Below are 55771 nucleotides of genomic sequence, written 5' to 3' on the forward strand. Positions count from 1 at the left end.
CCGGCGTCGTGGCGCGGCCGGGCGAGCTGCTGCTGCGCGCGATCAAGCGGCGGTGATCACGCTCCGGGGATGAGCAGCAGCTCGGTCTGCCGGTCGCCGAGGTAGGTCACGCCGTCCTCGGTGAGGACCACGCCCTCCTCCAGCGCCATGCGCACCGGCTGCCCGTGCCACTCGGCCACCGGCACCCGCACGCACAGCTCGAGGGCGTAGACGGTGTCGGGGCGCAGCACCCGGTCGCCGGCGCCGGGCACGCCGCGCTGGTCGTCCCACCGGCCGATCGCCGGTCCCGCGCCGTGGCCGTGGACGCCGATCGGGTGCGAGTAGATGTCGCCGTCGATGCCCTCGGCCGCCGCGGCCCGCCGGACCGCGGCCAGCACCTCGTTGCCGGTGCGGCCGGCGACGAGCTCCGCCGTGGTGAGGTCCTGCAGCCGGTTGCCCACGGCCAGCGCCTGCTGCAGACCGGCCGGCGCGTCCGTCTCGCCGCGGCGCAGCACGTAGCCGTTGCGCTGGCTGTCGGTCCGCAGGCCGAGGCTGGACGAGCCGACGTCGCAGTGCACCAGGTCGCCGGGCTCCACCGGCACGTCGAGGGGGACGGCGGGCAGCAGGACGCCCTGCTCGCAGCGCGGCGCCACCCCCGCGCGCTGCACGTCGACCACCGGGTGGAACCACGGCTCGACGCCCAGGTCGGACAGCCGCTGGCGGATCCACCAGGCCAGGTCGGTGCCGGTGGACACACCGGCGGTCAGGACGGCGGGGGAGAAGGCCTCCTCGACCACCTCGCGCACCCGCCGGTTGAGGCCGTCCAGGACGGTGATCTCCTCCGGCAGCCGCGTCTCCAGCCAGCCGACCGCCAGCTCCTCGGCCGGCACCAGCCGGTCGGCCCACGGCCCCAGCGCCTCGGTGAGCCGACGGTGCTCGCTGTGCGACAGCCCGTCGGCGAGGGCGAAGTCCGCGGAGACGTCGATGCCGATCCGCTGCGGTGCGGCCTGCTCGACGATGCGGCGCACCTCGGCCCACTGGGTGTCCTCGGCCGGGAGGCGTTCGCCGTCCTCGGGGGACCAGGCCGGCAGGAACTGGCCCACCGGATAGCGGGAGACCGCGGCCGCGGTGACGCCGTCGTCGCTGCGGTGCAGCACGAGGATCGTGCGCCGGCGGGCCGAGAGCCAGGTGGCCGGGAGCAGCGTGGCCAGCACCGGGTCCTCGTTGTACTCGCGGCCGACGACCAGCCACAGGTCGATGCCGGCGCGGTCCATCAGCCCGGGCAGCAGGTCGAGCAGCCGCTGGGTCAGCCACCGGTCGCGGACGTCGGCCTGCTCGCGCAGCGGCAGCGGCACCGTGCGGGTCGGGTCCGGCGCGACGAGCGTCATGTACAGAGTGGAGCAGAGAACCGGCGTCCCCACCGGTCGAGACGGGGTGGCCGCGTCGTGGGGGTGAGGGGTCCTCCGTCAGGCGGCGCCGCCGGTCGCACGTCCGGTCGGCGGGATGCTGTCGGCGAAGCGTCCGCTGCGCTGCCGGGGCAGGACGGCGGCCACGCGGTCGCGGCCGGCCTGCTTCGCCTCGTACATCGCGACGTCGGCGGAGTCGACCAGCCGCCACATCGCGTCACCGGCATCCTCGCCGTCCACCGGTCGGGTCAGCGCGATGCCGATCGAGGCGGTCACCGTGTGCCCCTCGTCGGTCCGGCTGGTGCGCACCGCCGCCCGCAGCCGCTCGGCCAGCCGGTGCGCCTCGGCCGGGTCGCTGACCAACCCGAGCACGATCAGCTCCTCACCGCCGATGCGCGCCAGCACGTCGCTGGGCCGCACCGTGGCCGCCAAGGACGTCGCCACCGCCCGCAGCACGGCGTCCCCGGCGGCGTGCCCGTGGGCGTCGTTCAGCTGCTTGAAGTGGTCGAGGTCCAGGACCATCGCAGCCACCCGCGACCCCTCGCGGCGGGCCTGCCGCCAGACCCGCGGGGCCTGCTCGACGAGGAAGCGCCGGTTGGCCAGCCCGGTGAGCGGGTCCTGGTGGGACAGCGCCTGCGTGGCCTCGAGCAGCCGCTGCACCCGGCGGCGCAGCACGTAGACGCCGAACGCCGCGGTGTTCAGGGCGCCGGCGCTGATCGCCACCTGCACGGCGATCGACAGGATCCCGTCGTAGGTGTGCCCGAGGGCGACCGTGCAGGCCACCACCGTCGCCAGCATGGTGGCGCCCAGCATCCCGGGGCCGAGGAACCAGGCGGCGACGAACGAGGGGAACAGCAGCATCAGCGGGGTCGCCTGCGCCGGCTCGGAGATGCTGAAGACGACGATCACGTAGACGACCTCGACGAGCAGCACCAGTCCGAAGGTCTGCCATCGGCCGATCCGCTGCCGAACGGCCAGCGAGACGGCGGCCGCCAGGCAGGCGGCCATCGCAAGGGTGTAGCCGCTGCGGGTGGCGCCCTGGTGCAGCGTCCCGTCGACGAAGAGGTTCGCCATGCCGATGAGGCCGGCGACGAAGGTGAGGGCGGCGAGGGCGAGCGCCGCGATCCGGTGTTCCGGCCCCGGGCTGACGGCTGTGCCGTACCGCCTCAGCAGTGTGTCGGTCTCCTTGCGTCGCCACCCCGTCACGGGAACAGCATGCCGTACCAGGCGGTTCCGGAGGAACTGCCGTTGCACTCTCGTCACCACCTGTCCCCGCCGCCGGACGGGTCGACGCCGCCGCACGTCGGTGCCAGGGTGGCGCCCGTGTCCCACCCGGATCCCGGCACGGTCGTCGTCCGCACCCTCGCCGAGCACCCGATGGTCGAGGCCGGGGGGTCCAGCGCGCTGCGCATGGTCGCGCCCGGCTCGGAGACGGCCGGCCGCTTCGGCCTGGTCGAGTACCGGCTCGCGCCGCACAGCCCGGGCGCCGCGCCGCACTACCACCAGACGTTCTCCGAGTCGTTCTACGTGCTCGCCGGCCGGCTGACCGTGTACGCCGACGGGGCGTGGCGGCCGTATTCGGCGGGGGACTTCGCGCTGGTGCACGAGCGCGGCGTGCACGGCTTCCGCAACGACGGCGACGAGCCGGCCGACTTCCTCATCCTCTTCGCGCCCGGCATCGCCCGGGAGCACTTCTTCGCCGAGATGGCCGAGCTGCGCCGCAGCGGCCGGACGCCTACCCCGGAGGAGATGACCGCCTTCTACGCCCGGCACGACCAGGTGATGGTCGACGTCTGACCGGGCAGGGAACGGGCAGCGGACGACGACCGAGGAGGACGACATGGCGCAGGGACCGTGGTTCTACTGCCTCAAGCACCACACCGTGGAGGACCGGGACGGGTGCGCCGAGCGCCACCGCCTGGGCCCGTACGCGACCCGCGAGGAGGCCGAGCACGCGCTGCAGTCGGTCGCCGAGCGCGAGGAGCAGCTGACCGAGGAGGACCGCCGCTGGCAGGGCGACTGACGACGGACCACCCTCCTCCCCACGCCTCGCCAGCCCGGCGCGGGCTTCTGGGAGGGTGGCCGGTCCGGTCCGTTCCCAGGGCATGATCGGCGGTGATGACGCCGGGCGGTCCGGCGGCGCAGGAGGAGGACGCGTGACCGACGGACGCTCGGTGGAGGAACTGGTCGTCGGCGTGCTGGGCGGCACCGGTCCGCAGGGCCGCGGGCTGGCCGTCCGGCTGGCGGCGGCCGGGCAGCGCGTGCTGCTGGGCTCGCGGGACGCCGAGCGGGCCGGTGAGGTGGCGGCGCAGGTCGCCGAGCGGGCCACCGCCGCGGCCGGGGGCATCGAGGTCTCGGTCACCGGCGGCGCCAACGTCGACGTCGCCGGCGCGGCCGACCTGGTCATCGTCGCCGTCCCGTACGCCGGGCACGCCGACACCATCGCGGAGCTCGCCACCCCGCTGGCCGGCAAGGTCGTCGTCGACTGCGTCGTCCCCATGGCCTTCGACGAGCTCGGCGCGTACGTGCTCGACGTCCCCGAGGGGTCGGCGGCCCAGCAGGCCGCCGCGCTGCTGCCCGACTCGCACGTGGTCGGCGCCTTCCACCACCTGTCGGCGCGGCTGCTCGAGGACCTCTCCAGGCCCACCCTGGACGGCGACGTGATGGTCGTCGGCGACGTCCGGGAGGCCACCGACACCGTGCAGGCGCTGGCCGGCCGGCTGCCCGGCATGCGCGGCATCTACGCCGGCCGGCTGCGTAACGCCCGCCAGGTCGAGGCGCTGACGATCAACCTGGTCTCGGTGAACCGCCGGTACAAGGCGCACGCCGGCATCCGCGTCACCGACGTCTGACTCGACGGCCGTCGCCGGGGTCGTGCGTGGGTCGCCGGTCCTGCAGGCCCGGCAACCCACGAGGAACCCCGGCACCACCAGCGGACACGATCAATCGAAGGAGTGCTCGGGCCCCGGGAAGGCGCCGCTGCGGACCTCGTCGGCGTACTCGCGCGCGGCCCGCAGCAGCTCACCGCGCAGGTCGGCGTACTTCTTCACGAACCTCGGCACCCGGCCGCTGGTGAGACCGGCCATGTCCGGCCAGACCAGCACCTGGGCGTCGCAGTCGACGCCGGCGCCGATGCCGATCGTGGGGATCGACAGGTCCTTGGTCACCTGCGCCGCGATCTCGGCCGGCACCATCTCCAGGACGACGGCGAACGCCCCGGCCTCCTGGACGGCGCGCGCGTCGGCCAGCAGCTGCTCGGCCCCGGCCCCGCGGCCCTGCACCCGGAACCCGCCGAGGGCGTGCTCGCTCTGCGGCGTGAAGCCGACGTGCGCCATCACCGGGATGCCGTTCTCGGTCAGCATCCGGATCTGCGGGGCCACCCGCAGCCCGCCCTCGAGCTTCACCGCCTGCGCGCCGCCCTCCTTCAGCATCCGGACGGCGGTGGCGAACGCCTGCTGCGGCGACGCCTCGTAGCTGCCGAAGGGCAGGTCGGCCACGATGAGCGACCGCTTCGTCGAGCGGGTGACCGCCTGGGTCATCCCCAGGATGTCCTCGACGGTGACCGGCACGGTCGACGTGTGCCCGAGGACGACGTTGCCGGCCGAGTCGCCGACCAGCATCACCGGGATGCCGGCCTCCTCGAAGACGGCCGCGCTGAACGTGTCGTAGGCGGTGAGCATCGCCCACTTCTCGCCGCGCTCCTTGGCCTGCTGAAGGTGGTGCACCCGCACCCGGGCGGTGGACGTCCCGCCGTAGAGCACCGATTCGGTCATGGCCGCGCCCTGCTCCTTGCTGAACTCGCGAGCTCGTTCACGACGCTCCTTCGCGGACGGTGGGCAGCGTCTCCCGCCACCGGTTGGTGACGGGCAGCCGCCTGTCGCGTCCGAACGCCTTGAGGCTGATCTTCGTTCCGGGCGCGGACTGCCGGCGCTTGAACTCCGCGGCGTCCACCAGCCGCAGCACCCGCGCCACCACCTCCGGGTCGTGGCCGCGCTCGAGCAGCTGCGCCATCCCGAGGTCGCGGTCGACGTAGTCGGCGACCACCGCGTCGAGCTCCTCGTAGGAGGGCAGCGAGTCGCTGTCCACCTGGCCAGGGGCGAGCTCCGCGGACGGTGGCTTCTCGATCGAGTTGACCGGGATCGGCTCGGTCTCCCCCCGCCCGCGCGCGTACTCGTTCCGCCACCGGGCGAGGGCCCAGACCAGCGTCTTCGGCACGTCCTTGATCGGCGCGAAGCCGCCGGCCGAGTCGCCGTAGAGGGTCGAGTAGCCGACGGCGATCTCGCTCTTGTTGCCGGTCGTCAGCAGCAGGTGGCCGTGCTGGTTGGACAGCCCCATCAGCAGCGTGCCGCGCACCCGCGCCTGCAGGTTCTCCGCGGCGACCCCGTCGAGGTCCACCGACGAGTGGTAGGCGTCGACCACGGGTGCGATCGGGACGACGGAGTAGTGCAGCCCGGTCCGCCGGGCGAGGTCCTCGGCGTCGGCGAGCGAGTGCTCGCTGGAGTACTTCGACGGCAGGCCGACGCCGTGCACCCGGTCGGCGCCCAGCGCGTCGACGGCGAGGGCGGCGCAGACTGCGGAGTCGATGCCGCCGGAGAGCCCGAGCACCACCGAGGGCATCCCGTTCTTGTCGATGAAGTCCCGCAGCCCGAGCACCAGCGCACGCCAGACCTCCTCGGAGTCGGGGAGCGGCTCGGCGACCGAGGCCGGCCGCGGGTCGAACGCCGGCACCGGCTCCTCGGAGAGCACGTGCCGGGTGACCGTCATCGGCCCGAACCGGCCCTCGCGGCGGTCGGGCACGGCGGAGCGGTCGATCTGCAGGTCCACGCACATCAGGTGCTCGACGAACTGCGGCGCGCGGCCCAGCAGCTCGCCGTCCGGCGCGACGGCCATCGAGTCGCCGTCGAAGACGAGCTCGTCCTGGCCGCCGACCTGGTTGCAGTAGACGACCGTGGCCCGTGCCTCGGCCGCCCGGCGGCGGACCAGCGGCAGCCGCAGGTCGTCCTTGGCCCGCTCGTAGGGCGAGGCGTTGGGAGAGACCACCAGGTCGACGCCGGCCTCTCCGGCGGCGCCGCACGGACCGCCCTCCACCCAGAGGTCCTCGCAGACGGTCAGCGCGATGTCGACGCCGTGCAGCCGGACGACGGGCAGCTCGGTGCCGGGCACGAAGTAGCGGGCCTCGTCGAAGACGCCGTAGTTGGGCAGGTGCCGCTTGTGGTAGCGGACGACGACCTCGCCGCCGTACAGCAGCGCGGCGGCGTTGCGGGGTGCGCCGCGGCGCGGGTTGGCGTCGGCCGGGCGGTCGTCGTCCCCGGGCATCGACTCCGCCGGCGCCGGGCCGCTGCCCTCGGTGTGCGCCAGGTACCCGACGACGACGGCCGTCCCGCCCAGGCCCCGCTCGGCGAGGTCGGCGGCCAGGTCGACCAGCGCGGTCTCGCTGGCGCGGGCGAAGGACTCGCGGAGCACGAGGTCCTCGGCCGGGTACCCGGTCAGGGTCATCTCGGGGAAGACGACGAGGTGGGCGCCGGCCCGGGCCGCGTCCGCCGTCCAGCGGGTCACCAGCTCGGCGTTGCCGGTGATGTCGCCGACCCGGGTGTCGACCTGGGCCAGGGACACGCGGAGCTGCACGGGTTCGCTCACGTGCCCATCCTGGTCCGCGCTCCCGGGACCCGGCCAGGCGGGGACCTGGTCCGGATGATCACGGGACGCCTAGCCTCCGCCATATGACTCTCCGAGGACACGCATGACCCTCCGAGGACACCTGCGCCGTTCGGCGGCGGCGGCCTACGCCGCCATCGGCGTCGTCGCCGCCCTCGCGCCCTCCCGGGTGCCGGCCCTCTTCGGCGGTGCCGCCGGCACACCCGAGGCGCGGACGGAGGTCCGGGCGGTCTACGCCGGCATCCCGCTCGCCCTCGCGGCGTCCCTGGCGGCGGCGTCGGGCTCGACACCCGGGGACGACGCCGTCCTGCAGACGGTGGGCGCGGCCAGCGCCGGCATGGCCGTCGCGCGGCTGGCCGGGTGCGTGGCCGAGCGGCGGCTCACCGTCTGGCCGAGCGGGGCCTTCCTCGCCCTCGAGGCGGGGCTCGCCGTGGCGCTGCGGGCGGCGGTGCAGGCCGGGAGCACCCGCCGCACCGGCTGAGCACCCGGCCCGGGCGGGACGGTCAGCCGGTGACCACCGGCGGGACCGTCGTCCGGGGGACGGGCAGGCCGTCGGCCGGGGGCCCGGCGGCCGGCGCCGGGGGAGTGGCGTGCTCGAGGAAGCGCAGCAGCTCGACCGGGAACGGCAGGACGACCGTCGAGTTCTTCTCCGCGGCCACCTCGACCATGGTCTGCAGCAGGCGCAGCTGCAGCGCGGCGGGCTGGGTGGACATCACCTGCGCGGCCTGCGCCAGCTTCTGCGAGGCCTGCAGCTCGCCCTCCGCGGTGATCACCCGCGACCGGCGCTCGCGCTCGGCCTCCGCCTGGCGGGACATCGATCGCTTCATCGACTCCGGCAGCGCGACGTCCTTGATGTCGACCCGGTCGATGTGCACGCCCCAGTCGACGGCCGGGTTGTCCAGCATCAGCTCCAGGCCCTGGTTGAGCCGTTCGCGGTTGGACAGCAGGTCGTCGAGTTCGCTCTTGCCGATGATCGACCGCAGCGACGCCTGCGCGACCTGGGCGATCGCCGCCTGGTAGTTCTGCACGTCGACGACCACCCGCACCGGGTCGAACACCCGGTAGTAGACGACCGCGTCGACCTTGACGGTGACGTTGTCGCGGGTGATCCCCTCCTGCGCCGGCACCGGCATGGTGACGATCTGCATGTTGACCTTGTGCATCCGGTCGATGCCCGGGGCGATGACGGTCAGGCCGGGCGGCCGCGCGTCGCCGAGCAGCCGGCCGAACCGCAGCACCACCCCGCGCTGGTACTGGGTCACGACCCGCACGCTCGCGCCCAGCAGGACCAGCAGGCCCACGAGCGCGAGCACCAGGATCACGAGGATGGCGTCCATCTCGGCCTCCGTCGTCCCGTCGGATGCGGCGCGGGCACGGGGACGGCGTGCCCGCCGCCGGACCGGCCGACCTCGCGGTCTGCCGGGGCTGCGTCGCAGGACCGGGCGGCGCTCCCGGGGGCTCGACGGCCGCTGCTCGCGGCCCGCAGGACCCGGTGGGCGTGGACTACCTGGGCGCCCACGGGTGGGCCTCCGCAGCGAACGGCTCGGTACCGCGGCGCACGACGGCGACCGGAGCCGCCGCCCCGTCCACCACGGCACGGCTCACCGAGCCGAACACGGCTCCCAGCCCCGCGCGTCGGCCCCGTGACCCGACGACGACGAGTGCGGCGCCCGCGGAGCCGGTGACCAGGGCCGAGGCCGGATCGCGTCGCACCACCTCGGGAAGGACCGGGACGTCCGGGTACCGATCCCGCCACGCCCCGACGGCGCCGTCGACCAGTGCGTACGCCGCGGCCTCGGTGGTGACCAGGGGAGCGGTCACCGCCTCCAGGTCGGCAGCGCAGTCGGCAGCCCACGCGTGCACGGCGGTGACGGCGGCGCCCCGCTGGGCAGCGGCCCGGAAGGCGAAGCCGAGGGCGGCGTCGGAGTGGGGCAGGCCGTCGACCCCCACGACCACCCGGGGGGCGACGGGGTCCGAGGCGACGTCGCCGGACGGGTGGACCACCGCGACGGGGCAGGCGGCGGAGGCCGCCACCCCGAGCGTCAGCGAGCCGTGCAGGAGGCGCCGGACGCCTCCCCGTCGCCGGGGACCCAGGACGAGCAGGGAGGCGTCGCGGCTCTCGCGGAGCAGGACCCGCCGGGGCGGCCCCTGGACGACGACGGCGGAGACCTCGACGCCCGGGGCGATCGACCGCACCCGTGCCAGGGCGGCGTCGACGAGCCGCGCGGCGGCCGCCTGCTGCGCAGCCAGGTTGTCGACCACCGGGATCACACCGAGCGGGTCCACCGGCATCGACGACGAGAACGCGTGCACGATCCGCAGCGGCCGTCGCCGGCCGGCTGCTTCCGCGGCTGCCCACTCCACCGCCGGCGCGGACCCGCCGTCGGCGGGAACGCCGACGACGACGGGGGCGCGCGGCTTCCCCAACCGTCGCACGACGGGCAGGACGGCTCGGCTGAAGGCCCGGTCCGACAGCAGTGCGGACTCGAGCTCCTGCACGGTTCGGCGTTCCGAGTCACTGAGCACGAGCGCCTCCTCAAGGCGGGCCGCACCGGCAAGTGCATCGTAACGCGATATTCTCCGCTCCGGAAGGGCGGCCCGTGCGGTGCATCCGTGGTCGAATGGGCCCGTGGCCTCGGAGGACGACGAACCGGCCGGTCCGCCGTTGACCAAGCAGGAGTTCGAGGCGCTGGCGCGCTTCCGGTTCGGCATCCGCCGCTACCTGCGGTTCAGTGAGGAGACCGTGCGCCGGCACGGGCTGACCCCGCAGCAGTACCAGTTGCTCCTGGCGTTGAAGGGGTTCCCCGACCGGGAGTGGGCCACGGTCCGCGAGCTCGCCGAGCGGTTGCAGCTGCGCCACCACAGCGTCGTCGAGCTCGTCGACAGGGCCCAGGGCCAGGGGCTCGTCACGCGGGCGGCCAACCCCGACGACGCCCGATCGGTCCGGGTCCTGCTGACCGCGGCCGGCGAGGGGATCCTGGGCCGGCTCAGCGCGCTGCACCGGGACGAGTTGCGCCGCCTGGACTCGACGCTGACGCCGCCCGACTGGGGGGAGCCCGCCCCGGCCGGGTCGGGAGCTGTTTGACCAAGGTCTGTTGGTTCTAGAATTGCCGCGTGGACCCCCGCGCTGCCCGGCTCGCCGCCGTCGCCGCCCTGGCCGAGCCCACCCGGCGTCGGCTGTACGACCACGTCGTGCGCCAGCCGGAGCCGGTCGGTCGCGACGAGGTGGCCGCCGCTCTGGCCGTTCCCCGGGCGACGGTCGCCTTCCACCTGGACCGGCTCGTCTCCGACGGACTGCTCGACGTGCACTACGAGCGCCGGACCGGGCGCCGGGGTCCGGGCGCCGGTCGTCCCGCGAAGCTCTACCGCAGGTCGGAGTGCTCGGTGGCCGTCTCGCTGCCCGAGCGCGCCTACCCCCTGGCCGGTGAGCTCCTCGCCGAGGCCGTGGTCGAGGCCGAGGGCTCGGGCGAGCGACCGGCGACCGTGCTCGGTCGGCGCGCCTACGCGCGAGGGCGCCACATGGGAGCCGCCGCCGACGGGGCGGGCGGGCGGGACACCGTGCTGCACGTGCTGGAGGCCCACGGGTACGAGCCGCGGATCGAGGAGGGTGGCGAGGAGGGTGGCATCGCCCTCGCCAACTGCCCCTTCCACGCCCTGGCGCGCGAGCACACCGAGCTGATCTGCGGCATGAACCTGCGACTCCTCGAGGGAGTGCTCGACGGCGCGGCCGCCGGTGGGCTGACCGCTCGGCTGCGGCCCACCCCGGGCGCCTGCTGCGTCCGCCTGGACGGGGCCGGCCGGCCCGCGGAGGGGAACGCGCCGAGGGGTTGACAAGGACGTGACCCACGTCTCTACTGACAAACCTCATTGGTTTTAGAGGAGACCCTCATGACCACCTCCCTCACCCGGTCGCACACCGCCCTCGCCACCGACCCCGGGCGGCAGGCGTTCCTCCTGCTCCGCACTGGCTTCACCGTCGCGCCGATCCTCTTCGGCCTCGACAAGTTCACCAACCTGCTCACCGACTGGCCGGGCTACCTCGCACCGTGGATCGACGACCTCGTGCCCGGCACCGCGCAGCAGGCGATGTACGCCGTCGGCGTCGTGGAGGTGCTCGCCGGTCTCGTCGTGGCGGTCGCACCCCGGTTCGGCGGCTGGCTGGTGGCCGCCTGGCTCGGCGGGATCATCGTGAACCTGCTGACCCTCCCCGGCCTCTACGACGTGGCCCTGCGCGACTTCGGGCTCCTCGTCGCCGCCGTCGCCCTCGCCCGGCTCGCGGCGCGGTACGCGCCGGGCCGCACCGCCGGGGACCCGACGTGACCGCGGCCGGGCCCCTGGCGGCGGTCCCGCCCGAGCGCCCTCCCGTCGCACTCCGCGTCATGCGCGAGACCGGCGCGGTGGACCTCCTCGCCGCCGAGGCGGCGGTGACCGCGCTGCTCCGGGCGCTGGGCCGGGACCCGGCGTCGCCACACCTGGTCGAGACGCCGCGACGGGTGGCCCGCTCCTACGCCGAGCTCCTCGCGGGCCGGCAGTTCGACCTCACCACCTTCCCCAACGACGAGGGCTACGACGAGCTGGTGATCGCCCGGGACATCCCGCTGCAGTCCCTGTGCGAGCACCACCTGCTGCCGTTCTCGGGCGTCGCGCACATCGGCTACCTGCCCGGCGCGCGGATCCTCGGGCTGTCCAAGCTCGCGCGGGTGCTCGAGCTCTTCGCCCGCGACCTGCAGGTCCAGGAGCGGCTGACCCAGCAGGTGGCCGACTGGCTGCAGGAGCACCTCGCCCCACGCGGCGTCGGGGTGGTCATCGAGGCGGAGCACCTGTGCATGTCACTGCGTGGCGTCCGGGCGACCGGCGCTCGCACCGTCACCTCCGCGCTGCACGGCGTGCTGCGCTCGGACGCGCGCTCCCGTGCCGAGTTCTTCGCGCTCACCGGAACCACCTGAGGGAGGACCCCGTGCCCATCCAGGACCCGTTCGTCATCGTCGGTGCCGGACTGGGCGGCGCCCAGGCCGCCGAGACGCTGCGGGAGGAGGGGTTCGACGGGCCGGTCGTGCTCGTCGGCGCGGAACCCGAGCGACCCTACGAGCGGCCGCCGCTGTCCAAGCAGTACCTGCTCGGGACCGCCGGCCGCGACAGCGCCTTCGTCCACGACGCCGCGTGGTACGCCGAGCACGACGTCGACCTGCGCACCGGCGTCCGGGCCACCCGGCTGGACCCGGCTGCGCACCGCGTGGTGCTGGACACGGGGGAGGAGCTGGCCTACGCGCGACTGCTGCTGGCCACCGGGGCCTCGGCCCGGCGGCTGCCGGTGCCCGGCGAAGACCTCGAGGGCGTCCGGTACCTGCGCACCCTGGCCGACGCCGACCGGTTGACGGCCGACCTCGCCGATGGTGGCCGGCAGCTCGTGATCGTGGGCGCCGGGTGGATCGGGCTGGAGGTGGCGGCTGCCGCCCGGTCGCACGACAACGCGGTGACCGTCGTCGAGCCGCAGCCCACGCCGCTGCACGCGGTGCTCGGTCAGCGGATGGGGGAGGTCTTCGCCCACCTGCACCGGCAGCACGGCGTCGACCTGTTCACCGACACGACCGTGCGCGAGATCCGCGGTGCCGACGGCCGGATCGCCTCGGTGGTGACCGACCGGCACGCGGGGCTCCCCGCGGACCTGGTCGTCGTCGGCGTCGGCGCTCTACCGAACGTGCAACTGGCGGCGGCCGCGGGCCTCGAGGTCGACAACGGTGTGGTCACCGACCACGCGCTGCGGGCCTCCGCGCCGGACGTGTTCGCCGCCGGTGACGTCGCGGCGTCCTTCCGCCCGCTCTACGGCCGGCACGTCCGCGTGGAGCACTGGGCCAACGCGCTGCACGGCGGTCCGGCCGCCGCGCGGTCGATGCTCGGGCAGGACGTGACCTACGACCGGGTGCCCTACTTCTTCACCGACCAGTACGAGCTGGGCATGGAGTACTCGGGGCTCGCCGGCTCCGGCGACACCGTCGTCTGCCGCGGCAACCCGGACGACGGTGCGTTCATCGCCTTCTGGATGGCCGACGGCCGGGTGACCGCGGGCATGAACGTGAACGTCTGGGACGTCACCGCGCCCATCCAGCAGCTGATCCGGTCGCGGCGGCAGGTGCAGCCGGCCAGGCTGGCCGATCCGGACACGCCGCTGGAGCTGCTGGCCGGGTAGGACCCCGGCGTGGTGCGCGTGCCGGGGTGTCGTGGCTCCGGCGCAGCAGGCAGGCTGGGGACGACGTCACACCCTGGAAACGACTGGACGCGATCATGTCGAGCATGGACCGACAGCAGGAGTTCGTCCTGCGCACCCTCGAGGAACGCGACATCCGCTTCGTGCGGCTGTGGTTCACCGACGTCTCCGGCTACCTCAAGGCCGTGGCCGTGGCGCCGGCCGAGATCGAGGCGGCCTTCGCGGAGGGCATCGGCTTCGACGGCTCGGCGATCGAGGGGTTCGCCCGGGTCTACGAGTCCGACATGCTCGCCAAGCCCGATCCCGGCACCTTCCAGGTGATGCCGGCGGCCAAGGGTCAGCCCAGCGACACCGCCCGGATGTTCTGCGACCTCACGCTGCCCGACGGGTCGCCGTCCTGGGCCGACCCGCGGCACGTGCTGCGCCGGGCGCTGACGAAGGCCGCCGACATGGGCTTCACCTTCTACACCCACCCCGAGGTCGAGTTCTTCCTGCTCAAGGACCTCCCGACCGACGGCAGCGCGCCCGAGCCGGCCGACACGGGCGGCTACTTCGACCTGTCCACGCACAACGTCGCCCACGACTTCCGCCGCGAGGCGGTGTTCGCGCTCGAGGCGATGGGGATCTCGGTGGAGTTCAGCCACCACGAGGTCGCGCCCGGCCAGCAGGAGATCGACCTGCGCTACGCCGACGCGCTGTCGATGGCCGACAACATCATGACGCTGCGGCACGTCGTCCGTGAGGTGGCGCTCGCCCAGGGCGTGCACGCCACCTTCATGCCCAAGCCGTTCACCGAGCTGGCGGGCTCGGCGATGCACACCCACCTGTCGCTGTTCGAGGGCGACCGCAACGCCTTCCACGACCCGGCCGACCCGATGAAGCTGTCGGCCACCGGGAAGCAGTTCATCGCCGGGCTGCTCACCCACGCCAAGGAGTACACCGCCGTCACCAACCAGACGGTCAACTCCTACCGCCGGCTGCTGGCCGGGACCGAGGCGCCGACCGCGGCCACCTGGGGCCGGGCCAACCGCTCGGCGTTGGTGCGGCTGCCCTCGTACAAGCCGAACAAGGGCCAGTCGGCGCGGGTGGAGGTGCGCTCGCCGGACTCCGCGTGCAACCCCTACCTGACCTTCGCGATCCTGCTGGCCGCCGGGTTGCGCGGCATCGAGAAGGGCTACGAGCTGCCGCCGGAGGCCGAGGACGACGTCTGGTCGCTCACCGACACCGAGCGCCGCGCCGCCGGCTACGAGGACCTCCCGGTGTCCCTCGGCGAGGCGCTCACCGCCATGCAGGGCAGCGAGCTGGTGGCCGAGACCCTCGGCGAGCACGTGTTCGAGTTCTTCCTGCGCAACAAGTGGGCGGAGTTCAACGCCTACCGGCGGAACGTGACCCCGTGGGAGCTCATGCGCTACCTGCCGGGCCTTTGACCCCGGCCGAAGGGCGACATGCCATCCGTGCTCCGCGGAGCGGGTGAGATCTCCTCGATTGACCTGCAGCGTCGGCTTCCCGGGTCCATAATCGGCCGACCGCTGCAACCCGGTCCGGGAGGCTCCTTGACCGCTGAGACCTTCCAGGCCTGGGTTGCTGCCGGCGGTGCATTCCTTGCCGGCGTCCTCGGCTTGGTCAAGTACTTCTCCTACCGGAGCAAGCGGGACCGCCTGGCCTCGGTCGGGGCATCGTTCACCGCGACCGTCGAGGCGCTCGCGTCAGAGAACGAGACGACACGCATGGCGGGGGCGGTGCTCCTACGTCGCTTTTTCCGCCGCAAGACCGAACAAGGGTCGGCGGGTACCCCGTACTCAGCAGAAGCCATCGAGGTGATCGCCGGCCTCCTGCGGGAGAGTCGGTCGGAACGGCTGCCGGAGACGCTGCAGAAGGTTCTCGCTGATGGGCTCTACTACGCGCGGGATCTGAGTCGAGCCGATCTACAGCGTTGTTGCCTCCGTCGCGCCTACCTGGGTAGGAAGCGAGGGGACAAGGACGTGCTCGACTTGTCGGAGGCCGACCTCTTCGAGGCCGACCTCTCTGGGGCGTCACTTCGGGGTGTCAAGGCAGTCGAGACGACGTTCTACAGAGCACGCCTCGTCGAGACCGTCCTCGCTGAGGCTGACCTGACCAAGGCCGACTTCCGGGCGGCGGTGCTGACGAAGGCCGACTTCGGGGCGGCTCTGATCGGCGGCGCTCGTTTCAGCGGTGCAGAGGACATCCCGGCTGACGTAGCAGCGCTGCTGGACGGCGAGCTCACCGCTCCGGCGAAGGCCGTCGTTCCCGAGAAGCGACCTCGTTGACGCCGGTCGCCTTCGCTGGGGTGCCCTCTGTCCTCACCCCCGCTCAGTTGCGTGAACTGCACCGGTGGACCGCTGCGTTGGAAGCGACGGGTCTCGAGCTGCGCCGCCTGGCGCGAGGGGAGTACGAGCCCGTCCCCTGGGACCAGTTGCGCGACTCCCTGATGTCTGCGAGCGCCGTCGTGCTGTTCGGATTCCGACAGCTCTGCGTGCACGAGGGAACGTGGAGACCGGGCACAGGCGAAGAGCGGGCAATCGACCAGGCGCGGTGGACAACGCCGTGGATGCACATCGAAGCAGGAATGGCGATTGCGAGAGGTCTTCCTCTGCTGGTCGTGGCAGAAGCGGGCGTGGCCGAAGGAGTGTTCAACCCGGATGCCTGGGGATCCTCGGTCTTCGGCGCATCGCTCGACCGTGATCCCTCCCACGTGACCGTCGCGCAGTGGCGGTCGGCGTTCTGACCGCGTCCCCGAGCGTCTCCCTGGGACCGTGGTCACGCTGACTAACCTCGACGCGTGGCCCGCCTGCTCGTCGTCGTCCCCTCCGAGACCGATCCGCCGGCCCGGCTGGGGGAGTGGCTCCGCGCGGCCGGGCTGGAGCTCGACGAGCGCCGCCTCGGCGCCGGCGACGAGCTCCCCGCGACCCTCGCGGGCTCCGACGGGCTGCTCGTCCTCGGCGGCCCGCAGTCGGCGATGGACGACGAGCAGACCAGCCCGGAGCTCGTCGGGGTCCGCCGCCTGCTGGCCGAGGCGCTGCGGGACGACGTGCCCACGCTGGCGGTCTGCCTGGGCGCCCAGCTGCTCGCCGAGGTCGGGGGCGGCCGCGTGCGGAAGGGCGTCGACGGGCCCGAGGTGGGCGCCACCCTGGTGGCCAAGCGCGACGCCGCCGACTCCGACCCGCTGTTCCGCCCGCTCCCGATGACCCCCGACGTGATCCAGTTCCACCACGACGAGATCGCCGAGCTGCCGCGCGGGGCCACCCTGCTGGCGGCCAACCCCGTCTACGCGCACCAGGCGTTCCGGGTGGGGGAGCACGTCTACGGCCTGCAGTTCCACATCGAGACGACGCCGGAGATCGTCGCGGAGTGGGCCGAGCGGGACGTCGTCGGCGTGGCCGCCAGCCCGTTCGACCGGGAGACGATCTGCGCCCGCGCGGCCGCGGTGCACCCGGACCTCGAGGAGGTGTGGGCGCCGTTCGCCGGCCGCTTCGCCGACCTGGTCCGCAGCAGCTCGCGCGCCGGGGCGGGCGCGGCGTGACCACCAGCAGCGCGCCGGAGATCCCGCGCCGGGCCGTCGTCCGGCTGGTCCGGTTCGGGTTCCTCGACGGCGAGCGGGCCGCCCGCCTGCTGTCCGAGCCGGAGATGGGGCTGTGGGACCTCGAGCGCAACGAGCCCGCCGACCCCGAGGCCGGCCCGGTCGTCTCCGCGCTCGCCCGCACCGGCGACCCCGACCTCGCCGTCCGCTCGCTGCGCCGGCTGATCGAGGCCCTGGACGCCGCCGACCCCACCGGCGGCTCGGCCGCCGCGCTGCTGGCCCGGCTGCGCGGCTCGGCGCTGCTCCGCTCCCGGCTGCTCAGCGTGCTGGGCGCCAGCTCGGGGCTGGCCGACCACCTGGCCGCCCACCCCGGCGACTGGACCGTCCTCGACGGCGACGGCGACGGCACCTCCCGGGGGCCGGTCCGGCCCACGCCGCAGGCGCTGCAGCGGCAGATGCTCGTCGCCGTCGGCGCCGACCCCGACGACCCGCCGTGGGGCGTGCGGCTGGGCAAGGCCGCACCGGACGCGAGCCCGCAGCGGGTCGCCGACCTGCGCCTGGCCTACCGGCGGGCGGTGCTCTCCGTCGCCGGCCGCGACCTCGGCGAGGGCCTGGCCGCCGAGGACGTCGCCGCCGAGCTCGCCGACGTCGCCGCCGCCGTGCTGACCGCCGGGCTGGCCGTCGCCGTCGCCGAGCAGCCCGCCGACGCCGCCGCCTGCCGGCTGGCGGTCATCGCGCTGGGCAAGACCGGCGGCCGGGAGCTCAACTACGTCAGCGACGTCGACGTCGTCTTCGTGGCCGAGCCGGTCGACCCCGCGGAGGCCGACGCCGCCCCCGCGGTGAGGAGCGCCACCCGGGTCGCCGCCGCGCTCATGCGGATCTGCCGCGCAGCGGCCTGGGAGGTCGACGCCGCGCTGCGGCCCGAGGGCAAGGCCGGGGCGCTGGTGCGCACGCTGGCCAACCACGCCGCCTACTACCGCAGCTGGGCCAGCACGTGGGAGTTCCAGGCGCTGCTGAAGATGCGCCCGGTCGCCGGCGACCCGGACCTCGGCCGGCAGTACGTCGAGGAGCTCTTCCCGCTGGTGTGGCAGGCCGGCGAGCGCCCCGGCTTCGTCGGCGAGGTGCAGGCGATGCGCCGGCGGGTGCTGGAGAACATCCCCCCGGCCCAGGCCGAGCGCGAGCTCAAGCTGGGCCGCGGGGGGCTGCGCGACGTCGAGTTCGCCGTCCAGCTGCTGCAGCTGGTGCACGGGCGGGTCGACGTGCGGCTGCGGGTGGGCGGCACGCTGCCGGCGCTGGACGCGCTGCGGGCCGGCGGCTACGTCGGGCGCGAGGACGCCGACACGCTGATCGCCTCCTACCGCTTCCTGCGGACCGTCGAGCACCGGCTGCAGCTGCTCCGGCTGCGGCGCACCCACCTGCTGCCCACCGACGAGCAGCAGCTGCGCTGGCTGGCCCGGTCACTGGGCTACAAGCCCGACTCCCGCGGGGACGCCGTCGCCGTCCTCGACGCCGAGCTGTCCCTGCACACCCGTGAGGTGCGCCGGCTGCACGAGAAGCTCTTCTACCGGCCGCTGCTGTCGGCCGTGGCGAAGGTGCCGCCGGAGGCCGCGCAGCTGGGGTCGAAGGCGGCCGGCGACTGGCTGCGCGCGCTCGGCTTCGCCGACCCCGACGGCGCGCTGCGGCACATGGCCGCGCTCACCGGCGGGGTGTCGCGGTCGGCGTCGATGCAGAAGTACCTGCTGCCGGTCGTGCTGCAGACCCTCGCCGACTGCGCCGACCCCGACGCCGGGCTGCTGGCCTACCGCAAGGTCAGCGAGGCCCTCGGCGGCAACCAGTGGTACCTGCGGCTGCTGCGCGACGAGGGGCAGGTCGCCGAGCGGCTGGCCGCGCTGCTGGGCTCGAGCCAGTACGTCGCCGCACTGCTCACCCGCACCCCCGAGGCGCTGCGCATCCTCGCCGACGACGACGAGCTGCGGCCGCGCACCGCCGCCGCGCTCGCCGCGGCCTGGCGGCAGGCGGCCGGTCGGGCCGCGGACCCGATCGACGGCATCCGCGTGGTGCGCGGGCTGCGCCGTTCCGAGCTGCTGCGGGTCGCCGCCGCGGACCTGCTCGGCATGCTCGACGTCGGCCAGGTCGGCCAGGGGCTGACCGACATCGCCGTCGCCACGCTGCAGGTCGGCCTGGACGTCGCGGTGCGGGCGCACGCCGCCGAGACCGGCACCGCGCCCGGCGACCTCCCGACCGACCTCGCCGTCATCGGCATGGGCCGGCTCGGCGGCGGGGAGATGGCCTACGGCTCGGACGCCGACGTGCTGTTCGTGCACCGGCCGCGGGCGGGAACCGAGGAGGGGAAGGCCACCGCGGCGGCCAACGCCGTGGCACACACGCTGCGCCGGCTGCTCGGCGAGCCGGCACCGGACCCGGCCTTCGAGCTCGACGCCGACCTGCGGCCCGAGGGCCGGCAGGGCGCGCTGGTGCGCAGCCTGGACTCCTACCGCGAGTACTACGACCGCTGGATGTCGGTGTGGGAGGTGCAGGCCCTGCTGCGTGCCGTCCCCGTGGCCGGCGACGAGGCCCTGGGCGCGGCGTTCGTCGAGCTCGTCGACCCGATCCGCTACCCGGCCGGGGGCGTCTCGGCCGAGCAGGTCGCCGAGATCCGCCGGATCAAGGCCCGGGTCGAACGCGAGCGGCTGCCGCGCGGCGCGGACCCGACGACGCACACCAAGCTGGGCCGCGGCGGGCTGGCCGACGTCGAGTGGACCGTCCAGCTGCTGCAGTTGCGGCACGCCGGCGAACACCCGGAGCTGCGGGTGACCTCGACGGTGGCCGCGCTGACCGCGTTGCGGGAGGCCGGCCTGCTCGACCCCGACCAGGCCGCGGCGCTGCAGGGCGCCTGGGAGCTGGCCGGCCGGGCCCGCAACGCGGTGTTCCTGGTCCGCGGGCGCGCCAGCGACCAGCTGCCCCGGCCCGGGGCCGAGCTGTCCGGGGTCGCGCGGGCGAGCGGGTACGGCCCGGACGCCGATCCGGGCCAGTTCCTCGACGACTACCGGCGGGCCACCCGGCACGCGCGCGGCGTCGTCGAGCAGGTCTTCTACGGGCAGCCCGCCGCCGGCTCCTGACGCGGCGTCCCCGCGGTGGTCGGGGGGCTGGAACCGCGGCCCGGCGAGGAGGACGATCGGAGCAGGCCCACCGTCAGGAGGAGAGCGCGATGTCGGACCCCGTCCACCGCTCGTCGGGTGCGGACACCATGTCGGTCGCCGAGAAGCTGGCCGCCGAGTGGGAGGCCCGCCACGACGCGGCCGCCCGCGGCCGGCGCATCGACCCCGCCGCGGCGCTCCAGCGTTACCTCAGCCACAGCAAGTGCGAGGAGGAGCTGCACCACCGCGACCACCCGCACCAGCAGCGCACGGCGCGGCAGCGCAGCGCAGCGGAGGAGTTCGCGGCGGAGCACCCGCTGCTGACGTCGTGGGTGCGCTGGGGCGAGGACCGCCGCTGACCGTCCGGCGGGCGCCGCGGGTGTGCGCGGCGCCCGGCCGGGGCAGGGGAAGGGCGTGTCGCAGCATGTTGCCCCGGAGGACCCCGCCCCGACGTCCGGGAGCGGCGCCACCATCACGCCCTACCGCGACGGCCCGCTGATCGTCCGCGGCGACTTCCGGTTGCTCGACCAGGACGGCAACGAGATCGACCCGGGTCGCGAGACGATCGCGCTGTGCCGGTGCGGCAAGTCCGGCATCAAGCCGTTCTGCGACGGCTCGCACAAGCGCGCCGGGTTCTCCGCCCCGAGCCCGCCCAGCCGCCCGCGGCCGGCCGCCCGCATCCTGCGCGCGGACGCTCCGTAGCGATCAGCGTCCCTCGAACGCGGTGGCCATCCGCTCCTGCGCCTCGAGCGCCGCGCCGATCCGGGCCTGGACCGCGTCGAGCTGACCGATGACCTCGCTGGTGGCGCGGATGCCGGCCGACACCGAGTCGGTGCTCGTCTGGATCCCGGTGATCTGCGTCGACACGCGCTGGGTCGCGGCGGCGGTCTCCCGGGCCAGGTCCTTGACCTCACCGGCGACGACGGCGAAGCCGCGGCCCAGCTCCCCGGCGCGAGCCGCCTCGATGGTCGCGTTGAGCGCCAGCAGGTTGGTCTGGTCGGCGATCGAGGAGATGATCCGGATGACGTCGCTCACCGAGGCCGATGCCTGGCTCAGTGCCTCGACCTCGACGGTCATCGACGAGGCCTTGGCGACGGCGCTCTCGGCGACGCGACCGGCGTCCGCGGCCGCCTCGCGCAGCCGGGCGACGGTGTCGAGCAGGGCCCGCGCGTCCACGGCGTCCTGCTCCGCGCGCCGCAGCACCTCGATGCGCTGCGAGACCAGCTGCTGGACGTTGCGCAGCGCCGAGGCGCGGGACTCCGAGAGGTCGACCGTCTCGGTGAGGAAGAAGTCCATCGTGCCGATCACCCTGCCGTCGGCGGTGACCGGGAAGCAGACGCCGGAGCGGACACCGGCACGCTGCGCGGCGGGGGCCCGGACGCAGCCGGGCAGCTCCGCGAGGTCCCGGACGGAGACCAGGTCCTGGGCGTGCCAGGCGCGACCGGGGAGGCCGACGCCCTCCGCGAAACTGGCGGTGAGGGTCACCCGGCGGAACTCCTCGCCGGCCGAGCCGGACTCGACACCGAACCGCAGCACGTCCTCGTCCTCGTCGCGCTCCCAGAAGGAGCCGTAGGCCCAGCCGAACGCGGTGCGGACGGTGTCCAGCGCGGCCTGCACCGCGGACCGTGCGTCCTGCGCGCGCCCCAGGCTCCTCGCGACCTCGGCCACGGCCACCCGGTCGTCGACGGCCTCGCGGAGTGCCGCCGTCGCGACGGCGCCCTGCCGCGCGTGGGCGGCGACGCGGCTCAGCGACGTCCACTTCTGGCCGCGGGCTCCGAGGAAGGGCAGCGGGAAGCCGGCGTAGAACTCCTGCAAGGCGACCAGCCGGTCACCGGAGAACACGGGCAGCCAGGCTCCCTCCGGCGCGCCCAGGGCCGCCGCGGCGGCCCGGCGCCGAGCCGCCTCGGGCCCGCCGTCCGCGCTGGCGACCGCCACGCGCCCGCCGACCGCCCGCCGCACCAGGGCCGACCTCGCGGGCAGCGTCGATCCGCCCTGCCAGGCGGCGGCGAGGTCGGCGGCGAGCCGCCCGAACTCGCCGCCGAGGCGCAGGTCGCCGGACGCCTCGACCAGCCACACCGCCGCATAGGGCAGCTCGAGCGCCTCGCCGAGCGCCCGGACCACCTGGCGGTGGGCGTCGACATCCCCGGTGACGCCGCCGTCGAGCGCGGCGAGCACGTGTTCGAGCGCCTCGCTGTCCCGGGGTGGCGGCCCCGGCGGTGCTGGTGGGGCCGCGGGTCGGGTGGTGCGCAACCTCATGGACGTCCTCTCCTCGGCCAGGCTCCCCTCGTCTTCGGCAGCCGGACCGCAGAGTCCACTCGGAACGCCCTGACGACGTGCTGGAACGGCCGGCCTCCAGGGGTCTGCCTTCCGAGGCGTGCGGAGGAGGTGGTCCTCCTTCAGGCGGCGATGGCGCGGGTCCCCCGCAGGGCCGACCGGCCGGCCTCCCAGGCCCCGAGCAGGTGGCGCGCGGCCAGGCCGTCCATGGCCAGCGAGCAGGCCGCGCCGAAGAGGACGTCGTCGGTCAGCGCGGGCTCGCCGGCGACCAGGGAGCCGCACATGTCCACCGAGGCGATCTGCTCGTGGACGGCGTCGGCCTCCACGTGCTCGTCGTAGAAGACCGTCGTCGACCCGTCGAAGCCCAGCCGGCGCAGCCCGGCCGCGTAGCGCCGCGACGGCTCGGAGGAGGTCATCTCCACGCAGGCCAGGTGCCCCAGGGCGGCGCCGCGCCAGCGCCGGTGCAGGCCGAACAGCGACATCGTGTTCACCGAGGCGAACGCGGCGGCGGGGGCGTCGTCCCACAGCGCGCCGTAGCCGGCGTCGAGACCGAGGTCGCGCATCATGCCGGCGAACAGCTCGCTGTGCATCCGAGCGGGCGAGCCGCCGCCGTACTCGTCGGCCTGGATCTCCACCATCGCCGCCTTGGTGCGCCCCGACAGCCGGGGGACGGCGAAGGTGTGCGGGTCGCCCTCCTTGAGGTGGTAGACCGAGCGCAGCGTGAGGTACTCGCGCCACTGCTCCAGCGAGCCGGTGCGCGACATGTAGGCCGACAACGAGGGTCCGTCGTCGGCCGCGATGAGGGCGGTGAGCTGCCGGTCGACCGGCTCGTCGGTGACCTCCAGCTCCCCGACCAGCTCCCGCAGCGCCGCGGTGTGCACCCGCTCCAGGTGCGCGCGCAGCCGCAGCAGGTCCGGGTCCCACTCCCAGTCCTCGGCGACGCCGTCCAAGCCGCGGTAGTGCAGCTCGTAGCAGATCGCGAGGGCGAGCTGGAGGTCCTCGTCCAGCAGCGGGTCGGTGGTGGTGGCCGCGATCCGCTCGGCGAGGTCGACGGTCGCGGGGGCGAGCGTGCCGCCGGTCAGGTCGGTGCAGAGGGCGGAGGTCAGGGGGCCCCGTGGCTCGGGCAGGCGCATGCGAGCGATCATGCCCACGGTCGGGACATCCGAAGCACGGCAGGGGTGTGGTGTCCGTCCACGGGTAGGGGGGCTCCATGGAGTCCACTGCCAGGGGCCGCGTCGTCCTCGTCACCGGCGGCAGCGCCGGCATCGGCCGCAGCACCGTCACCCGGCTCGCCCGCGACGGTGCGCGGGTGGTGACCTGCGCCCGCGGCGGCGACCGGCTCGAGCACGCCGTCGCCGGGCTGCCCGGGGTCAGCCCGGTGGTGGCCGACGTCGCCGACGCAGCTGACCGGGCGCGACTGCTCGACCGCGTCCTCGACGAGCACGGCCGGCTCGACGCCGTCGTCCTCAACGCCGGCCTGGGCTGGGCCGGGCTGGTCGAGGACATGCCCGGCGACGCCGTGGAGCGGCTGATCGGGCTCAACCTGACCGGCGTCGTGGAGCTCACCCGGATCGCGCTGCCACACCTGCTCGACGCGGCCGCCCGGCGCGGGCGGGCCGACGTCGTGACCGTCGCCTCCGCCGCGGCGTGGTCGCAGGTGCCGCCGCTGACCGTCTACTCGGCGACGAAGGCCGGGGTGCACGGCTTCGTCAAGGGGCTGCGGCGGGAGGTGACCGCCCGCGGGGTGCGGGTGCACACGGTCAACCCCGGACCGGTGTCCACCGAGTGGCTGGCCCGCGGGCACGGCTCCCCGCCGGCGTCGGACGCCGACGCCCGCGGCCGGCTCTCCCCGGGTGTGCGACCCGACCGGGTGGCCGGCCAGATCGCCGGCTGCCTGACCTCGCCGTGGTCCCGCACGGTCGCCGTCCCCCGGTGGATGGGGCTGGCCCGGCTGGGCGAGGTGCCGCCGGTGGACCGGGTGCTGGACCTGGTGCTCTCCCGGCAGGCCGACCGGATCCGCCGGGTCGCCGCACGGATGGTCGAGGAGCGCACCGGCTGACCCGGCCCCGACCTTGACGCCGGGCTCCGGCCCCGCGACGGTGAGCTGCTCGTCCGGCCGAGGGGCCGACACGCGACGTTCATCTCCGACTACATACAGTCGGGTCGTGCCGGAACCATCCGGTCCGTCCCCCTGGGAGCACCGATGCGACCCACCGTCCGCCGCGCCACCGTCGCGGCCGCCGTGACGACCACCGTCGCCGGCCTCGCCGTGGCCGCCGCGACCTCCGCTGCCGCTGCGCCGGGACGATCCGGCGACGCCCCGCACGGGGGCGGCCCCGTCGACGTGCAGCTGCTCGCCCTCAACGACTTCCACGGCGCCCTCGAGCCGCCGAGCGGGTCCAGCGGCCAGATCCGCACCGGGACCAACCCGGACGGCACGCCGGTCACCGTGCCGGCCGGTGGCTCCGCGTACCTGGCCACCCAGCTGGCCCAGCTCGCCGAGCAGCAGGAGGAGGACAACACGATCACCGTCGCCGCCGGCGACCTGATCGGTGCCTCGCCGCTGCTGTCGGCCGCGTTCCACGACGAGCCCACCATCGAGGCGCTCGGCCTGGCCGGGCTGGACTACGCCAGCGTCGGCAACCACGAGTTCGACGAGGGCGCCGACGAGCTGCTGCGCATCCAGGACGGCGGCTGCCACCCGGTCGACGGGTGCGTCGGGGAGCTGGAGTACGACGGCGCGGACTTCCGGTACCTGTCGGCCAACGCCTTCTGGACCGAGAGCGGCGAGCCGCTGCTCGACCCCTACGCCGTCCACGAGGTGGACGGGGTCGAGATCGGCTTCATCGGCATGACCCTCGAGGGCACGGCCGACATCGTCACCCAGCAGGGCGTCGCGGGGCTCGACTTCGCCGACGAGGTGGAGACGACCAACCGGTACGCCGCCGAGCTGCAGGCCCGGGGCGTCGAGGCCATCGTCGTGCTGCTGCACGAGGGCGGTGCCCAAACCGGCGAGAACGCCTGGGACGTCGACGGCTGCACCGGCCTGACCGGGCCGATCGTCGACATCGCCAACTGGATGACCGACGCCGTCGACGTCGTCGTCAGCGGGCACACCCACCAGGCCTACAACTGCCGCATCGACCACAAGCTCGTCACCAGCGCGAGCTCCAACGGCCGCCTCGTCACCGACATCGACCTGCGGGTGAACCGGCAGACCGGGGACGTCATCGGGGCCACCGCCGACAACACCGTCGTCACCCGGGACCTGGCCGCGGACCCGGCGCAGACCGAGCTGATCGCCCGCTACCGCACCGCCCTGGGCCCGATCGCCAACGAGGTCGTCGGTAGCGCCACGGCCGACATCACCCGTACCGCCGACGACACCGGCGAGACGCCGCTGGGCAACCTCATCGCCGACGCGCAGCTGGCCGACACGCGGGACGAGCAGGCCGTCGGGGCCTTCATGAACCCGGGCGGGGTCCGCGCCGACCTGGGTGCGGGGGACATCACGTACGAGGAGGCCTTCACCGTCCAGCCGTTCGCGAACACGCTGGTGACGCTGGACCTGACCGGCGCCCAGCTCGACTGCCTGCTCGAGCAGCAGTACGTGGTCGAGCGGGTGCTGCAGCCCTCGGCGACGATCCGGTACACGGTGGCCTCGGGTGCCGCGGCGGGCACGGCGGCCGACCCCTGCTCGGGCCAGCGGGTCGACGGCCTGACCGTCGACGGCACCCCCGTCGACCCGGCCGCGGTCTACCGGGTCACGGTCAACGGCTTCCTCGCCGACGGTGGGGACGGCTTCACGGTGCTGCGGGAGGGCACGAACCGGGTGACCACCTCGATCGACCTGGACGCCTTCGTCGCCTACCTCGGCGCGAACTCGCCGGTCGCACCGCCGGCCACCGACCGGATCACGGCCGGCTGAGAAAGGACCCCCCTGCCCCCCGCCACTCGCAGGCTCGCGGCGGGACCCTGCAGGGAGGCCGACGGCGGCGGCTCCCCTCGCGGGAGCCGCCGCCGTGGCGTTTCGGGACGTGGGCCCGCGGGGCAGGCGGAGGGCGTCCGTGCACCCGATCGGGAGGACGTCGAGACCGTGCGTCGTCTCCGCGCCACTGCTGCCGCCGCCCCACTCCTCGCAGTCACCGCCTGCACGTCCCCGGCCACCGGGCCGGCGTCCCAGGCGGTCGCCGTCTCGCCCGCCGCACAGGCCGCCGCCGTGGCGCAGCCGCCGGACCGCACCGGCTCCTGCACCAGCCCGGCCGGCTACCGGGTCGAGTACCCGGCCGACTGGTCGACCAACGAGGCCGGGTGCTGCCCGCCTGCAGCTGGTTCGGGCCCGGCGAGGTCGTCGTCCCCGAGGCCTCCGACGTGCGGACGGCGCCGGTGACCCTGCAGGTCGTCGACGGCCCCCTGACCGAGGTCGCCGTGCCGGTGCCCGACGAGGTGACGCGGACCGAGCTGCAGGTCGGTGGCCGGCAGGCGGTGCGCACCCGGCAGGTGACGACCCTCGGCCTGCACCCGGAGGGCAACCGGATCACGACCTGGGCGCTCGACCTCGACGGCCGCACCCTGCTGGCCGACGCCGTGGAGCTGCCCGGCGGGGACCACGAACGGGCGGTCGCCGTCCTCGACGCGATGGTCGGGACCCTGGAGACCGCCACTGCCTGACCCCGCGCGGGCTGCTTGTCATCGTCCACGACGCGCTGTTCCCTCTTCGTGACAGACCTCGTGCACAGTGCTCGGCACACCGTGCGGGGGACGAGGAGGGGCGGATGGACTTCCTGCAGCCGTCGTCGTGGGACGACGCGCTCGCGGTCCGGGCCGAGCGGCCCGACGCACTGCCGATCGCCGGCGGCACCGACGTCATGGTCGAGCTCAACTTCGACCGCCGCCGTCCCGGGGCGCTGCTGGACCTCACCCGGATCCCGGAGCTGCGGGAGTGGTCGGTCGCCGACGAGGTCGTCCGGCTCGGCGCCGGTGTCCCCTACGCCCGGGTGATCACCGAGCTCGGGAACCGGCTGCCCGGGCTGGCGATGGCCGCGCGGACCGTGGGCTCGCCGCAGATCCGGGTGCGCGGGACGGTGGGCGGCAACCTCGGGTCGGCCTCCCCGGCCGGGGACGCGCACCCGCCGCTGCTCGCGGCCGGCGCCGAGGTGGAGGTGGCCTCCGCGGCCCGCGGCACCCGCCGGATCCCGGTCGCCGAGTTCTTCACCGGCGTGAAGCGCAACGCCCTCGAGCCCGACGAGCTGATCGCCGCCGTCCACGTGCGCACCGCCCGAGGGCCGCAGCAGTTCTGCAAGGTCGGCACCCGCAACGCGATGGTCATCTCGGTGTCGGCGTTCGCCCTCGCGCTGCACCCCGACCGGCAGGCCGTGGGCACCGGCATCGGGTCGGCCGCACCCACCCCGCGCCGCGCTGCCGAGGCCGAGGAGTTCCTCGCCGGCGAGCTCGACTGGGCCACCCGGGGTCCGCTGCCCGAGGGCCTGGCGCGGGCCTTCGGCGAGCGGGTGGCCGCCGCGGCCGCACCCATCGACGACGTCCGGGGGACGGCGGCCTACCGCCGGCACTCGCTCACGGTGCTGGCCCGCCGCGCCGTCACCTGGGCCTGGGACGACCTGAGGAGGGCCGCCTGATGCGCGTCACCACCACCGTCAACGGCACCGAGCGCACCGCGGACGACGTCTGGCCGGGGGAGAGCCTGCTGCACCTGCTCCGCGAGCGGCTGGGCCTGCCCGGCGCGAAGAACGCCTGCGAGCAGGGGGAGTGCGGCTCCTGCACCGTCTATCTCGACGGCGAGCCGGTGTGCGCCTGCCTCGTCGCCGCCGGCCAGGCCATCGGCCGGAAGGTCACCACCGTCGAGGGGCTGGCCGCCGGGCAGGCGCTGCACCCGGTGCAGGAGGCCTTCGTCGAGGCCGGCGCCGTCCAGTGCGGCTTCTGCACCCCGGGGCTGGTCGTCGCCGCGCACGACCTGCTGGCCCGGGTGCCCGAGCCGTCGGACCCGGAGATCCGCGAGGCGCTGGCCGGCAACCTGTGCCGCTGCACCGGCTACGAGAAGATCCTCGACGCGGTCCGGCTGGCCGCGCGGCGGCAGGCCGCCCGATGACCACCACGCAGGCCGCGGCCCGCACCACCGGCCGCATCGGCGACAACGCGCAGCGCCCCGACGGCACGCTCAAGGTCACCGGCGAGTTCGCCTACGCCAGCGACCTCTGGCACGACGACATGGTCTGGGGCGTCACGCTGCGCAGCCCGCACCCGCACGCCCGCATCCGGCGGATCGACGTCACCGAGGCGCTCACCGTGCCCGGCGTCAGCGCCGTCCTCACCGCCGACGACGTTCCGGGCGAGAACGCCTTCGGCCTCGAGCACGCCGACCAGCCGGTGCTGGCCGGGGAGTTCGTCCGCTACGAGGGCGAGCCGGTGGCGCTGGTCGCCGCGGACCACCCGGAGACCGCCCGCCGGGCGGCGGGGCGCATCCGCGTCGACTACGAGGTGCTGCCCGCCCTCACCGACGCCCGCCGGGCCCTCGACGACGACGCCCCGCAGGTGCACCCCGGCGGCAACCTGGTGCGCCACCTGCGGCTGCGCCGCGGCGATCCCGCGCCCACCGCACCGGTCGTGGTCAGCCTCGACTTCGAGGTCGGCATGCAGGACCAGGCGTTCCTCGGGCCGGAGTCCGGGCTCGCCGTCCCGGCCGAGGACGGCGGCGTCGACCTCTACGTCGCCACCCAGTGGCTGCACGTCGACCAGCGCCAGGTCTGCCTGGCCCTCGGCATGCCGCCCGAGAAGGTGCGGCTGACCCTCGCCGGCGTCGGCGGCGCGTTCGGCGGCCGCGAGGACCTCTCCGTGCACGTGCACGCCTGCCTGCTGGCGCTGCGCACGGGCCGGCCGGTGAAGATGAGCTACGGCCGGGAGGAGTCCTTCTACGGCCACGTGCACCGGCACCCGGCGACGATGACCTACGAGTTCGGCGCCGAGCGCGACGGCACCCTGGTCTACGCGCGGGCGCACGTGCTGCTCGACGGCGGCGCCTACGCCTCCTCGACCGCCGCGGTCGTCGGCAACGCCGGGCTGCTCGGCCTGGGGCCGTACCGCTTCCCGTCGGTGGCGGTCGACGCCTTCGGGGTGTTCACCCACAACCCGCCGTGCGGCGCGATGCGCGGCTTCGGCTGCGTGCAGGCCGCGTTCGCGCACGAGGCGCTGATGGACGAGCTCGCCGCCGCGGTCGGGGTCGACCCGGTGGAGATCCGCCGGCGCAACGGCGTGCAGGAGGGCGACCGCACCATCACCGGCCAGGTCATCGACTCCGCCGCCCCGGTCGCCGAGCTGCTGCAGCGGGTGGCCGACCTGCCGCTGCCCCCGCCGCTGCCCGGGCACCCGGATCTGCGCGACCTGCCCGGCGCGGTCGGCAACACCACCCACGGCGAGGGCGTGCGCCGCGGCGTCGGCTACTCGGTCACCTACAAGAACGTCGGCTTCTCCGAGGGCTTCGACGACTACTCCACCGCGCGGGTGCGGCTGCAGGTGACCGGCGGCGAGGCGGTGGCCACCGTGCACACCGCCGCGGCCGAGGTCGGCCAGGGGCTGGTCACCGTGCAGCAGCAGATCGCCCGCACCGAGCTCGGCGTGGAGCGGGTGGTCGTCGTCCCGGCCGACACCGCGGTCGGCTCGGCCGGGTCGACGTCGGCGTCCCGGCAGACCTACGTCACCGGCGGGGCGGTCAAGGCCGCCTGCGAGGCGGTGCGGACGGCGGTGCTGCAGCGGGCCGCGGTCGCGCTCGGCCGGCCGGTCGCCGGGCTGGCGCTGGACGGGGACAAGGTCCTCGGCGCCGGCGGGGAGGTGCTCGCCGGGCTGGCCGACGTCCTCGGTGACGACGCCGTCGAGGAGACCGTGGAGTGGCGGCACCGGCCCACCCACGCCGTCGACCCGGAGACCGGCCAGGGCGACGCGCACGTGCAGTTCGCCTTCTCCGCGCACCGCGCGGTGGTCGACGTCGACGTCGAACTCGGCCTGGTCAAGGTGGTCGCCCTGGACACCGCCCAGGACGTGGGGAAGGCGATCAACCCCGACGCCGTCGTCGGCCAGATCCACGGCGGATCGGCGCAGGGCATGGGGCTGGCGCTGATGGAGGAGGTGGTGGTCACCGACGGCCACGTGCGCAACCCGTCGTTCACCGACTACCTGTTGCCGACGATCCTCGACGTGCCGCCGATGCAGGTGCAGGTGCTCGAGTACGCCGACCCGCACGCGCCCTACGGCGTCCGCGGGGTGGGGGAGCCGCCGACCATCTCCTCCGGCCCGGCGGTCGCCGCCGCGGTGCGGGCCGCGTGCGGGAAGCCGCTGCGCCGGGTGCCCATCCGCCCGGAGCACGTCACCGGGACCCAGCCGACGGCGATCCCCCCGAGGAGCGACCGGCCGTGACCGCCACCGTGGACGTCCCGGTCCCGACCCTGGTCGGGGAGAGCGTCGTCGTCGAGCCGGACGCCGTCCGGATCCTGGACCGCCGCGTCTTCCCCTTCGAACGGACCTGGGTGACGTGCCGCAGCTGCGAGGACGTGGCCAGGGCGATCGAGGAGATGGTCACCCAGAGCCTCGGCCCGCTGTTCGCGGCCGCGGGCGGGATGACGCTCGCTGCCCGGGAGGCCGACCGGCTCCCGACGGCACGGGCGCGACGGGAGTTCCTGACCGGAGCCGGCCGCCGGCTGGTGGCCACGCGGCCCACGAACAACGGCATCCGGGACGTCGTGGCCGAGCTGCTGGCGGTCGCGTCCGCCACCGCGGACGCCGGCGACCCGCCGGGAGCGGCCGTCGAGCGGGCCGCCCGGGCGGTCGCGGAGCGGCACCGGGCCGGCCACCGGCGCCTCGGCGAGCACGCCGCCGCGTTGATCCCGGACGGCGCCACGGTCCTCACCCACTGCTGGGCGGAGTCCTACCTCACCGAGACCGTCGCGGCGGTGCTGCGCTCGGGCAAGCGCATCGACGCCGTGTGCACCGAGACCCGGCCCTACCTGCAGGGCGCCCGCCTGACGGCGGAGAGCCTGGCGGAGATGGGCATCCCCACGCGGCTGGTCACCGACGGCATGCCCGCGCACCTCATGAGCCGGGGGGACGTCACCGCCTTCGTGACCGGCGCCGACCGCGTCGCCCTGGACGGCTCCGTGGTGAACAAGATCGGCACCCTGCAGATCGCGGTCGCCGCGCACACCTTCGGGGTGCCGTACCTGGCGCTCGTCCAGGCCCCGGACCGGCAGGCGCCGGACGCGTCCGCCGTCGAGCTCGAGGACCGCGACGGGCGCGAGGTGCTGCAGTGCCTCGGCCGCCGCACGGCGTCCCGACTCGTCACCGGCGTCTACCCGGCCTTCGACGTGACCCCGCCGCGGTTCGTCAGCGTCGTGGTCACCGACCGCGGGCGGTTCGCGCCGTCCGACGTGGCCTCCTACTTCTCGGCGTGAGGGCGCCCACGACCCGCGAGGAGGCGGTCGACCAGCTCGTCGAGGTGGGCCGGCTGGCGGTCGAGCGCGGGCTGGTGCTGGCCGGCGGCGGCAACCTCTCCGCCCGGCTGCCGGGGGAGGGCGAGTTCGTGGTGACCGCGGCCGGCACCTGGCTGGACCGGCTGACCCCCGCGGACTTCAGCGTGGTGACCCTGGACGGCGAGGTCACCGCCGGTGCCGAGCGGCCGTCCAGCGAGTGGAAGCTCCACCAGCGCACCTACCGCGCCCGCCTCGACGTGAACGCCGTCGTGCACCTGCACCCGCAGCACGCCGTCCTGGTCGACGCCCTCGGCCACCGGATCCGGCTGATCACCCTGGACCACGTCAGCTACGTGCGGTCGGTCGGCACGGTCCCGTACTCGCCGAACGGCTCCGACGAGCTCGCCGACGGTGCCGCCGAGCAGGCGCGGCAGCACGACTGCATCGTGCTGTCCCACCACGGCTGCTCGGCGCTGGGGCCGGACGTCGGCATGGCCTTCCGGCGGGCGCTGAACCTGGAGGAGGCGGCCACGGCCACCTACCGTGCCCTGCTGCTCGGCGACACGGGCTGCACCTTCCCGCCGGCGGGCCTCGCCGGCCTGCACTCCGACCTCCCGTGACCGAACTACCGGCTGAGCGCCTGCTCGAGGTGGTCGCGCAGGACGACGGCGTTGTTGTGCTCGCGGTCCCGGGCGGCGTAGAGCAGGACGACGTCGCCCGCGGCAGCGGCGGCCCGCAGCGGCGCCCAGGTCTCGGGGGAGGCGTCGAGCTCGGCGACGTACCGGCGGCGGAACTCCGCCCACCGGGCCGGGTCGTGGCCGAACCACCGGCGCAGCTCGTCGCTGGGAGCGGCGTCGCGCAGCCACCCGTCCAGGGCCAGGGCGTCCCGGGGTACCCCCCGCGGCCACAGCCGGTCGACGAGGAACCGGGCCCCGGGAACGCCGGGGTCCAGCTCGTGGACCCGCACGATCCGGATCACGGAAGCGCCCGGAGCGGTCAGCCGCGGACGGCGTCGAGGTAGTCGGGGTAGCCGGCGACGACGTCCTCGATCTCGACGATGTCGGGGAAGTCGGCCGCCTCCTGGTGGCCGAGGAGGAAGCGGACGGTCCGGCGGACCAGCTCCTCGTCGTCCACCGCCAGGCCGAGCTCCTCGCGGAGCCCGGGGCTGAGCCGGAACCAGGACTCCGTCTGCTCGCCGCCGCCGTCGCCGCGCAGCCGCACGACGAACTCGGACTCGCCCTGTGCCTCGATCTCGAAGGGGTCGCTCATGTGCGTCGCGTACCCCGTCGCGGGGCCGGCGCACCGCGACGGGGTGGGCGCTGCGACACACCGCGCCGGGGGCCAGGCTCGGGGGATGACCGACACCTCCGGACCGCCGTTCCGCGCCGACCACGTCGGCAGTCTCCTGCGCCCGCAGCGCCTGCTCGACGCCCGCGCGCGCTCCGCCGCCGGGGAGATCGACGCGGCCGAGCTGCGGAGCATCGAGGACGAGGCGATCGCCGACGTCGTCCGGCTGCAGGCGGACGTCGGCCTGCGGACCGCCACCGACGGCGAGTTCCGCCGCGCCTCCTGGCACATGGACTTCATCTACGCCATCGACGGCATCAGCAAGGTGGCCGGCGAGGACATCGTCGTCCACTTCAGGAACGCCGACGGGACGATCGACTTCACGCCGGCCGGGCTGCACGTCGACGGGCCGCTGTCGATCGACGAGCCGATCTTCGGCGCGGACTTCGCGTACCTGCGGGGACAGGTCGCGGCGACGCAGACGGCGAAGCTCACGATCCCGTCGCCGTCGATGGTCCACTACCGCGGCGGTGCCGCGGCGATCGACCCGGCCGTCTACCCCGACGAGGACGCCTTCTGGAACGCGCTGTCGGCGGCCTACGCCCAGCAGGTGCGCGGCATCGCCGCGCAGGGCTGCACCTACCTGCAGCTGGACGACACCAGCCTGGCCTACCTCAACGACCCGGTGCAGCGCGCCGAGCTGGCCGCGCAGGGGCGCGACGCGGAGCACCAGCACGAGCGCTACATCCGGCAGATCAACGCCGCGCTGGCCGGCCGCCCGGAGGGGCTGACCGTCACCACGCACCTGTGCCGCGGCAACTTCCGCTCCTCCTGGGTGGCCGAGGGCGGCTACGACTTCGTCGCGGAGGCGCTGTTCGGCGGCCTGGAGGTCGACGGGTTCTTCCTGGAGTACGACGACGCCCGCTCCGGTGGGTTCGAGCCGCTGCGCTTCGTGCCGCCGGGCAAGCGCGTCGTCCTGGGCCTGGTCACCACCAAGCGCCCGGAGCTGGAGAGCAGGGACGACCTCAAGCGGCGCATCGACGAGGCCGCCCGCTACGTGCCGCTGGAGCAGCTGGCGCTGTCCCCGCAGTGCGGGTTCTCCTCGACCGTGGAGGGCAACGCGCTCACCCGGGAAGAGCAGGTCGCCAAGCTGGCGCTCGTCGTCGAGACCGCCGCGGAGGTGTGGGGGGAAGCGGGTCCCTGATCACAGGCGGGTCACGACCCGCGCCCGCCGTCCGCCCCTCCTGGTGGACCGGACCGGGGACTTGGCATGCTCCCTGCGTTCACAGGACAGCGTCGTCCGGGCGTTGTCCCGCACGTAGGGAGGGCGGACGTGTCCACCACAGTCAGCAGGAACGACGCCGGCGGGCCGGCTCCCGGAGGAGCCGGCCGCCGACGCCCATCCGTGCGCACGGTGCTCGTCTGGAGCGCGGTGGCGGTGGTCGGCGCGGTCGCCTGGACCGTCCTGGCCCTGGCGCGCGGGGAGACGGTCTCGGCCCTCTGGATCCTGTTCGCCGCGCTGTCCTCCTACGCCATCGCCTACCGCTTCTACGCGCGGTTCATCGCTCGACGGGTGCTCCAGGTCGACGACCGGCGGGCCACCCCGGCCGAGCGGCTGCACAACGGCATCGACTTCGACGTCACCGACCGGCGCGTGCTCTTCGGGCACCACTTCGCCGCCATCGCCGGGGCCGGCCCGCTGGTCGGGCCGGTGCTCGCCGCGCAGATGGGCTACCTGCCCGGCACCATCTGGATCATCGTCGGCGTCATCTTCGCCGGTGCGGTGCAGGACATGACCGTGCTGTTCTTCTCGATGCGCCGCAACGGCAAGAGCCTCGGCCAGATGGTCCGCGAGGAGATCGGGATCGTCGGTGGCATCGCGGCGCTCATCGCCGTCTTCGCCATCATGATCATCATCCTGGCCGTGCTCGCGCTGATCGTGGTCAACGCGCTCGCCGAGTCGCCGTGGGGCGTGTTCTCCATCGCGCTGACCATCCCGATCGCCCTGTTCATGGGCGTCTACCTGCGCACCCTCCGTCCAGGACGCGTCCTCGAGGCCACCGCCATCGGCGTCGTCCTGCTGCTGGCCGCGGTCATCGGCGGCGGCCTGATCGACGACACCGGGCTCGGCGAGGCGCTGACCCTCTCCAAGGAGACGCTGGTCATCGCGCTCGTCGTCTACGGGTTCGTCGCCTCGGTGCTGCCGGTGTGGCTGCTGCTCACCCCGCGCGACTACCTGTCGACGTTCATGAAGGTCGGCGTCATCGTCCTGCTCGCCATCGGCCTGCTGCTGGCCCGGCCGGTGCTGCAGGCCGACGCGGTCAGCGAGTTCGCCCGGGAGGGCACCGGCCCGGTCTTCGCCGGGTCACTGTTCCCGTTCGTCTTCATCACCATCGCCTGCGGCGCGCTGTCGGGCTTCCACGCCCTGATCTCCTCGGGGACGACGCCGAAGATGGTGGCCAAGGAGAGCCAGGTCCGCCTCATCGGCTACGGCGGCATGCTGATGGAGTCCTTCGTCGCCATCAGCGCCCTGATCGCGGCGGTGGTCATCGACCAGGGGCTCTACTTCGCCATGAACGCGCCTGCCGGCGTCACCGGCGGCACGGCGGAGAGCGCCGCCGCCTACGTCAACGGGCTGGGTTTCGACACCACGGCGCAGGACCTGGCCGCGGCCTCCGCGGCGATCCAGGAGCCGAGCCTGGTCTCCCGCACCGGTGGCGCGCCCACCCTCGCCGTCGGCATCGCCCAGATCCTGTCCGACGCGTTCGGCTCCGGGATGGCGGCCTTCTGGTACCACTTCGCGATCATGTTCGAGGCGCTGTTCATCCTCACCGCCGTCGACGCCGGCACCCGCGTGGGCCGGTTCATGCTCCAGGACACGATCGGCAACGTCTGGAAGCGCTTCGGCGACCTGGCCTGGCGTCCCGGCAACATCATGGCCAGCGCCGCGGTGGTCGCGCTGTGGGGCTACATCCTCTACGTCGGGGTCACCGACCCCCTCGGTGGCGTCAACCAGCTCTTCCCGCTGTTCGGCATCGCCAACCAGCTGCTGGCCGCCATCGCCCTGACCCTGGTCACGGTGCTGCTGATCAAGCACGGCAAGGCGAAGTACGCCTGGGTCACCGGGATCCCGCTGGCCTGGGACCTCATCGTCACGATGACGGCGAGCTGGCAGAAGGTGTTCTCGGCCGACCCGAGGGTCGGCTACTTCGCGCAGCGGCAGCGGTACGCCGACGCGCAGGCGGCAGGGGAGCTCCTGGCACCGGCGCAGGACGCCGACCAGATGGGTCGGATCATCTACAACTCGACCCTGAACGGCGTGCTGCAGGCCGTCTTCGCGCTCCTGGTCCTCGTGGTGGTGGTGAACGCCGTCGTCGTGATCGCCCGGGCGCTCCGGGCCCGCGGCCCGGTGCCGACCACCGAGGAGCCGGCGGTGCCGTCGTCGATCGTCGAGCCCTCCGGCCTGTTCGCGACCGCGGAGGAGAAGCGCGCCCTGGCCGAGCAGGAGCGGCTGGTCGGCGCGGGCACGCGGGGCCACGGCACCTTCACGGAGGAGGGTCCGTCGCGGTGACCGAGGGGAACGCCACCGCCGTCCGGTCAGCTGTCACCCGGGCTCTGAGAGGGGTGCACTGGTACCTCAAGGAGCTCACCGGAGAGGCGCGGTGGGACGACTACCTGCGGCACTGCGCCGAGCACGGGCACGAGCCGATGGGCCGGCGGGAGTTCGAGCGGCGCCGCGCCGACGAGCGGGAGCGCAACCCGGTCAGCCGCTGCTGCTGAGGCGCCACGACCGCGGCCCCGGGCCCCTGCAGAGGGGATCGGGGCCGCGGGCCGTCCACGACGACCCCGGGCTCGCCCGTCACGGGAGACCCGCGGCGTCACACCCGTGTGCGGGGCGGTCCGGCCGGCGTCCCTGGCTGCCGAGGTCGAGGGCACGTAGCCGTGGCCCCGCGGGCCCGTCCGAGAGGGAGCACCCGTGTCCGTGCCGTCGTCGCCCCACCGTCGCGATCGCCGCACCGGGATCCGCACCGGCATGTCCCTGCTCGCCAGCGCGGCCGCCGACCTCGGGGTCGGTGCCCCGCCGGAGGTCCGCGTGCTGCGGGACGGCCGGCTCTGGCTCACCGAGCTCGGGACGGCGGTGACCGCGGCCGACGTCTACCAGGCCGCCCGCGGGCTCGTCGCCGCCCAGCTCGACGCCATCGCCGACGTCTCGGGCCGTCCGGTGGAGGACCACGCGCTCGCCTGGCTGGTGACCCTGCAGACCAACGAGGTCGTGGTCGGTCTCGACGACCTCGACCTGGAGGGCGACGCGGCCTGACAAAGGACCACCCTTCCCCCCACGCCTCGCAGGCTCGGCGCGGGTCCCTGAAGGGCGGCCGTTCCAGCACCGCACCAGGCTCGCGGCGGGACCCTGCAGGGAGGCCGCCCCTTCCCCCCACGCCTCGGGGAAGGACCCCGTTCTCCCACCCCTCGCAAGCTCGGGGCGGCGCCCTGAACGGTGCCGGCGGACCCCTGGAGGGTGGCCGCAGTCCTCGTCGGCGGGGCTCAGCCGGCCGCGGGCGCGGGCTCGGGCCGGGGCTCCGCCGCAGGACCCTGCTCGTCCCGCCGCCGCAGGAAGACCCCGCGCAGCGCCAGCGCGGCGGCCGGCGGCAGGACGGCCAGCGTGGGCAGCACGTAGCGGAAGTCGAACGAGGCGGTCGCCGCGGGCCCCACCATCAGGGTGAGCCCGATCAGCGCCAGCAGCGCCGGGTCCAGCCGGTCCCGCCACCCACGCCGGCGCAGGAAGAGCGCACCGAGGCCGACCAGCACGCACACGCCCAGCAGCGGGCCGGGGGTGTAGAAGTAGCGCTGGTACGAGCGCAGGTCGCCGACCATCTCCTCGTCGTAGCCGTACGGGCCGGGAGCGAGCACCGGCGTGCAGTCGTACTGCTCGACCGGCTCGGGGTAGGGGAACGCCCACCACGTCGGGCAGGTGTCCTGCGGGCCGGAGACCCGGCCGGGCTCGACGTAGTGCACGGTCTCGGAGAGCAGCTGGCGCAGGTAGTCCCACGGCTGGCCCTTGATCGCGATCGTGGCGAACTCCGCGAGGTCCTCCTCCGACCACACCCGCTCGCCGTCCACCACGGCGTTGGCCGGGCTGTCGGCGAACCAGACGAACTGGTCGCCGGGGCGGCGTTCCTCGGGCGGCAGGTCCGGGCACAGCGGTCGCAGCCGCTCGGGCACCTCCAGCTCCTCGCACTGGACGAAGGTGGCGACCCGCCCGTAGAGGAAGTGGCCGGTGTAGTCGGTGAGGCCGAACGAGCCGTGCACGCTGCCGAACCAGACCGCGTAGGGCACCAGCACCGCCGCGACGCCGCCGAGGAACGCGACGACCGCCGGCCAGCGCAGCGTCCGGACCAGCAGCCGCACGACCAGGTAGACGAACACGACGCCGACGAGGAAGAGGCCCACCGTGCGGGTGAGCGTCAGCAGGCCCAGGACGATGCCGACCGTCGCGGTCAGCAGCGGCCCCGGGCGCTCGCGCGCGAGCAGGAGCACCACCGCGACGGTCATGAGGAACATGAACAGCGTCTCGGCCAGGACGAAGTGCTCGATGTTCAGCAGGTAGGCGTCGAAGCCGAGGGGGACCACGGCCAGCAGGCTGACCCAGCGCGCGACGCCGCGGCGCTGCAGCAGGACGTAGACCAGCACCACCATCGCCAGCCCGAGGACGTGCTGGACGACGGCCACCTCGCGGTACGTCGTCACCGGGTTGAGCAGGGCGAGGAAGGCCGAGTAGCCCCACGGCCGGTCGACGGCGGGCTCGGCCCACGCCGCGCGGTCCACGTAGGTGCCCGAGTCCGGGAACCACAGGGCCGTCGAGTACGCCGCGGTGACGTAGGCTCGGGCGACGGCCGCCAGGGCGAGCAGCACGAGGAAGGCGAGGTGCCGGCGGGCCAGCCGCAGGGCGCGAGCGCCCGGGCCCAGGCGGGCGGAGGTCCCGGCCCCGGACGCGGAGGCACCCGCCGCCGGCCCGGCGCCCTCGAGGCGCTCGGGCCGGCGGCGGGCGCCGGGTACCTGGGTCACGCTGCCGTCGGGCGCGGACTCCCGTGGTCGTCCGCCGTGGCGTCCGAGCGCTTCGACGAGACCTCCTCGTGGTAGTCCTCTTCCACGTTGACGTCCCAGATGTCGTGTTTCGTGCCGTCGGCGATGTTCTGCACGGTCAGCATCGCCGTCATCATCGAGTGGTCCTGGTTGTTGTAGCGGAACATGCCGTTGCGCCCGACCGGGTGCAGGTTCGGCGTGTTCGCCCCCATCCAGCGCCGGATGACCTCGACGTTGTCCTTGTACCCGGCGTCGTAGAACGGGTAGGCCTTCGGCATCCGGACGACGAAGCCGCGCTCGACGTCGGCGGCCTTGGCCAGCCCGAGCTGCTCCAGCTCGCGGGCACCCTGGGCGATGAGGTCCTCGTCGGACCGGTTCCAGGTGTCGTCGCCGACGTTGACGAAGAACTCCAGGCCCAGGCAGGTGCGCCCGTCCTTGACCAGGTACGGCGACCAGGAGCCGAAGTTCTGGATCCGGCCGACCTGGACGTCGGGGGAGTGGATGTAGATCCAGTTGTCCGGGAAGCCGGCCTCGACCGGGAGGACCAGCGCCACGGTGAGGAAGTCGCGGTACTTCAGGCCGTCGGCCGCCGCGAGCACCTCCGCCGGGGGCTTGGGGTCCAGGGCGTGCACCAGCGAGGAGAACGGCATCGAGCTGATGACGTGGTCGGCCTCGTAGTGCTTCTCGGCCCCGATGTCGGTCCGGGTCGCGTCGGGAGCGCCCGCACCGGAGCCGTAGCCGCCGGTGACCTCCGTGGTCAGGCCGGTGACCCCGCGACCGGGCTCCCAGTGCACGGTGCGGACCTTCTCCTCCATGACCACGGTGCCACCGCGCTCCTGCACCTTGCGTGCCGCGGTCTCCCACATCATCCCGGGCCCGTACTTGGGGTACTGGAACTCCTCGATGAGGGAGGTGATCTCCTTCTGGTTGCGCTTGGGGGTCAGCGCGTTGATCACCGCACCGGTCAGCGACAGGTTCTTGATCCGCTGCGCGGCGAAGTCGGCCGGCAGCTGGTCGACGGGAACGCCCCAGAGCTTCTCGTTGTAGGTCTTGAAGAAGTGCTCGTAGAGGCGCTTGCCGAACCGGGCGACGATCCAGCCCTCGAGGGTGTCCTGGTTCTTCGGTGGGCGTACCCGCGCCCAGAGGTAGGACGCCACGCAGCGCACCGCCTCGACCGGGCCGAGGTTGCCCAGGGCGTTGCCGGCCTTGAGCGGGTAGTCGTAGAGCTTGCCGTCGTAGAAGATGCGGCTCATCCGCGGCCGGAGCAGGAATTCCTCGTCGGGGAGGATCTCGTGCCAGAGCGCCTCGACCTCGGGGACCTTGGTGAAGAAGCGGTGGCCGCCGATGTCGAAGCGCCAGCCCTCCCGCTCGGCGGTGCGGCTGATCCCGCCCACCATCGAGTCACCCTCCAGCACGGTGACCGGCACCTGGCGACGGACCAACTCGTAGGCGGCCGTCAGCCCGGCGGGGCCGGCGCCGATCACGGCCACACTGGTGCGGTTGCCGTCGGTGGTCATGGAGTCTCGCCTTCTCGCTGTTGGACCCGCGGCGACGGGGTCCGGACGACTCGGATCGTCCCGGACGACCTCGTCCTGGAGATTGACACATCGAACTGCACGGTACCGGGGGTCGCTGCCGGGCGGCCGGGCCGCCTCGGATCGCGGACGCACCCCGGCCCCCGTCCTCGCGGGGAGGAAGAGGGCCGCGCAGGTCAGATGTCGTGGTACATCGCAGACCTTCCCGAGACCGTCGACCCTGATCGGCTGTCGACGGTGTTGATCATGTGGTGCGCCTCGCCGGCGCACCCTTGAGCGCTCACTCGGCTTCGGCCACGTACATGGTGTTCCCGTCGAGGTCCCAGAACTCGAACATCAACGGTGCTGTGGGCCAGTCGAGGAGGTCACCGACCCTCAGTCCGAGGTCGACGAGGCGGGCATGCGCCGCACGAGCATCGGGGGTGATGAAGCGGATGCCGGTGTCGATGCCGGTGGGCAGTGCGTCGGTCGTCGCGATCACGCTCAGCGTGGTGCCTCCACCAGGTGGAGCCATGCCGATCCAGCGGAAGTCGACATCGACGTCCCCGTCGAAGCGGGTCTCGAAACCGAGTTCCTCGAAGAGCCGCTTCGTGGCGTCCTGATCCGACACTGCGATGGCGACGGTCGAGATCCCCGTGAGCGTGGGTGCCTGCGTGGTCATGAAAGGTAGACGAGCGGGGAGCGCAGGGTTCATCGGAGCCACTCCGTTCCGGCCGCCATCACCCACGCCCACCGGGGGTCACTTCCCGTGGGCGTCGGTCAGACGGTCCGTCGAGCGGGCGGCCGGAGGCCGAGGAGGTGGCTGAGCTGCCGAGTGAGCAGCCCTGCGAGCGAACGGACTGGGACACGACTGAGACGCGAGAGGGGCCCGACCTGGGCTCTGCCCGGTCAGGCCCCTCTGGGGACTCAGATGTCGTAGTACATCGCGAACTCGCCCCGCGTGATTGGTCACCCGCGGCTGTCAATGGATATCGCGGTTGACCTACACTCTTGTGTTGGCCAGCATCGGCCGAGGATGGTCCGGGCTGAGCGTCTTGGGGACTGGATGGGGACTGGATGGGGACTGGCGGCAGGCTCCCCGGTGACGGCGCGGTGCGCGGTTGGCTGCCTTGACCCATGGCTGCGGAACGGAATCCGGCTCCCACGTCGGCACGCCCGCGGTATCGGCGACGCGCGTCCCACCCGATCAGCGTGCCGGCTGTCTCGGTCGCGGGAAGGGCGCTTCGCGCCCCTTCGGGATCGGCCTGCGGCCGACCCTTCCCTCGACCAGCGCCAGCCGGATCGGGCGGGTTGTGGGAAGCGCAGGGGAGTGTGGACGGCGGGCCGCTCCGTCAGGCTGGCTGCACCACTACAACCACCACCGGCCCCACACCGCCCTCGGCAACCTCCCACCCATCACCCGATGCACCAACCTCCCCGGTCAGTACATCTAGCCGAGTGGGCCGCAGGGACCGGTTCGTGCGCGCCGTCAATTCTTGATGCGACCTGTTTCGTACGCCCACATGGCGATCTCTACGCGGTTCCGGGCGTGGAGCTTTCGCATGAGGCTGGCGAGGTGGGCTTTGACGGTGCTTGGGGTGATGTAGAGCTCGCTGGCGATCTCATTGTTGGTGCGGCCTTGGGCCACAGGCACGAGGACTTCCTCCTCGCGGGCGGTGAGCGGTTCTGTCGGCTGCCTCGGTGGTGAGGTCTGTGCGTGGGCGAACGCTGCGAGCAGTCGGACAGTCACGCTCGGTGCGATCAGTGCGTCTCCGTCGGCGGCGGCGTGGATGGCCTGGGTCAGCAGGGCGGGTCCGGCGTCCTTGAGCAGGAACCCGCGGGCGCCGGCTTTGAGCGCCCCGTGGACGTACTCGTCGAGGTCGAAGGTGGTGATGACCACGATCGGCAGGGGGTCGGTGACGTCGGGGCCGGCGAGGCGTCGGGTGGCCTCGATGCCGTCCATCAGCGGCATTCGGATGTCGAACAGGCCGACGTCGGGGCGCAGCTGGAGCGCCAGGCGGACTGCCTCGCGCCCGTCGGCGGCCGCGCCGACCACTTCGATGTCGGGTTGGGCGTCGAGCAGCATCGTCAGCCCGGTGCGCACGATGGGCTGGTCGTCGGCGATGAGGACCCTGATGCTCATCGTGGCGTCCCGGTTCGGGGCAGGACCGCCTCCACCCGCCAGCCCCGCTCGGCGGCGGGGCCTGCGTGGAAGGTGCCGCCGAGCAGTGAGGCGCGTTCCCGCATGCCCACCAGTCCGTAGCCCGCTGGGGCGCGGCCGCCAGCGGCGGAGCCGTCGTCGTCGATGGTCAGCCGTACCCGGTCGGCGTCGCCTGTGACGGCGACGGTGACCTGGGTCGCGTGGCGGGCGTGCCGTCGAGCGTTGGTGATGGACTCCTGGGCCAGGCGGTAGATCGCGGCCCCGACCGCCGGGCTGAGGTCGTCGAACTCGCCGGAGAGCGTCACCTCGACGCAGGGACGCGCCTGGCCATCGGTGGCGAGCTGCTCGACCTCGGCCACGCCGGGCTGCGGCGCGAACTCGGTGTCCTGTGAGGCGCGGAGCACGCCGACGATGGCGCGCAGCTCGGTGAGGGTGCGGGTCGCTGCGTCCTCGATGACGGCCAGGGCCTCGATGGCACGCTCGGGCTGGGAGGCCGCGATGGCACGTCCTGCTTGGGCCTGGATGGCGATGCCGGAGACGTGGTGGGCGACGGTGTCGTGGAGTTCACGAGCGAGCTGTTCGCGTTCGCGGGCCTTGGCGTGGTCGATGTCGCGGATGCGGATCTTCGTCCGATAGCGGATCGCGGCGCCGAGCGCGGCGGCGAACAGGAAGAACCCGTACCCTGCGACCGCCTCCGACAGGCTCATGTGGTCGGCTACGTGGGTGATGGGCAGCCAGAGCAGGATGACGCCGAGGCCGCTTGCGGCTTCCCGACCGGAGCCCCACCGGAACAGGGCGTAGGCCAGGATCAGCGCCGCGGACATGCTGGACAGCAGAGCGCCTTGCGACCCGGTGAGGATTCTGACGATGTCGAGGATCGTCAACGTGCCGAAGGAGACCGCAACCGCGACGAGCGGGTGCGTGCGTCGCCACAGCAGGGGGCCGAGGACCGCGAGCACATAGAGCAGCAGCAGCGGGCGCGGCGCCAGGTTCGCCGACGTCCAGGCGGCCTGGCGAAGCACCACTTCCACCAGGGACCAGCAGACCAGTGCTGCGACCAAGGCCCAGTCCCGCGGCCCCCGGTCCGGGGCATTCGTGGGTCGAGGTTCGGCCCACAGCGCGTGGAGTGCATTGGTGGCCATCTGATCAGCCTAGGCAGCCCGCGTGCTCGGGGTATCGGCCGAAGGTACAAGAACTCGGCTGTGCCAACGGCCAGGTCGAATCAGGCTCCGGGGCTGATGTGTCCGCCGCCAGCATCCGTGAAGGTGGATGCCCCCACCCGATCAAGCCAAGGAGCATTGTGATGAGAACGCCTCAATCCCACACCGCACGAGAGAATCCGGCATCGCGCAGCGCGCTGGAAGATCGGCGCATGCCCGTGCAGGCCAAACTCGCAGCAGCATGGACCAGCGTCATGTTCCTGTACGCCTACGTGGACATTATCGCCTTCTTCAAGCCAGGCGTCATCGATGACATCCTCGCCGGCAAGGTCTGGGAGTTCGACGTCAGCCAGACGCTGTTGACCACCTTCCTCGCGCTCATGGCGATCCCGATCCTCATGGTCGTGCTGTCGATGACGCTGCCCGCCCGGGCGAACCGCATCACGAACCTCATCGTGGCTTCGGTACAGGTCCCCTACGCGGCATTCAACGTGCTGGGCGAGTCCTGGACGTACTTCTACGGCCTTGGCGTCGTACTGGAAGTGATCCTTCTCGCCCTCATTTTGCGGTACGCCTGGACCTGGCCACGCCGCACCGCATCGCCGGCGACCCTGGCAGCCAGCCTCGACAGCGAGCCACTCCGCACGCCGCAGCAGGCGTGACTGCCCGCCCCAGGGCCCGACCATCCTTCGCTCGCCCCACCCGCGGGCACGGTCACCTGTCTCAGCGTTCGCTGTTGAGCACTCCGTCCCACCCCATCCCCCAGAACGGTCCCGGTCATGATCGAGGCGCACGAGCTCACCAAGCGCTACGGCGACACCACCGCCGTGCACTCCCTCAGCTTCACGATCGCGCCCGGGACCGTCACGGGGTTCCTCGGCCCGAACGGCGCCGGCAAGTCCACGACCATGCGCATGATCATGGGACTGGACCGGCCGACGTCGGGCACCGTCACCGTCAACGGCAAGCCCTACCGGCAGCACCGTGCCCCGCTACGCGAGGTCGGCGCCCCGCTGGAGGCAAGCGCCGTGCACCCCGGCCGCAGCGCCCGCTCACCCCTGCGCTCCATGGCCGCCACCCACAACATCAAGGTCTCCCGGGTCAGCGAGGTCATCGAGATGACCGGCCTGGCCGGGGTAGCGACGAAGCGCGTCGGAGGGTTCTCCCTCGGCATGGGCCAGCGCCTGGGCATCGCCGCCGCCCTCCTAGGCGACCCCGGGACGCTCATCCTCGACGAGCCGGTCAACGGGCTCGACCCCGAGGGCGTGCAGTGGGTCCGCCAGCTCGTGCGTGCCCTTGCGACCTCGGCCGATCACCAGGAGACGGTCGGCGGTCTGGGACATCTCGCTCATCAGGTGCGAGGAGAGGAAGACGGTTCGTCCTTCGGCGGCCACGCGAACGCGTCACCCCTCGTACCCGACTGAGGAGCCGCGCTGCCCGTACGCGCGGCCTCGAACGTCTCCCAGCGACACCGCTGACGACCGTGGCAACGGCTCGCTGATGACCGAACCCGGGCACTGAGCCCGACCGAAACCCTCTGCTTGCGGGGTCGCCCAGCATCCCCGCCTAGGGCCACCGACCCCACTCCCGGCCTCGACCCGATGCTCCGCCGAATACCGCACCGAGCCAGTCCGCCCACCCTCACCAGGAGTCGTCATGACCCGTGCCGCCACCACCGCCCCACCGGCGACGCAGATCTCCGGTCAGCCCTATCGCCTCACCGCCGTCCTCGCGCTTCTCGGTGCCGGGCTGCTCGGGGTCGGGACTTCGCTGCATCCGGCGGACGCTAACCCTGGGGTGCCGGCCGCCGCCTTCTCCGAGTATGCGGCCGACGGCCGCGCGGGGTGGGTCACCGCCCACCTGCTGCAGTTCGGCGGCGTAGCCAGCATGACGCTGGCGATGGTCCTGCTGGCCCGGGCGGTGGCCGGACCCGGGGGAGCGGCCTGGGCCCGGGTGACTGCGGTGTGCGCCACAGCGGGCTTCGCCACCGCGGCCGTCCTCCAGGCGGTCGACGGCGTGGCGCTCAAGGCCATGGTGGATCTCTGGTCCAGCGCCTCGGACGACCGCCCGACACTGTTCGCGGCGACCCTGGCCGTTCGTCAGGTCGAGATCGGGCTTGACGCCCTGCTCGCGCTGGTGCTCGCCGCGGCCTTCCTCAGCCTCGGCGTCGCTCTGCTCACCGCCCCCGCGCGGAGCCGGGGGCTGGGCGGCCTGGCCCTCGCCACCGCAGCCGCGGCCGCGGCCAACGGCCTCGCGCTGGCCCTCGGCGGCTTCTCCAACACCGCGATGCTCGCCACCACAGCCAGCGGGCTGCTAGGGCTCGCCTTCCTGCTCACCGCTGCAGTCTGGAGCTGGCGCCGGGCGGCGACCCGACAGGAATGAGCCCTCGGCCGGCCCGCCTGGGTCAGGCTGCGTCACCGGAACCGACTACGGCGACGTTCGCGCCGTTCACCAATCGGCCGCCGGTGTCCCGCAGGGGATCCCTTGGGAGGGGGCACGTCGGTCGGGGACCGGCTGGCGGCACCCGATCAGGGCGACGGTCGGTTTGGGGGAGCGGCGGAGCAACGGGGGCTACGTCAGCCGAGTGGGCGTGACAGGGCTCACTGCTAGCAATGCGCTTGCAACAGTTAGCACCCGGGTCCTGAGGGCACAGTGAACACATGGCCAACAACAACAAGATCGTTAACCAGCTTCGCGCCCTCGTGCTCCTCACCAAGACCGAGGAGCAGGTTGCGCGCACCCGCATCTCGCAGGCCCGGACCGACGCCGTCCGCCGCGAGCTCACGCAGAACGCCGACAACGCCGCGGCGCGCACCATCGAGATCACCGAGGCCCTCCGTTCTCTCGGCGGTGTCCCGGACGTCGTCACCCCGGCCCTCGGCCGGCTCTCCGCGACGCTGAAGGCCACCTTCGAGCAGGCGGCTCCCGTCGAGGAGGCGCTGCTGAGCGACCTGTCACTCGAGCACCAGCTGCTCGACCGCGCCACCTACGTCAAGGTCCTCGCCGAGCAGGCCGAGGAGACCCAGGTGCGCCGGCTGGCCGAGAAGCTCATCGGCGCCCACCAGGCAACCGTCGAGTGGCTGACCGTCGTGCTCGCCGAGGAGGCCCTCGGTGGCCCCGCCGCGCTCGTCGCGACCCCGGTCCAGAAGGTCGCCGGCGGCGTGGCCCGCGCGGTCAACGCCCCGGCCCGCTTCTGGGCGAACAGGGTCAACAACGCCGTGGACACCGTCAAGCACGCCGGTGAGGAGACCTCCGACCGGTTCTCCGCCGTCACCGACCGCGCCGCGCAGCTCACCGACGCCGTCCGCGAGACGCTCACCGCCGGCCGCAGCGCCTCGCTGCGTCGCGCCGAGCAGATCGCCCGCCGCGAGGGCAACAAGGACGCCGCCAAGGCCGCCCGGACCGCCCGCGAGGAGCTCGGTGATGTCTCCGCCGACGAGCTGCCGATCAAGAACTTCGACCAGCTCTCGGTCGGCGACGCCGTGAAGGCCATCAAGGGCCTCCAGGAGTCGCACGACCTCCGCGTGATCATCCGCTACGAGGAGACCGGCAAGAGCCGGGCGAACGTGGTCAGCGCCGCGCAGACCCAGCTCGCCTCGCTGGCCAAGGAGGCCGTGGGCGTCGACGCCTGATCCCGCAGAACACTTGGAGGGTCCACGCCCCGCTCGTCGGGGCGTGGGCCCTCCGTGCGTCCGCGGGCCCGTTCCGTAGCGCCGTGCGGGGAAGGCTCCGACCATGAGCATCACCCGAGGCCCTAGCAGCGGAGGTCTCGCTTCCCACTGCCACCACCCGCTTGACTTGCTCAGTCGCCGCGACAACGGCAACACCACCCTCAACACGGTCAGTGACGACGACGAGAACGGCTGGGCATCGTTCCGCGACACCTCGCTGGACACCTAAGAGGCGCTCGAGCTGCTCACCCTGGGCGAGAGGTGGTCTCCCGGAAGGCTCACAACAGCCAGCTGATCGGCAGCCGCGCGGCCCGGCCCGGCGCCGCGAGCTGGGAGCAGATCGCCGAGGCCCTCGGCGCCCCGCGGACTCCGCGAGGAACTGCTTCAACGAGGCCATCGCCGAGCGACTGGACGCCGACACCGCAGCCGCAGCCGCAGCCTGCGACCTGGCCGGCGCGCGCCCCGTCCGCTGACCGTCCCTACCGTCCCGACTCGCGGGCCCGGAGCACCGCCTCGACGCGGTCCCGAGCCTGCAGCTTGAGCCGGCGCTTGGTATCGCAAGAGGAACCCGCTACGGCGACGTCCTATGGGCCAGCGCAGCCAGCCGCCGGTGTCTCGCAGGGGATCCCCTTGCGGTCATGACTTGGCGTGGTGGTCAAGGACGTCCGTGGCGTCCGATACCGGTTCGACTGCCGGGGCGTCAGGGGATGCTCGATGAGTACGAGCGCGACTCGCCGACGTCGATCACCTCCAACAGCCGCTGAGTGAGCGCGACGCCTTCCAGCAAGGTGCGGTGATCTGCGCGCTCTGGATCAGCGATGTAGGCGTCGTACCCGGCCCGGGAACCGAAGGAGACGATGTGTACCTCGGCCTGTCCATCTGCCGTGCGCAGGCGTCGTTCCAGGCGACCGTCGTGCCGCTCAAGCAGGGGGAGCACGGCGGCTTCGTACCGCTGGAATGTCTCGACGCCTTCGCGCGCGACGTCCGCCACCATGACCAAGGTCAGTCGGGTCTGCGCGCTCATGCAGCGACGGTAAGTGTGCTTGGGGCGGCTTGTGCCGTAAGCGGATCGGTCAACGGCGCATCCGATAGCGCAGATGGAGCACCCGGTTGCCCTGAAGCACCGCGTCGGGGTCCTCCAACAAGTGCTGCGCGTGGACCGACCCGAAGTAGCGCTTGCCGGACCCGAACACAACGGGTACGACGTCCATGCGCACCTCGTCGATCAGCCCCGCGGCAAGCACCTGGCCACCGACGTCGCCGGCGGCGACCTCGACTGTGCGGTCACCCGCGAGCTCCTGCGCCTTGGTCACGGCTGCCTCAACGCCGTCGACAAAGTGAAATGGCGCCGCTGGGTCCCAGCCCTCGGGCATCGGCCGGTGGGTCACGACGACTACGTGGTCGATCCCGCTCGGAGGCTTCCCGTCCCAGCCGTCCGTGATGTCGAAGACGTGGCGGCCGGCGATCGTGACTCCGATCTGGTCCCAGTACGGCCGGGTGTAGGCGTGAGACGTCTGCGACACCTTCAACGCGCCGCTGTCGTCCAACGGGACGTCACCGCTGGTCAACCAGTCGAACAGCGGTCCGGGCTGATCGTGCTCGTCGGCGATGAAGCCGTCCACCGACACCGAGGCGTACATGACCACCTTGCCCACGGGCTCTCCTATGCTTGGGGCCCTCAGATTAACGATTGGTGGGCTGTCGCTCTTGTAAGGAATCAATCGGCCGGCAGCGGCCAGCTGTCCAGCACGTGGCCAGGATGTTCGCGCAGGAACCGCCGCCGGACTTCGACGTACCGCGTCGGCGTGAGCCCGGTGAAGGCCCGGAACTCATGGCCGAAGTGGGCCTGGTCGAAGTAGCCTGCTCTACCGGCGAGGTCGGCCCAGTCGATCGGTCCGGCGGGGTCGATCGCGAAGACGGTGGCGGCAAATCGGTGGGTGCGGGCCAGCCGCTTCGGGGTGACGCCAATGAGGTCCTTGAACCGCTGCGCCAGATGAGTGCTGCTGACACCGGCTGCCACGCTCAGGTCGCCGATCGCCACCGCCCCGTTGGTCGCCGCGATGATGCTGCTCGTGTGGCGGACCAGCCGCAGGCCGGCGATCTCGCACAGCCGGCGCAGTAGCTCCTGCTCGAGCAGCGTCAACATCTCCTGCGGTCCGTCCGCCGTGGCCAGCCGGTCTCGCAGCTCAGCAACTGCGGGTCGGCCCCAGATCTGCTCCATTGTCACCGGCCGGTCACACAGCTCGGCCGCGGGCATCGGCAGGAACGGCGCCAGCCCCCACGGCTTGAAGTGCACGCCGACGGACCGGGTCCGGAGTGGGTAGCCGAACTCCCACGCGCAGGTGGGCATGGTGACCACGCAGCCGTCGGCGTACTCGGCCGTCTGAATGTCGGTGCCGGCGCGGATGCGAAACGGCGCCCCGAGGTTGACGATGAGCAACGCGGACGGCGGCGGCAGCGTCAGCCGGGCGTACGGCGGCGCACCCTCCAGGTAATAGAGGTCGTCGATCAGCCCATCCAACGGCGGTCGCGGCACTCTGGACGCGTACTTCACGCCCACAGCATCGCCGACGCCCCGCTCCGACCACACCCTTCCGACGAGCCAGATCCCAGACGGGCAACTGCCGCGGCGGTGCTGTCACGACGACCCATGGCACCCGTCCGCGGACGGCCGGTAGGCGACCGACTACCGGCACGGTCGGGTATGCCGTAAGCCGAACGTTAACTGGGAACATCGCAGGCGGGAACGAGTCCACGGGAGGCCGTCCCGTGAGACCCGCCCGGTGACCTGTCCCGCAGCGGTGGGACAACCGGGGCACCCTCATGACACTCCTCATGGCGGGGAGAGCTGCGTCGTCCATCCGCTGTACGGCGCCCATCACCCCATCGGCTGTGCGGAAGAACTGAGACGCCCGTGAGTCAGTGCCACCGGCACAGCGGGACGTCATCGTCGCGAGGAACCAGCCAGCCGTCATCCTGTCTACGATCAGCGACTGTTGTTAATGGCCAATGGAAAGACGCCTGCGATTGCCCGCAGCCGTCAGCAACCAACGCTTATCGCTAACAAGCAGGTCTTTACGTCAGAACGGTACGCATGCTACCAATAGCGTTAGTCCGGGCCCCGCTTCGCGGGGCCCGCTGCCGTTTCTAGGGGTGGCATGTTGGTCATTTTCGGCAGGCGTTGGCAATGCACGGCGGAATGAAGGTCTACGCCGGCACGCCGACGGCGGCCCGCCACTACGTAGAGGCCGACCGGGGCAGGGGAGCGGGTCGGGGTCGGGGACCGGATCGCCACCCGGCGCAACGACCGCGACCTCGGCGTGGCCAACCGCGACACCTGGACCGTCGTCGCCGTCGGCTGCGACAGGGATCTGGCCGTCGTCCCGGCCGAGGTCACCCCGACCAACGCCGCTCCTGCTGGTGTTACCCCGGCGGGGGAGCGGGTGCTGCCGGTCGGCTACGTCACCTCACACGTCGAGCTGGCCTACGCCAGCACCGCGCACGGGGTGCAAGGTGACACCGTCACCGCAGCGCACCTGGTGGTCGGCGAGCACACCGGCGCAGCGGCGGCCTATGTGGGGATGACCCGCGGGCGCACCGCCAACACCGCCCACCTGGTCGCCACCGACCTGGATCAGGCGCGCGACGAGCGGATCGCCGTGTTCGGCCGCGACCGCGCCGACCTCGGCCCCGGTCACGCCGCTACGCAGGCCGCCGCCCAGGCCGCCCGCTACGCCCAGCCCCACCTGCTCGAGCAGGTGCTGGCCGAGCTGCAGCAGGCGTGGACGGTTGAGCAGCGCAGCCTCGACCGGCTGGCTGTCCTGCAGCCCTGGTGCGACGACCTGCGCCAGGCCGTGGCGCTGGAAGCCGCGCACGGTGGTGAGCTGGTCCGGCTGGACGCCGAATATCGGCGGGCGGACCTGGCCGCCCAGCAGGCGACGCGGCGGGCCGAGGCCGCCGATGCCACCTTCACCGAGGAGGCCGGCCGAATCCACGAGGGCCTGCTCGCCGCCTGGGACGACGACCGCGGCGCCGCCCGCGCCGCGGCGAAGGTGGTGCTCGATGGGCCCGGCTGGTGGGGGCTCAAGCGCACCCCCGTCGCCCGCGCCAAGGAGCAACTGGCCGGCTGGGCCGACCGGTGGCGCCCCCACCTGCCCGACCTGCCCATCGATTTCGAACGACTCGCGCGGGTGGCCGACCGGTCCGACGACCGGTCGGCGCTGTGGCGGGCATTCAACGCCACCGCCAAGGCCGCCGTCCGGGCCGGCGAACAGGCCCAGGCTGCTCTGACTGACGCCCACCGTCGGCGCAGGGAGCGGCTGGCTCCGCTCGGACCGGCCGCCTGGACGCCGGACCCGGCCGGGGCGCTGGCCGCCTTCGAGGGCTACGTCGTCACGGCCCGGCAGGAGCTGGCCGACGCCCGGGCGCGCATCGCGCGACTGGCCACCGAGACGGCCCTGCTGGGCCAGCCGCCCGACCGGCTTAACGTCGCCCGCGACGCCTGGCGCGCCCGCTACGCCGCCGAGCACCGGCAGAGCTCGGCCGCCACGCCGGACCCGGCCGGCTACCCGGCGGGAGTCTCGCGGCCGGAGCCCGAGCGCCACGGGCCACGGCCAGCACGCGATGTCACCCCGAGCCTGGGGCGGTGAGCGAGGGGCTGGTCGTCACCGGGCCGCGGCCGCCCCCCAGCGGGACTGCAGCGCCCGGGGGGTGCAACAGGAGGAAAACAGGAGGTCGACTGAAGAAGTTGGCTGTGGGCTGTCACCAACGGCCGCGAAATCGCGCCTTCTACAGCTGGCAACCGACCCATGCCCGCCGAGCCCTCGGAGGCCGCCATGCCCGACCAGATCCCCGGCCGCCACCACACCGCCGCGCCCACGTCCGTGCTGCTCACCATCGGCGAAGCTGCCCAACTGCTGCGCACCCCGGTCGCCACCCTGCGGTACTGGCGCCACCTGGGCACCGGCCCGCACTCCTTCCGGCTCGGCCGCCGCGTCCTCTACCGCCGCGACGATCTGCGTGCATGGATCGACGCCCGGCATGATGCGGACAGCGCCGGCCGGTCTTGACGAGGATTGTTGTGTCCGACAATACTGGTCCTTTGGAGATCCGGTTCACCCAGTCGGCGCGCAAGCACCGCATCGGCCGGGCCTCCGCCCGGCACGTGCTGGCCACCGCCGAGGCGACCGCGGTCACCACGACCAGCGGTGCCGACGCCTGGCTGTACGTCGGACCCGACGAACGGGGGCGGGAACTGGAGATCATCGCCCTCGAGGTGCACCCGGCCGACGGCGGGCAGTCCTACCTGCTGGTCATCCACGTCATGCCGACCCAGCTCCGAGGAGACCGCTCATGAACGACGAGCACCGGCCCGCTGTCACCCCCGACTCGCCGATCGGCCCGGACGTCGACCTCGACGCCGAGGACGTCCGGTTGGCCGACGGAACCCGGCTGACCGAGCAGCGCGCCGCCGAGATCGTCGACGAGGTCCGCCGCCGCGGCGGCCGGCCCTCCCTCACCGGAGAAGCCGCCGCCTCACCGCGCATCGCCTTCCGCGTCACTCCCGGTGTCCGCGACCGCGCAGCCCAGGTCGCCGCCCGAGAGGGCAAGACCGTCTCCCAGCTCGCTCGCGAGGCACTCGAGGCCCGAGTCGCCACGGAGCCCTAGAACTCCTCACGCAGAACGACAACCGCCCTGTGCCTGCGCCACAGACAGGAGAGGCTCGTGGCCTTTCGCAGCATCCAGGATCGGTGGTACGTCACCGACCCGGCGACGGGGAAACGCGTGCGGAGCGCCCGCTACGGGCAGGGGATGCGCTACCGGGCGCGCTTCAAGGACGCCGCGGGCAAGAAGGTCACCCGCGCCTTTCCCGATAAGGAGAAGTCGAAGGCGCAGCGATGGCTCGACGAGGTCACGACCAGCCAGGTCACCGGGACCTATGTCGACCCGAAGACCGCCCGGACCACGGTCGCCCAGTGGTGCGAGACCTGGCTGGCCGGCTACGCCACCCGTCGCCCCCGGACCGTGCGGCAGGCGCAGGTCCACATCGCCCAGATCGCGGCCGCGTTCGGTCCGATGCCGCTCTCGGCGGTGCGGCCGTCAGCGGTGCTGACGTGGACGGTGGAGCTCAAGGCCGGCGGCCTGGCCGACAGCTACGTCTATGCGCTGCACTCGCGCCTGTCGCAGGTCATGCGCGACGCCGTGCACGACGGGCTGCTGGCGCGCAATCCCTGTTCGCGGCGCACCTCACCAGGCACAGGCGGTCAGCGCCCCTACGTCGCCACGACCGAGCAGGTGTGGGCGCTGCACGACACCGTCGCCGAGCACCTGCGCCCGGCGATCCTGCTCGGGGCCTTCGTCGGACTGCGGACCGCCGAGGCGGTGGGGCTGCGGGTCTGGGACGTCGACTTCATGCGCGGCGTCGTCCGGCCGGTGCAGCAGGGCGACGCGGACCCGCTCAAGAGCGAGACGTCGCGGACGCCGCTGCCCATCCCGCAGGAGCTGGCCCTGCAACTGTCGGCTGCGGTGGCGCGGTGGGGTGGGGACCACGTGGTTACCGATGGCACCGGCCGGCAGACCTCGACGTGGGCGATCGAGCGGGCCGTCCGCTCGGCCCGGCCGAAGGTCGCCGGGCTGCCCGAGGCGTTCCGGTTCCACGACCTGCGGCACTACCTGGCGTCGCTGCTGATCGGCAGCGGCCTGGGCGTCAAGGTCGTGCAGCACCGGCTCCGGCACGGCAGCGCCAAGACGACGCTCGACACCTACGGGCATCCCTGGCCGGACAGCGACGAGTCAGCACGGGCCGCCGTCGGTGCGGTCCTGGCGGCCCGTGCTGGAGACTCGTTGGGGACTGACAGCGCCTCTTCGCAGTAAACCTGCAGGTCAGCGCGGTGTGAGACCTAGATGTCGTAGTACATCGCGAACTCGTGCGGGTGCGGGCGCAGCCGGATGGGGTCGATCTCGTTCTCCCGCTTGTACTCGATCCACGTCTCGATCAGGTCGGGGGTGAACACCCCGCCGTCGATGAGGTACTCGTGGTCGGTCTCGAGCCGGTCGAGGACGGCGTCCAGCGAGGCCGGCACCTTCTCGATGCCCAGGGCCTCCTCGGGCGGCAGCTCGTAGAGGTCCTTGTCCACCGGGGCCGGCGGCTCGATCTTGTTCTTCACGCCGTCCAGGCCGGCCATCAGCATCGCCGAGAAGGCGAGGTAGGGGTTGGCCGACGGGTCGGGCACCCGGAACTCGATGCGCTTGGCCTTGGGGCTGTCACCGGAGATCGGGATGCGGGTGCACGCCGAGCGGTTGCGGGCCGAGTAGACCAGGTTGATCGGCGCCTCGTAGCCCGGCACCAGCCGGTGGTAGCTGTTCACCGTCGGGTTGGTGAAGGCCAGCAGGGACGGCGCATGGGCGAGCAGTCCACCGATGTAGTGCCGTGCCATGTCGGACAGACCCGCGTAGCCGGTCTCGGCGTGGAACAGCGGCTCGCCGTCCTTCCAGAGGCTCTGGTGGCAGTGCATGCCGGAACCGTTGTCACCGAACAGCGGCTTGGGCATGAACGTGACGCTCTTGCCCTCGGCCCAGGCGGTGTTCTTGACGATGTACTTGAACAGCATCAGGCTGTCGGCCGAGCGGAGCAGCGTGTCGAACTTGTAGTTGATCTCGGCCTGGCCGCCGGTGCCGACCTCGTGGTGCCCGCGCTCGAGCTCCAGGCCCGCCTCGGTCAGGTTGGTCATCATCGTCGAGCGCAGGTCGCTCTGGTGGTCGTAGGGCTCGACCGGGAAGTAGCCGCCCTTGGGCCGGGTCTTGTAGCCCAGGTTCGGGCCGCCGTTCTCGCCGGTCAGGGCACCCGAGTTCCACGAGCCCTCGACCGCGTCGATGTGGTAGTAGCCCTCGTTGATGCCGGTGCCGTGCCGGATCGAGTCGAAGACGTAGAACTCCGCCTCGGCGCCGAAGTAGGCGGTGTCGGCGATGCCGCTGGAGGCGAGGTACGCCTCGGCCTTCTTCGCCACGTTGCGCGGATCGCGGCTGTAGGCCTCGCGCGTGATCGGGTCGTGGATGAAGAAGTTGACGTTCAGCGTCTTGTGCCGGCGGAACGGGTCGAGGAAGGCGCTGTTGGCGTCCGGCAGCAGCAGCATGTCGGACTCGTTGATCGCCTGGAACCCCCGGATCGAGGACCCGTCGAAGCCGAGGCCCTCGGAGAACGTGTCTTCCCCGAAGGTGGATGCCGGGA

At 73.2% G+C, this 55771-nt stretch carries 56 protein-coding genes and 2 pseudogenes (2 of these 58 running past the window's edge); 39 read left to right on the forward strand and 19 right to left on the reverse strand.

Going from position 1 to position 55771, the window contains the following annotated elements; genetic code table 11:
* Positions 1–56, forward strand: partial view of an SDR family oxidoreductase gene (locus BUB17_RS06950; RefSeq protein WP_072915508.1) — the end only. 925 nt of this gene lie to the left of the window's left edge; 56 of the gene's 981 nt are visible here — the last part of the coding sequence; the start codon falls outside the window, past its left edge; its stop codon occupies positions 54–56.
* On the opposite strand, the gene BUB17_RS06955 is transcribed toward BUB17_RS06950, so the two are convergent.
* Entirely contained in the window at positions 57–1367 is a 1311-nt protein-coding gene (locus tag BUB17_RS06955) for a M24 family metallopeptidase (RefSeq protein WP_072915511.1), read from the reverse strand.
* A gap of 78 nt (positions 1368–1445) precedes the next feature.
* The gene (locus tag BUB17_RS06960) at positions 1446–2591 is read right to left on the reverse strand and encodes a GGDEF domain-containing protein (RefSeq protein ID WP_244277002.1); all 1146 of its coding nucleotides are present in this window, start codon (positions 2589–2591) and stop codon (positions 1446–1448) included.
* Between the two features lie 117 nt (positions 2592–2708).
* Between BUB17_RS06960 and BUB17_RS06965 the strand changes: the two genes are divergently transcribed.
* From BUB17_RS06965 to npdG, 3 genes are all read left to right on the forward strand, one after another.
* Complete coding sequence (locus BUB17_RS06965; RefSeq protein ID WP_072915960.1) at positions 2709–3182, forward strand: cupin domain-containing protein; 474 nt, start codon at positions 2709–2711, stop codon at positions 3180–3182.
* Positions 3183–3225: 43 nt separating this feature from the next.
* Positions 3226–3408 carry a hypothetical protein gene (locus tag BUB17_RS06970; RefSeq protein ID WP_072915513.1) on the forward strand — a complete coding sequence of 61 codons (183 nt, stop codon included), beginning with the start codon at positions 3226–3228 and terminating at the stop codon, positions 3406–3408.
* Positions 3409–3541: 133 nt separating this feature from the next.
* A complete protein-coding gene (gene npdG / locus BUB17_RS06975; RefSeq protein WP_072915516.1) occupies positions 3542–4237 on the forward strand; it encodes an NADPH-dependent F420 reductase in 696 nt (231 codons plus the stop codon).
* 90 nt (positions 4238–4327) lie between these two features.
* On the opposite strand, the gene panB is transcribed toward npdG, so the two are convergent.
* Both panB and BUB17_RS06985 read right to left on the reverse strand, forming a co-directional pair.
* Complete coding sequence (gene panB, locus BUB17_RS06980; RefSeq protein WP_072915519.1) at positions 4328–5158, reverse strand: 3-methyl-2-oxobutanoate hydroxymethyltransferase; 831 nt, start codon at positions 5156–5158, stop codon at positions 4328–4330.
* A gap of 37 nt (positions 5159–5195) precedes the next feature.
* On the reverse strand, positions 5196–7022 hold the full coding sequence (locus tag BUB17_RS06985; protein ID WP_083606111.1) for an NAD+ synthase: 1827 nt from the start codon (positions 7020–7022) through the stop codon (positions 5196–5198).
* A gap of 103 nt (positions 7023–7125) precedes the next feature.
* On the opposite strand from BUB17_RS06985, the gene BUB17_RS06990 reads away from it, so the two are divergent.
* The gene (locus tag BUB17_RS06990; RefSeq protein ID WP_072915521.1) at positions 7126–7521 is read left to right on the forward strand and encodes a DUF4345 family protein; all 396 of its coding nucleotides are present in this window, start codon (positions 7126–7128) and stop codon (positions 7519–7521) included.
* A 22-nt stretch (positions 7522–7543) separates the two neighbouring features.
* Here the strand turns inward: BUB17_RS06990 and BUB17_RS06995 are convergent, their stop codons facing one another.
* Positions 7544–8377 (reverse strand): slipin family protein, encoded by an 834-nt coding sequence (locus BUB17_RS06995; protein WP_072915524.1) that lies wholly within the window; start codon positions 8375–8377, stop codon positions 7544–7546.
* 166 nt (positions 8378–8543) lie between these two features.
* The gene (locus BUB17_RS07000; RefSeq protein WP_175561310.1) at positions 8544–9566 is read right to left on the reverse strand and encodes a universal stress protein; all 1023 of its coding nucleotides are present in this window, start codon (positions 9564–9566) and stop codon (positions 8544–8546) included.
* Between the two features lie 103 nt (positions 9567–9669).
* Here BUB17_RS07000 and BUB17_RS07005 point away from each other — a divergent pair, with 103 nt between their 5' ends.
* From BUB17_RS07005 to BUB17_RS07060, 12 genes are all read left to right on the forward strand, one after another.
* Positions 9670–10125, forward strand: a complete 456-nt coding sequence (locus BUB17_RS07005) for a MarR family winged helix-turn-helix transcriptional regulator (RefSeq protein WP_072915526.1) — start codon at positions 9670–9672, stop codon at positions 10123–10125.
* Positions 10126–10154: 29 nt separating this feature from the next.
* Complete coding sequence (locus tag BUB17_RS07010) at positions 10155–10871, forward strand: helix-turn-helix transcriptional regulator (RefSeq protein ID WP_072915529.1); 717 nt, start codon at positions 10155–10157, stop codon at positions 10869–10871.
* Positions 10872–10928: 57 nt separating this feature from the next.
* The gene (locus tag BUB17_RS07015; RefSeq protein ID WP_072915532.1) at positions 10929–11360 is read left to right on the forward strand and encodes a hypothetical protein; all 432 of its coding nucleotides are present in this window, start codon (positions 10929–10931) and stop codon (positions 11358–11360) included.
* A 59-nt stretch (positions 11361–11419) separates the two neighbouring features.
* Entirely contained in the window at positions 11420–11986 is a 567-nt protein-coding gene (folE, locus tag BUB17_RS07020; RefSeq protein WP_072915968.1) for a GTP cyclohydrolase I FolE, read from the forward strand.
* A gap of 11 nt (positions 11987–11997) precedes the next feature.
* Positions 11998–13227 carry an NAD(P)/FAD-dependent oxidoreductase gene (locus BUB17_RS07025; RefSeq protein ID WP_072915533.1) on the forward strand — a complete coding sequence of 410 codons (1230 nt, stop codon included), beginning with the start codon at positions 11998–12000 and terminating at the stop codon, positions 13225–13227.
* Positions 13228–13331: 104 nt separating this feature from the next.
* The gene (glnA, locus tag BUB17_RS07030) at positions 13332–14672 is read left to right on the forward strand and encodes a type I glutamate--ammonia ligase (protein ID WP_072915970.1); all 1341 of its coding nucleotides are present in this window, start codon (positions 13332–13334) and stop codon (positions 14670–14672) included.
* Positions 14673–14798: 126 nt separating this feature from the next.
* Positions 14799–15533, forward strand: a complete 735-nt coding sequence (locus tag BUB17_RS07035) for a pentapeptide repeat-containing protein (RefSeq protein WP_072915535.1) — start codon at positions 14799–14801, stop codon at positions 15531–15533.
* 47 nt (positions 15534–15580) lie between these two features.
* On the forward strand, positions 15581–15991 hold the full coding sequence (locus BUB17_RS07040) for a hypothetical protein (protein WP_141242935.1): 411 nt from the start codon (positions 15581–15583) through the stop codon (positions 15989–15991).
* 54 nt (positions 15992–16045) lie between these two features.
* Positions 16046–16786, forward strand: a complete 741-nt coding sequence (locus BUB17_RS07045; RefSeq protein WP_072915554.1) for a type 1 glutamine amidotransferase — start codon at positions 16046–16048, stop codon at positions 16784–16786.
* Positions 16783–19902, forward strand: coding sequence for a bifunctional [glutamine synthetase] adenylyltransferase/[glutamine synthetase]-adenylyl-L-tyrosine phosphorylase (locus BUB17_RS07050; RefSeq protein ID WP_141242936.1), 3120 nt, complete (start codon positions 16783–16785; stop codon positions 19900–19902). Before BUB17_RS07045 ends, BUB17_RS07050 begins: the two co-directional genes overlap by 4 nt.
* Positions 19903–19991: 89 nt before the next feature.
* Positions 19992–20279, forward strand: a complete 288-nt coding sequence (locus tag BUB17_RS07055; RefSeq protein ID WP_072915557.1) for a hypothetical protein — start codon at positions 19992–19994, stop codon at positions 20277–20279.
* A 55-nt stretch (positions 20280–20334) separates the two neighbouring features.
* On the forward strand, positions 20335–20622 hold the full coding sequence (locus tag BUB17_RS07060) for a CDGSH iron-sulfur domain-containing protein (RefSeq protein WP_072915977.1): 288 nt from the start codon (positions 20335–20337) through the stop codon (positions 20620–20622).
* A gap of 3 nt (positions 20623–20625) precedes the next feature.
* Here the strand turns inward: BUB17_RS07060 and BUB17_RS07065 are convergent, their stop codons facing one another.
* Complete coding sequence (locus BUB17_RS07065) at positions 20626–22176, reverse strand: methyl-accepting chemotaxis protein (protein WP_072915560.1); 1551 nt, start codon at positions 22174–22176, stop codon at positions 20626–20628.
* A gap of 140 nt (positions 22177–22316) precedes the next feature.
* Positions 22317–23327 (reverse strand): iron-containing redox enzyme family protein, encoded by a 1011-nt coding sequence (locus BUB17_RS07070; protein ID WP_072915979.1) that lies wholly within the window; start codon positions 23325–23327, stop codon positions 22317–22319.
* A 77-nt stretch (positions 23328–23404) separates the two neighbouring features.
* Here BUB17_RS07070 and BUB17_RS07075 point away from each other — a divergent pair, with 77 nt between their 5' ends.
* The 8 genes from BUB17_RS07075 (at position 23405) to BUB17_RS07110 (ending at position 32287) form a co-directional block, all read left to right on the forward strand.
* Positions 23405–24253: an SDR family oxidoreductase gene (locus BUB17_RS07075; RefSeq protein WP_072915562.1), complete on the forward strand. Its 849-nt coding sequence runs from the start codon at positions 23405–23407 to the stop codon at positions 24251–24253.
* A 144-nt stretch (positions 24254–24397) separates the two neighbouring features.
* Positions 24398–26122, forward strand: coding sequence for a bifunctional metallophosphatase/5'-nucleotidase (locus BUB17_RS07080; protein WP_072915565.1), 1725 nt, complete (start codon positions 24398–24400; stop codon positions 26120–26122).
* 383 nt (positions 26123–26505) lie between these two features.
* A complete protein-coding gene (locus tag BUB17_RS07085) occupies positions 26506–26865 on the forward strand; it encodes a hypothetical protein (RefSeq protein ID WP_072915568.1) in 360 nt (119 codons plus the stop codon).
* 104 nt (positions 26866–26969) lie between these two features.
* On the forward strand, positions 26970–27830 hold the full coding sequence (locus tag BUB17_RS07090; RefSeq protein WP_072915570.1) for an FAD binding domain-containing protein: 861 nt from the start codon (positions 26970–26972) through the stop codon (positions 27828–27830).
* Positions 27830–28300, forward strand: coding sequence for a (2Fe-2S)-binding protein (locus BUB17_RS07095; RefSeq protein WP_072915573.1), 471 nt, complete (start codon positions 27830–27832; stop codon positions 28298–28300). The genes BUB17_RS07090 and BUB17_RS07095 overlap by 1 nt, the downstream gene beginning before the upstream one ends.
* The gene (gene pucD / locus BUB17_RS07100; protein ID WP_072915576.1) at positions 28297–30618 is read left to right on the forward strand and encodes a xanthine dehydrogenase subunit D; all 2322 of its coding nucleotides are present in this window, start codon (positions 28297–28299) and stop codon (positions 30616–30618) included. The genes BUB17_RS07095 and pucD overlap by 4 nt, the downstream gene beginning before the upstream one ends.
* Complete coding sequence (locus BUB17_RS07105) at positions 30615–31649, forward strand: s-methyl-5-thioribose-1-phosphate isomerase (protein WP_072915578.1); 1035 nt, start codon at positions 30615–30617, stop codon at positions 31647–31649. Before pucD ends, BUB17_RS07105 begins: the two co-directional genes overlap by 4 nt.
* Entirely contained in the window at positions 31646–32287 is a 642-nt protein-coding gene (locus tag BUB17_RS07110; RefSeq protein ID WP_072915581.1) for a class II aldolase/adducin family protein, read from the forward strand. Before BUB17_RS07105 ends, BUB17_RS07110 begins: the two co-directional genes overlap by 4 nt.
* Before the next feature lie 5 nt (positions 32288–32292).
* On the opposite strand, the gene BUB17_RS07115 is transcribed toward BUB17_RS07110, so the two are convergent.
* Both BUB17_RS07115 and BUB17_RS07120 read right to left on the reverse strand, forming a co-directional pair.
* On the reverse strand, positions 32293–32646 hold the full coding sequence (locus BUB17_RS07115) for a DUF488 domain-containing protein (protein WP_072915584.1): 354 nt from the start codon (positions 32644–32646) through the stop codon (positions 32293–32295).
* A gap of 17 nt (positions 32647–32663) precedes the next feature.
* A complete protein-coding gene (locus BUB17_RS07120; RefSeq protein ID WP_072915586.1) occupies positions 32664–32936 on the reverse strand; it encodes a hypothetical protein in 273 nt (90 codons plus the stop codon).
* An 85-nt stretch (positions 32937–33021) separates the two neighbouring features.
* On the opposite strand from BUB17_RS07120, the gene BUB17_RS07125 reads away from it, so the two are divergent.
* The 4 genes from BUB17_RS07125 (at position 33022) to BUB17_RS07140 (ending at position 37272) form a co-directional block, all read left to right on the forward strand.
* Positions 33022–34158 (forward strand): 5-methyltetrahydropteroyltriglutamate--homocysteine S-methyltransferase, encoded by a 1137-nt coding sequence (locus tag BUB17_RS07125; RefSeq protein WP_072915982.1) that lies wholly within the window; start codon positions 33022–33024, stop codon positions 34156–34158.
* A 129-nt stretch (positions 34159–34287) separates the two neighbouring features.
* On the forward strand, positions 34288–36525 hold the full coding sequence (locus BUB17_RS07130; RefSeq protein WP_072915589.1) for a carbon starvation CstA family protein: 2238 nt from the start codon (positions 34288–34290) through the stop codon (positions 36523–36525).
* Positions 36522–36734 (forward strand): CstA-like transporter-associated (seleno)protein, encoded by a 213-nt coding sequence (locus tag BUB17_RS07135; protein WP_072915591.1) that lies wholly within the window; start codon positions 36522–36524, stop codon positions 36732–36734. The genes BUB17_RS07130 and BUB17_RS07135 overlap by 4 nt, the downstream gene beginning before the upstream one ends.
* A gap of 253 nt (positions 36735–36987) precedes the next feature.
* Positions 36988–37272, forward strand: a complete 285-nt coding sequence (locus BUB17_RS07140; RefSeq protein ID WP_244277004.1) for a hypothetical protein — start codon at positions 36988–36990, stop codon at positions 37270–37272.
* A gap of 227 nt (positions 37273–37499) precedes the next feature.
* Here BUB17_RS07140 and BUB17_RS07145 read toward each other — a convergent pair whose 3' ends face one another.
* The 3 genes from BUB17_RS07145 to BUB17_RS07155 form a co-directional block, all read right to left on the reverse strand.
* Positions 37500–39020 (reverse strand): phospholipid carrier-dependent glycosyltransferase, encoded by a 1521-nt coding sequence (locus tag BUB17_RS07145; protein WP_072915597.1) that lies wholly within the window; start codon positions 39018–39020, stop codon positions 37500–37502.
* On the reverse strand, positions 39017–40555 hold the full coding sequence (locus BUB17_RS07150) for an NAD(P)/FAD-dependent oxidoreductase (RefSeq protein ID WP_072915599.1): 1539 nt from the start codon (positions 40553–40555) through the stop codon (positions 39017–39019). The genes BUB17_RS07145 and BUB17_RS07150 overlap by 4 nt, the downstream gene beginning before the upstream one ends.
* A 298-nt stretch (positions 40556–40853) precedes the next feature.
* Complete coding sequence (locus tag BUB17_RS07155; RefSeq protein ID WP_208983332.1) at positions 40854–41267, reverse strand: VOC family protein; 414 nt, start codon at positions 41265–41267, stop codon at positions 40854–40856.
* A 643-nt stretch (positions 41268–41910) separates the two neighbouring features.
* Between BUB17_RS07155 and BUB17_RS26005 the strand changes: the two are divergent.
* A pseudogene (locus BUB17_RS26005) lies at positions 41911–42006 on the forward strand (integrase core domain-containing protein); the annotation flags it as partial.
* Positions 42007–42041: 35 nt separating this feature from the next.
* Here BUB17_RS26005 and BUB17_RS07165 read toward each other — a convergent pair.
* Both BUB17_RS07165 and BUB17_RS07170 read right to left on the reverse strand, forming a co-directional pair.
* On the reverse strand, positions 42042–42695 hold the full coding sequence (locus BUB17_RS07165) for a response regulator (protein ID WP_072915606.1): 654 nt from the start codon (positions 42693–42695) through the stop codon (positions 42042–42044).
* Complete coding sequence (locus BUB17_RS07170; RefSeq protein WP_244277006.1) at positions 42692–43774, reverse strand: sensor histidine kinase; 1083 nt, start codon at positions 43772–43774, stop codon at positions 42692–42694. Before BUB17_RS07170 ends, BUB17_RS07165 begins: the two co-directional genes overlap by 4 nt.
* 311 nt (positions 43775–44085) lie before the next feature.
* Between BUB17_RS07170 and BUB17_RS07175 the strand changes: the two genes are divergently transcribed.
* The 4 genes from BUB17_RS07175 (at position 44086) to BUB17_RS07190 (ending at position 47505) form a co-directional block, all read left to right on the forward strand.
* Positions 44086–44535, forward strand: a complete 450-nt coding sequence (locus BUB17_RS07175; protein ID WP_244277008.1) for a DUF6326 family protein — start codon at positions 44086–44088, stop codon at positions 44533–44535.
* 117 nt (positions 44536–44652) lie between these two features.
* On the forward strand, positions 44653–45297 hold the full coding sequence (locus BUB17_RS07180) for an ABC transporter ATP-binding protein (protein ID WP_432416380.1): 645 nt from the start codon (positions 44653–44655) through the stop codon (positions 45295–45297).
* 232 nt (positions 45298–45529) lie between these two features.
* On the forward strand, positions 45530–46255 hold the full coding sequence (locus tag BUB17_RS07185) for a hypothetical protein (protein WP_072915614.1): 726 nt from the start codon (positions 45530–45532) through the stop codon (positions 46253–46255).
* A gap of 278 nt (positions 46256–46533) precedes the next feature.
* Positions 46534–47505 carry a hypothetical protein gene (locus BUB17_RS07190; protein WP_072915616.1) on the forward strand — a complete coding sequence of 324 codons (972 nt, stop codon included), beginning with the start codon at positions 46534–46536 and terminating at the stop codon, positions 47503–47505.
* Positions 47506–48244: 739 nt separating this feature from the next.
* On the opposite strand, the gene BUB17_RS07200 is transcribed toward BUB17_RS07190, so the two are convergent.
* From BUB17_RS07200 to BUB17_RS07210, 3 genes are all read right to left on the reverse strand, one after another.
* The gene (locus BUB17_RS07200; RefSeq protein ID WP_072915620.1) at positions 48245–48568 is read right to left on the reverse strand and encodes a DUF1330 domain-containing protein; all 324 of its coding nucleotides are present in this window, start codon (positions 48566–48568) and stop codon (positions 48245–48247) included.
* A gap of 49 nt (positions 48569–48617) precedes the next feature.
* Entirely contained in the window at positions 48618–49199 is a 582-nt protein-coding gene (locus BUB17_RS07205) for a dihydrofolate reductase family protein (RefSeq protein ID WP_072915623.1), read from the reverse strand.
* Between the two features lie 62 nt (positions 49200–49261).
* Positions 49262–50098 (reverse strand): helix-turn-helix domain-containing protein, encoded by an 837-nt coding sequence (locus BUB17_RS07210; RefSeq protein WP_208983333.1) that lies wholly within the window; start codon positions 50096–50098, stop codon positions 49262–49264.
* A gap of 697 nt (positions 50099–50795) precedes the next feature.
* Between BUB17_RS07210 and BUB17_RS07215 the strand changes: the two are divergent.
* The 5 genes and pseudogenes from BUB17_RS07215 to BUB17_RS07235 form a co-directional block, all read left to right on the forward strand.
* Positions 50796–52193 (forward strand): annotated as a pseudogene (locus tag BUB17_RS07215) (TrwC relaxase); the annotation flags it as partial.
* Positions 52194–52379: 186 nt separating this feature from the next.
* Entirely contained in the window at positions 52380–52613 is a 234-nt protein-coding gene (locus tag BUB17_RS07220; RefSeq protein WP_072915987.1) for a helix-turn-helix domain-containing protein, read from the forward strand.
* An 11-nt stretch (positions 52614–52624) separates the two neighbouring features.
* A complete protein-coding gene (locus tag BUB17_RS07225) occupies positions 52625–52900 on the forward strand; it encodes a hypothetical protein (protein WP_141242939.1) in 276 nt (91 codons plus the stop codon).
* Positions 52897–53211 (forward strand): hypothetical protein, encoded by a 315-nt coding sequence (locus tag BUB17_RS07230; protein ID WP_072915629.1) that lies wholly within the window; start codon positions 52897–52899, stop codon positions 53209–53211. Before BUB17_RS07225 ends, BUB17_RS07230 begins: the two co-directional genes overlap by 4 nt.
* Before the next feature lie 57 nt (positions 53212–53268).
* Positions 53269–54417: a site-specific integrase gene (locus BUB17_RS07235; RefSeq protein WP_072915632.1), complete on the forward strand. Its 1149-nt coding sequence runs from the start codon at positions 53269–53271 to the stop codon at positions 54415–54417.
* Between the two features lie 26 nt (positions 54418–54443).
* Here BUB17_RS07235 and glnA (BUB17_RS07240) read toward each other — a convergent pair whose 3' ends face one another.
* Positions 54444–55771 carry the 3' portion of a type I glutamate--ammonia ligase gene (gene glnA, locus BUB17_RS07240; RefSeq protein WP_072915634.1) on the reverse strand. The gene runs 106 nt beyond the window's last position, so the window shows 1328 of its 1434 coding nt (coding positions 107–1434); its start codon lies off the right edge, out of view — the gene reads right to left on this strand; its stop codon occupies positions 54444–54446.

This window comes from Geodermatophilus obscurus (assembly GCF_900143215.1).
GTDB lineage: Bacteria > Actinomycetota > Actinomycetes > Mycobacteriales > Geodermatophilaceae > Geodermatophilus > Geodermatophilus obscurus_A.

Excerpts from the sequence above, each read along its gene's own strand:
- BUB17_RS07150 (WP_072915599.1), bottom strand. The coding sequence starts at position 40,555 with ATGACCACCGACGGCAACCGCACCAGTGTGGCCGTGATCGGCGCCGGC.
- BUB17_RS07175 (WP_244277008.1), top strand. The coding sequence starts at position 44,086 with ATGCCCGTGCAGGCCAAACTCGCAGCAGCATGGACCAGCGTCATGTTC.
- BUB17_RS07055 (WP_072915557.1), top strand. The coding sequence starts at position 19,992 with ATGTCGGACCCCGTCCACCGCTCGTCGGGTGCGGACACCATGTCGGTC.
- BUB17_RS07075 (WP_072915562.1), top strand. The coding sequence starts at position 23,405 with ATGGAGTCCACTGCCAGGGGCCGCGTCGTCCTCGTCACCGGCGGCAGC.
- BUB17_RS07095 (WP_072915573.1), top strand. The coding sequence starts at position 27,830 with ATGCGCGTCACCACCACCGTCAACGGCACCGAGCGCACCGCGGACGAC.
- BUB17_RS06970 (WP_072915513.1), top strand. The coding sequence starts at position 3,226 with ATGGCGCAGGGACCGTGGTTCTACTGCCTCAAGCACCACACCGTGGAG.
- BUB17_RS07230 (WP_072915629.1), top strand. The coding sequence starts at position 52,897 with ATGAACGACGAGCACCGGCCCGCTGTCACCCCCGACTCGCCGATCGGC.
- BUB17_RS07180 (WP_432416380.1), top strand. The coding sequence starts at position 44,653 with ATGATCGAGGCGCACGAGCTCACCAAGCGCTACGGCGACACCACCGCC.
- BUB17_RS07220 (WP_072915987.1), top strand. The coding sequence starts at position 52,380 with ATGCCCGACCAGATCCCCGGCCGCCACCACACCGCCGCGCCCACGTCC.
- folE (WP_072915968.1), top strand. The coding sequence starts at position 11,420 with ATGCGCGAGACCGGCGCGGTGGACCTCCTCGCCGCCGAGGCGGCGGTG.
- BUB17_RS07070 (WP_072915979.1), bottom strand. The coding sequence starts at position 23,327 with ATGCGCCTGCCCGAGCCACGGGGCCCCCTGACCTCCGCCCTCTGCACC.
- BUB17_RS07200 (WP_072915620.1), bottom strand. The coding sequence starts at position 48,568 with ATGAGCGCGCAGACCCGACTGACCTTGGTCATGGTGGCGGACGTCGCG.
- BUB17_RS07065 (WP_072915560.1), bottom strand. The coding sequence starts at position 22,176 with ATGAGGTTGCGCACCACCCGACCCGCGGCCCCACCAGCACCGCCGGGG.
- BUB17_RS07155 (WP_208983332.1), bottom strand. The coding sequence starts at position 41,267 with ATGAACCCTGCGCTCCCCGCTCGTCTACCTTTCATGACCACGCAGGCA.
- BUB17_RS06955 (WP_072915511.1), bottom strand. The coding sequence starts at position 1,367 with ATGACGCTCGTCGCGCCGGACCCGACCCGCACGGTGCCGCTGCCGCTG.
- BUB17_RS07185 (WP_072915614.1), top strand. The coding sequence starts at position 45,530 with ATGACCCGTGCCGCCACCACCGCCCCACCGGCGACGCAGATCTCCGGT.
- BUB17_RS07015 (WP_072915532.1), top strand. The coding sequence starts at position 10,929 with ATGACCACCTCCCTCACCCGGTCGCACACCGCCCTCGCCACCGACCCC.
- BUB17_RS07190 (WP_072915616.1), top strand. The coding sequence starts at position 46,534 with ATGGCCAACAACAACAAGATCGTTAACCAGCTTCGCGCCCTCGTGCTC.
- BUB17_RS07165 (WP_072915606.1), bottom strand. The coding sequence starts at position 42,695 with ATGAGCATCAGGGTCCTCATCGCCGACGACCAGCCCATCGTGCGCACC.
- pucD (WP_072915576.1), top strand. The coding sequence starts at position 28,297 with ATGACCACCACGCAGGCCGCGGCCCGCACCACCGGCCGCATCGGCGAC.
- BUB17_RS07090 (WP_072915570.1), top strand. The coding sequence starts at position 26,970 with ATGGACTTCCTGCAGCCGTCGTCGTGGGACGACGCGCTCGCGGTCCGG.
- panB (WP_072915519.1), bottom strand. The coding sequence starts at position 5,158 with ATGACCGAATCGGTGCTCTACGGCGGGACGTCCACCGCCCGGGTGCGG.
- BUB17_RS07140 (WP_244277004.1), top strand. The coding sequence starts at position 36,988 with ATGTCCCTGCTCGCCAGCGCGGCCGCCGACCTCGGGGTCGGTGCCCCG.
- glnA (WP_072915970.1), top strand. The coding sequence starts at position 13,332 with ATGGACCGACAGCAGGAGTTCGTCCTGCGCACCCTCGAGGAACGCGAC.
- BUB17_RS06995 (WP_072915524.1), bottom strand. The coding sequence starts at position 8,377 with ATGGACGCCATCCTCGTGATCCTGGTGCTCGCGCTCGTGGGCCTGCTG.
- BUB17_RS07125 (WP_072915982.1), top strand. The coding sequence starts at position 33,022 with ATGACCGACACCTCCGGACCGCCGTTCCGCGCCGACCACGTCGGCAGT.
- BUB17_RS06990 (WP_072915521.1), top strand. The coding sequence starts at position 7,126 with ATGACCCTCCGAGGACACCTGCGCCGTTCGGCGGCGGCGGCCTACGCC.
- BUB17_RS07120 (WP_072915586.1), bottom strand. The coding sequence starts at position 32,936 with ATGAGCGACCCCTTCGAGATCGAGGCACAGGGCGAGTCCGAGTTCGTC.
- BUB17_RS07080 (WP_072915565.1), top strand. The coding sequence starts at position 24,398 with ATGCGACCCACCGTCCGCCGCGCCACCGTCGCGGCCGCCGTGACGACC.